General features: G+C 42.4%; 54 protein-coding genes and 1 pseudogene (1 of these 55 running past the window's edge). 28 read left to right on the plus strand and 27 right to left on the minus strand.

The window, feature by feature from the left end; genetic code table 11:
- Positions 1 to 191 precede the first annotated feature (191 nt).
- The 3 genes from mltC to mutY all read right to left on the minus strand — a co-directional run bounded on the left by mltC (position 192) and on the right by mutY (position 2,711).
- Positions 192 to 1,265: a membrane-bound lytic murein transglycosylase MltC gene (gene mltC, locus PSI14_RS12300; protein ID WP_273576245.1), complete on the minus strand. Its 1,074-nt coding sequence runs from the start codon at positions 1,263 to 1,265 to the stop codon at positions 192 to 194.
- A gap of 106 nt (positions 1,266 to 1,371) precedes the next feature.
- Positions 1,372 to 1,644, minus strand: coding sequence for an oxidative damage protection protein (locus tag PSI14_RS12305; protein WP_273553910.1), 273 nt, complete (start codon positions 1,642 to 1,644; stop codon positions 1,372 to 1,374).
- Between the two features lie 26 nt (positions 1,645 to 1,670).
- Positions 1,671 to 2,711, minus strand: a complete 1,041-nt coding sequence (gene mutY, locus PSI14_RS12310) for an A/G-specific adenine glycosylase (protein WP_273576170.1) — start codon at positions 2,709 to 2,711, stop codon at positions 1,671 to 1,673.
- A 243-nt stretch (positions 2,712 to 2,954) separates the two neighbouring features.
- Between mutY and trmB the strand changes: the two genes are divergently transcribed.
- The 4 genes from trmB (at position 2,955) to PSI14_RS12330 (ending at position 5,876) form a co-directional block, all read left to right on the plus strand.
- Positions 2,955 to 3,674 carry a tRNA (guanosine(46)-N7)-methyltransferase TrmB gene (gene trmB / locus PSI14_RS12315; protein ID WP_273576171.1) on the plus strand — a complete coding sequence of 240 codons (720 nt, stop codon included), beginning with the start codon at positions 2,955 to 2,957 and terminating at the stop codon, positions 3,672 to 3,674.
- Positions 3,674 to 4,000, plus strand: a complete 327-nt coding sequence (locus PSI14_RS12320) for a YggL family protein (protein WP_273576172.1) — start codon at positions 3,674 to 3,676, stop codon at positions 3,998 to 4,000. The genes trmB and PSI14_RS12320 overlap by 1 nt, the downstream gene beginning before the upstream one ends.
- Positions 4,001 to 4,107: 107 nt before the next feature.
- Positions 4,108 to 5,034, plus strand: a complete 927-nt coding sequence (gene glsB, locus PSI14_RS12325; protein WP_370688855.1) for a glutaminase B — start codon at positions 4,108 to 4,110, stop codon at positions 5,032 to 5,034.
- 92 nt (positions 5,035 to 5,126) lie between these two features.
- On the plus strand, positions 5,127 to 5,876 hold the full coding sequence (locus PSI14_RS12330) for a DUF2884 family protein (RefSeq protein WP_273576174.1): 750 nt from the start codon (positions 5,127 to 5,129) through the stop codon (positions 5,874 to 5,876).
- 85 nt (positions 5,877 to 5,961) lie between these two features.
- On the opposite strand, the gene PSI14_RS12335 is transcribed toward PSI14_RS12330, so the two are convergent.
- The 3 genes from PSI14_RS12335 to PSI14_RS12345 are packed head-to-tail and all read right to left on the minus strand — an operon-like array spanning position 5,962 to position 8,651.
- The gene (locus PSI14_RS12335) at positions 5,962 to 6,780 is read right to left on the minus strand and encodes a class I SAM-dependent methyltransferase (protein ID WP_273576175.1); all 819 of its coding nucleotides are present in this window, start codon (positions 6,778 to 6,780) and stop codon (positions 5,962 to 5,964) included.
- On the minus strand, positions 6,777 to 7,946 hold the full coding sequence (locus tag PSI14_RS12340) for a cysteine desulfurase family protein (protein ID WP_273576176.1): 1,170 nt from the start codon (positions 7,944 to 7,946) through the stop codon (positions 6,777 to 6,779). The genes PSI14_RS12335 and PSI14_RS12340 overlap by 4 nt, the downstream gene beginning before the upstream one ends.
- Positions 7,947 to 7,958: 12 nt before the next feature.
- Positions 7,959 to 8,651 carry an LPD16 domain-containing protein gene (locus PSI14_RS12345; protein WP_273576177.1) on the minus strand — a complete coding sequence of 231 codons (693 nt, stop codon included), beginning with the start codon at positions 8,649 to 8,651 and terminating at the stop codon, positions 7,959 to 7,961.
- 1,151 nt (positions 8,652 to 9,802) lie between these two features.
- On the opposite strand from PSI14_RS12345, the gene PSI14_RS12350 reads away from it, so the two are divergent.
- The 3 genes from PSI14_RS12350 to PSI14_RS12360 all read left to right on the plus strand — a co-directional run bounded on the left by PSI14_RS12350 (position 9,803) and on the right by PSI14_RS12360 (position 12,367).
- Positions 9,803 to 10,747, plus strand: coding sequence for a siderophore ABC transporter substrate-binding protein (locus tag PSI14_RS12350; protein ID WP_273576178.1), 945 nt, complete (start codon positions 9,803 to 9,805; stop codon positions 10,745 to 10,747).
- 314 nt (positions 10,748 to 11,061) lie between these two features.
- The gene (locus tag PSI14_RS12355; protein ID WP_273576179.1) at positions 11,062 to 11,547 is read left to right on the plus strand and encodes a YbhB/YbcL family Raf kinase inhibitor-like protein; all 486 of its coding nucleotides are present in this window, start codon (positions 11,062 to 11,064) and stop codon (positions 11,545 to 11,547) included.
- 40 nt (positions 11,548 to 11,587) lie between these two features.
- The gene (locus tag PSI14_RS12360) at positions 11,588 to 12,367 is read left to right on the plus strand and encodes an L-threonylcarbamoyladenylate synthase (protein ID WP_273576180.1); all 780 of its coding nucleotides are present in this window, start codon (positions 11,588 to 11,590) and stop codon (positions 12,365 to 12,367) included.
- A 65-nt stretch (positions 12,368 to 12,432) separates the two neighbouring features.
- Here PSI14_RS12360 and PSI14_RS12365 read toward each other — a convergent pair whose 3' ends face one another.
- On the minus strand, positions 12,433 to 13,350 hold the full coding sequence (locus PSI14_RS12365; protein WP_273576181.1) for a LysR family transcriptional regulator: 918 nt from the start codon (positions 13,348 to 13,350) through the stop codon (positions 12,433 to 12,435).
- Positions 13,351 to 13,631: 281 nt separating this feature from the next.
- Between PSI14_RS12365 and PSI14_RS12370 the strand changes: the two genes are divergently transcribed.
- Together PSI14_RS12370 and PSI14_RS12375 are read left to right on the plus strand one after the other, a co-directional pair.
- Entirely contained in the window at positions 13,632 to 14,930 is a 1,299-nt protein-coding gene (locus tag PSI14_RS12370; RefSeq protein ID WP_273576182.1) for a 3-isopropylmalate dehydratase large subunit, read from the plus strand.
- Positions 14,927 to 15,478, plus strand: a complete 552-nt coding sequence (locus tag PSI14_RS12375) for a LeuD/DmdB family oxidoreductase small subunit (protein ID WP_273576183.1) — start codon at positions 14,927 to 14,929, stop codon at positions 15,476 to 15,478. Before PSI14_RS12370 ends, PSI14_RS12375 begins: the two co-directional genes overlap by 4 nt.
- Positions 15,479 to 15,529: 51 nt before the next feature.
- Here the strand turns inward: PSI14_RS12375 and hemW are convergent, their stop codons facing one another.
- The 5 genes from hemW to PSI14_RS12400 form a co-directional block, all read right to left on the minus strand.
- Positions 15,530 to 16,660: a radical SAM family heme chaperone HemW gene (gene hemW / locus PSI14_RS12380; protein ID WP_273576184.1), complete on the minus strand. Its 1,131-nt coding sequence runs from the start codon at positions 16,658 to 16,660 to the stop codon at positions 15,530 to 15,532.
- On the minus strand, positions 16,653 to 17,246 hold the full coding sequence (locus tag PSI14_RS12385) for an XTP/dITP diphosphatase (protein ID WP_273576246.1): 594 nt from the start codon (positions 17,244 to 17,246) through the stop codon (positions 16,653 to 16,655). Before PSI14_RS12385 ends, hemW begins: the two co-directional genes overlap by 8 nt.
- 66 nt (positions 17,247 to 17,312) lie before the next feature.
- Entirely contained in the window at positions 17,313 to 17,876 is a 564-nt protein-coding gene (locus PSI14_RS12390; RefSeq protein WP_273576185.1) for a YggT family protein, read from the minus strand.
- Positions 17,877 to 17,908: 32 nt separating this feature from the next.
- Entirely contained in the window at positions 17,909 to 18,730 is an 822-nt protein-coding gene (proC, locus tag PSI14_RS12395) for a pyrroline-5-carboxylate reductase (protein WP_273576186.1), read from the minus strand.
- Positions 18,731 to 18,795: 65 nt separating this feature from the next.
- Entirely contained in the window at positions 18,796 to 19,491 is a 696-nt protein-coding gene (locus PSI14_RS12400) for a YggS family pyridoxal phosphate-dependent enzyme (RefSeq protein WP_273576187.1), read from the minus strand.
- 21 nt (positions 19,492 to 19,512) lie between these two features.
- On the opposite strand from PSI14_RS12400, the gene PSI14_RS12405 reads away from it, so the two are divergent.
- On the plus strand, positions 19,513 to 20,514 hold the full coding sequence (locus tag PSI14_RS12405) for a type IV pilus twitching motility protein PilT (protein WP_273576188.1): 1,002 nt from the start codon (positions 19,513 to 19,515) through the stop codon (positions 20,512 to 20,514).
- A 152-nt stretch (positions 20,515 to 20,666) separates the two neighbouring features.
- On the opposite strand, the gene ruvX is transcribed toward PSI14_RS12405, so the two are convergent.
- The 4 genes from ruvX to rsmE all read right to left on the minus strand — a co-directional run bounded on the left by ruvX (position 20,667) and on the right by rsmE (position 23,464).
- Positions 20,667 to 21,089, minus strand: a complete 423-nt coding sequence (ruvX, locus tag PSI14_RS12410) for a Holliday junction resolvase RuvX (protein WP_273576189.1) — start codon at positions 21,087 to 21,089, stop codon at positions 20,667 to 20,669.
- Positions 21,089 to 21,652: a YqgE/AlgH family protein gene (locus tag PSI14_RS12415; RefSeq protein WP_273576190.1), complete on the minus strand. Its 564-nt coding sequence runs from the start codon at positions 21,650 to 21,652 to the stop codon at positions 21,089 to 21,091. Before PSI14_RS12415 ends, ruvX begins: the two co-directional genes overlap by 1 nt.
- 120 nt (positions 21,653 to 21,772) lie before the next feature.
- Complete coding sequence (gene gshB, locus PSI14_RS12420) at positions 21,773 to 22,723, minus strand: glutathione synthase (protein WP_273576191.1); 951 nt, start codon at positions 22,721 to 22,723, stop codon at positions 21,773 to 21,775.
- 9 nt (positions 22,724 to 22,732) lie between these two features.
- Positions 22,733 to 23,464, minus strand: a complete 732-nt coding sequence (gene rsmE / locus PSI14_RS12425; protein WP_273576192.1) for a 16S rRNA (uracil(1498)-N(3))-methyltransferase — start codon at positions 23,462 to 23,464, stop codon at positions 22,733 to 22,735.
- Positions 23,465 to 23,827: 363 nt separating this feature from the next.
- Here rsmE and PSI14_RS12430 point away from each other — a divergent pair, with 363 nt between their 5' ends.
- Positions 23,828 to 24,256: a prepilin peptidase gene (locus PSI14_RS12430; protein WP_273576193.1), complete on the plus strand. Its 429-nt coding sequence runs from the start codon at positions 23,828 to 23,830 to the stop codon at positions 24,254 to 24,256.
- A gap of 850 nt (positions 24,257 to 25,106) precedes the next feature.
- Here the strand turns inward: PSI14_RS12430 and PSI14_RS12435 are convergent.
- On the minus strand, positions 25,107 to 25,991 hold the full coding sequence (locus PSI14_RS12435; RefSeq protein WP_273576194.1) for an MBL fold metallo-hydrolase: 885 nt from the start codon (positions 25,989 to 25,991) through the stop codon (positions 25,107 to 25,109).
- A gap of 140 nt (positions 25,992 to 26,131) precedes the next feature.
- On the opposite strand from PSI14_RS12435, the gene PSI14_RS12440 reads away from it, so the two are divergent.
- A complete protein-coding gene (locus tag PSI14_RS12440; RefSeq protein WP_273576195.1) occupies positions 26,132 to 27,046 on the plus strand; it encodes a LysR family transcriptional regulator in 915 nt (304 codons plus the stop codon).
- Here the strand turns inward: PSI14_RS12440 and PSI14_RS12445 are convergent.
- Positions 27,029 to 27,958, minus strand: coding sequence for a LysR family transcriptional regulator (locus tag PSI14_RS12445; RefSeq protein ID WP_273576196.1), 930 nt, complete (start codon positions 27,956 to 27,958; stop codon positions 27,029 to 27,031). The two genes, PSI14_RS12440 and PSI14_RS12445, sit on opposite strands and share 18 nt — an antisense overlap.
- A 155-nt stretch (positions 27,959 to 28,113) precedes the next feature.
- On the opposite strand from PSI14_RS12445, the gene lysA reads away from it, so the two are divergent.
- Complete coding sequence (gene lysA / locus PSI14_RS12450) at positions 28,114 to 29,394, plus strand: diaminopimelate decarboxylase (protein WP_273576197.1); 1,281 nt, start codon at positions 28,114 to 28,116, stop codon at positions 29,392 to 29,394.
- Between the two features lie 78 nt (positions 29,395 to 29,472).
- Here the strand turns inward: lysA and fadE are convergent, their stop codons facing one another.
- On the minus strand, positions 29,473 to 31,920 hold the full coding sequence (fadE, locus tag PSI14_RS12455; protein WP_273576198.1) for an acyl-CoA dehydrogenase FadE: 2,448 nt from the start codon (positions 31,918 to 31,920) through the stop codon (positions 29,473 to 29,475).
- A 253-nt stretch (positions 31,921 to 32,173) separates the two neighbouring features.
- On the opposite strand from fadE, the gene lpcA reads away from it, so the two are divergent.
- Together lpcA and PSI14_RS12465 are read left to right on the plus strand one after the other, a co-directional pair.
- Positions 32,174 to 32,755 (plus strand): D-sedoheptulose 7-phosphate isomerase, encoded by a 582-nt coding sequence (gene lpcA / locus PSI14_RS12460; protein ID WP_273576199.1) that lies wholly within the window; start codon positions 32,174 to 32,176, stop codon positions 32,753 to 32,755.
- A gap of 75 nt (positions 32,756 to 32,830) precedes the next feature.
- Positions 32,831 to 33,598, plus strand: a complete 768-nt coding sequence (locus PSI14_RS12465) for a class II glutamine amidotransferase (RefSeq protein ID WP_273576200.1) — start codon at positions 32,831 to 32,833, stop codon at positions 33,596 to 33,598.
- On the opposite strand, the gene PSI14_RS12470 is transcribed toward PSI14_RS12465, so the two are convergent.
- A complete protein-coding gene (locus tag PSI14_RS12470; protein WP_273576201.1) occupies positions 33,569 to 34,321 on the minus strand; it encodes a L,D-transpeptidase family protein in 753 nt (250 codons plus the stop codon). The genes PSI14_RS12465 and PSI14_RS12470 overlap by 30 nt on opposite strands.
- Before the next feature lie 422 nt (positions 34,322 to 34,743).
- Here PSI14_RS12470 and PSI14_RS12475 point away from each other — a divergent pair, with 422 nt between their 5' ends.
- The 8 genes from PSI14_RS12475 to nqrM all read left to right on the plus strand — a co-directional run bounded on the left by PSI14_RS12475 (position 34,744) and on the right by nqrM (position 41,928).
- Complete coding sequence (locus tag PSI14_RS12475; protein WP_273576202.1) at positions 34,744 to 36,087, plus strand: Na(+)-translocating NADH-quinone reductase subunit A; 1,344 nt, start codon at positions 34,744 to 34,746, stop codon at positions 36,085 to 36,087.
- Positions 36,088 to 36,090: 3 nt separating this feature from the next.
- A complete protein-coding gene (locus tag PSI14_RS12480; protein ID WP_273576203.1) occupies positions 36,091 to 37,329 on the plus strand; it encodes an NADH:ubiquinone reductase (Na(+)-transporting) subunit B in 1,239 nt (412 codons plus the stop codon).
- A complete protein-coding gene (locus PSI14_RS12485; RefSeq protein ID WP_273576204.1) occupies positions 37,322 to 38,116 on the plus strand; it encodes a Na(+)-translocating NADH-quinone reductase subunit C in 795 nt (264 codons plus the stop codon). The genes PSI14_RS12480 and PSI14_RS12485 overlap by 8 nt, the downstream gene beginning before the upstream one ends.
- On the plus strand, positions 38,109 to 38,738 hold the full coding sequence (locus tag PSI14_RS12490) for an NADH:ubiquinone reductase (Na(+)-transporting) subunit D (protein WP_273576205.1): 630 nt from the start codon (positions 38,109 to 38,111) through the stop codon (positions 38,736 to 38,738). The genes PSI14_RS12485 and PSI14_RS12490 overlap by 8 nt, the downstream gene beginning before the upstream one ends.
- An 8-nt stretch (positions 38,739 to 38,746) precedes the next feature.
- Positions 38,747 to 39,343, plus strand: a complete 597-nt coding sequence (nqrE, locus tag PSI14_RS12495) for an NADH:ubiquinone reductase (Na(+)-transporting) subunit E (protein WP_086107962.1) — start codon at positions 38,747 to 38,749, stop codon at positions 39,341 to 39,343.
- A 15-nt stretch (positions 39,344 to 39,358) separates the two neighbouring features.
- On the plus strand, positions 39,359 to 40,585 hold the full coding sequence (gene nqrF, locus PSI14_RS12500) for an NADH:ubiquinone reductase (Na(+)-transporting) subunit F (RefSeq protein WP_273576206.1): 1,227 nt from the start codon (positions 39,359 to 39,361) through the stop codon (positions 40,583 to 40,585).
- 73 nt (positions 40,586 to 40,658) lie between these two features.
- Positions 40,659 to 41,687: an FAD:protein FMN transferase gene (locus PSI14_RS12505; RefSeq protein WP_273576207.1), complete on the plus strand. Its 1,029-nt coding sequence runs from the start codon at positions 40,659 to 40,661 to the stop codon at positions 41,685 to 41,687.
- Between the two features lie 16 nt (positions 41,688 to 41,703).
- Positions 41,704 to 41,928, plus strand: coding sequence for a (Na+)-NQR maturation NqrM (gene nqrM / locus PSI14_RS12510; protein WP_273576208.1), 225 nt, complete (start codon positions 41,704 to 41,706; stop codon positions 41,926 to 41,928).
- A gap of 136 nt (positions 41,929 to 42,064) precedes the next feature.
- Here the strand turns inward: nqrM and PSI14_RS12515 are convergent, their stop codons facing one another.
- Positions 42,065 to 42,580, minus strand: a complete 516-nt coding sequence (locus PSI14_RS12515) for a sigma-70 family RNA polymerase sigma factor (RefSeq protein ID WP_273576209.1) — start codon at positions 42,578 to 42,580, stop codon at positions 42,065 to 42,067.
- Positions 42,581 to 42,717: 137 nt separating this feature from the next.
- A complete protein-coding gene (locus tag PSI14_RS12520) occupies positions 42,718 to 45,024 on the minus strand; it encodes a TonB-dependent hemoglobin/transferrin/lactoferrin family receptor (protein ID WP_273576210.1) in 2,307 nt (768 codons plus the stop codon).
- Between the two features lie 301 nt (positions 45,025 to 45,325).
- On the opposite strand from PSI14_RS12520, the gene PSI14_RS12525 reads away from it, so the two are divergent.
- Complete coding sequence (locus tag PSI14_RS12525) at positions 45,326 to 45,847, plus strand: YtxH domain-containing protein (RefSeq protein WP_273576211.1); 522 nt, start codon at positions 45,326 to 45,328, stop codon at positions 45,845 to 45,847.
- An 82-nt stretch (positions 45,848 to 45,929) separates the two neighbouring features.
- Here the strand turns inward: PSI14_RS12525 and betA are convergent, their stop codons facing one another.
- The 3 genes from betA to betI are packed head-to-tail and all read right to left on the minus strand — an operon-like array spanning position 45,930 to position 49,757.
- Positions 45,930 to 47,582: a choline dehydrogenase gene (gene betA, locus PSI14_RS12530; RefSeq protein WP_273576212.1), complete on the minus strand. Its 1,653-nt coding sequence runs from the start codon at positions 47,580 to 47,582 to the stop codon at positions 45,930 to 45,932.
- A gap of 27 nt (positions 47,583 to 47,609) precedes the next feature.
- The gene (betB, locus tag PSI14_RS12535) at positions 47,610 to 49,118 is read right to left on the minus strand and encodes a betaine-aldehyde dehydrogenase (protein ID WP_273576213.1); all 1,509 of its coding nucleotides are present in this window, start codon (positions 49,116 to 49,118) and stop codon (positions 47,610 to 47,612) included.
- 42 nt (positions 49,119 to 49,160) lie between these two features.
- The gene (gene betI, locus PSI14_RS12540; RefSeq protein ID WP_273576214.1) at positions 49,161 to 49,757 is read right to left on the minus strand and encodes a transcriptional regulator BetI; all 597 of its coding nucleotides are present in this window, start codon (positions 49,755 to 49,757) and stop codon (positions 49,161 to 49,163) included.
- A 209-nt stretch (positions 49,758 to 49,966) separates the two neighbouring features.
- On the opposite strand from betI, the gene PSI14_RS12545 reads away from it, so the two are divergent.
- Positions 49,967 to 52,003, plus strand: a complete 2,037-nt coding sequence (locus PSI14_RS12545) for a choline transporter (protein WP_273576215.1) — start codon at positions 49,967 to 49,969, stop codon at positions 52,001 to 52,003.
- 121 nt (positions 52,004 to 52,124) lie between these two features.
- Here the strand turns inward: PSI14_RS12545 and PSI14_RS12550 are convergent, their stop codons facing one another.
- Entirely contained in the window at positions 52,125 to 53,372 is a 1,248-nt protein-coding gene (locus PSI14_RS12550; RefSeq protein WP_273576216.1) for an MFS transporter, read from the minus strand.
- A gap of 494 nt (positions 53,373 to 53,866) precedes the next feature.
- On the opposite strand from PSI14_RS12550, the pseudogene PSI14_RS12555 reads away from it, so the two are divergent.
- From PSI14_RS12555 to dinB, 3 genes and pseudogenes are all read left to right on the plus strand, one after another.
- A pseudogene (locus tag PSI14_RS12555) lies at positions 53,867 to 54,186 on the plus strand (transposase).
- 273 nt (positions 54,187 to 54,459) lie between these two features.
- Entirely contained in the window at positions 54,460 to 55,692 is a 1,233-nt protein-coding gene (gene fliB / locus PSI14_RS12560) for a flagellin lysine-N-methylase (protein ID WP_273576217.1), read from the plus strand.
- Between the two features lie 407 nt (positions 55,693 to 56,099).
- A complete protein-coding gene (gene dinB / locus PSI14_RS12565; protein ID WP_273576218.1) occupies positions 56,100 to 57,155 on the plus strand; it encodes a DNA polymerase IV in 1,056 nt (351 codons plus the stop codon).
- Positions 57,156 to 57,230: 75 nt separating this feature from the next.
- On the opposite strand, the gene pepD is transcribed toward dinB, so the two are convergent.
- A protein-coding gene (gene pepD / locus PSI14_RS12570; protein WP_273576219.1) for a beta-Ala-His dipeptidase crosses the window boundary here: on the minus strand, positions 57,231 to 57,671 show its final stretch. Its footprint extends 1,020 nt past the window's final position; the window shows 441 of its 1,461 coding nt (coding positions 1,021–1,461); its start codon lies off the right edge, out of view — the gene reads right to left on this strand; the stop codon is at positions 57,231 to 57,233.

Here is a 57,671-nt window from a genome sequence, read left to right on the forward strand (position 1 = left end):
TGCTCTACCGACTGAGCTATCCGGGCTAACGGGGCGCATTAAACCGTATTCAGCCCAGTCCGTCAAACATTTTCTGCATAAATTTATTTATATGCTTTTAAATTACACAACAAGCTATAAATCCAAACAAAATGGAGAGATAATCACCTCTCCATTTGTTATTTCTTTACTATAAAATAATTTGATATCAATTACCTGCGATAGCTTTTCTGCGCATTGTTCACTTTAATTAAATAGCGACGTGATTCGGCAGAAGGATGCTTATTGGTCAGTGTTTCATAAATATCGCCCGGTTTCATTGAGTTGATGAGCTGAGCTGCTTTTTTCTTATCGCTGGAGAATACACGCAAGACACTGCCTGCACCGCCATTATAAGCAGTGATAACGGCATATCGGCGTGAGGTAGCGTTTTTGATTTCACCTAAATATGTATTTTGCAATATTGATAAATAGGCTGTGCCAGCATCAATGTTGTTCTCAGGATCAAAGAGATAACTACGGCTAGGTTGGCCCGACTTTCCTTGCATCTTGAAAACATCTTGTCCGGCTGTGTGTTGCATTACTTGCATAAGCCCCAAAGCATCAGAGCGACTAACGGCATAAGGGTTAAAACTGGATTCAGTCTGCATGATGGCAAGGATTAGGGATTCATCAACGCCATATTTGATAGATGCCTTACGGACGATAGGGAGATATTTATGAGCGCGTTTATCTAAATGGTTAGGAACCAACTGCATAGTGACTGACCAAATAACGTGTAACCCCGACTGGCGTTTTTGCAATTTATCTTGAATCAGATAATTGGCAAAGTGACGTGCGCGCCACTCCCAGCGAATAGGTTCACCACTATTATCTAAAACCTGCCCATATAGAAACGGTTCTTTGCTGATCTGAATATCATTGGCATCCGAATAAAGATCGATAGTTCCCGGATCATCTCCCATCAGTAAAGTAGTCACGATCGCTTTGCGTAAATGCTCATCAGGTTCAATTGGAGATATGGTTTCAATCGTAATCGTTCCCGTCTCAAAATTAATATGGCTGCGGGTTTTATATTGATCGGTATATTTAACGTAATCTTTTGGGCCTGCAATTAAAACTTCCTGCAAACCCCAAATATTTTCAATATTGTGGGCAAATTGTCCCATTAAGATATCGAAACCATTGGTGTCTTTTACGTATTCTTCATTGTATTCAATATCTTTTTTGCTAGAACAGGAAATTAAAAGTGGGGTGAGGAGAATCAGAGCCAGCAGTTTTTTCATTTTACAATGCCGTTGGATATTAATGCTGTTGGATATTGAGGTTTTATTAATGCTCAAGTTTAGAGCCATACAAAATGGCTCTTATTATGCCAATCGAGCAGTAATATTATTGTTCCGGTGGTGTATAACCGTCGATTTGAATGTCATGTCCTTCAAACAGGAATTTTACCATCTCTTGTTCAAGCAGCTTGCGATCTTCTGGATTCATGGTATTTAGCTTTTTTTCATTAATCAGCATGGTTTGTTTACCCATCCATTGTTGCCATGCTTCTTTAGAAATCTCATTAAAAATACGCTTGCCCAATTCTCCGGGATAGAGCTGAAAATCTTGGCCTTCGGCTTCTCGTTGCAAAAAAGTACAAAAAATAGTTCTGCTCATAATTAATCCTCAAAATAGTGGGTAAATTAACCCAATTGTTGCAAAAGGTATTCAACGGGAGCTGCCAATCCAATCATTGCTGGCTGGCGTAAGTTATACCAAAGTCCTTTGTTTTCATCCATGCAGGAATCAAAAGATAAAATATCAATTCTAATGGGGACGATATCTAAATGAAAATGACTGAATGTATGACGGAATGCTGTCAGTTGTTCAAGTTTACTGTGAGAGATGCCTGAATTTTTCAGCCATTGTTCCAGTGATGCCTGATCAGCAAATTGTGGGAAAGCAAATAACCCCCCCCAAATACCAGAAAGTGGGCGCTGTTCTAGCCAAACGGTATTACCATGTTGCATTAATAAAAAGTAAGCGGTTTTTTCAGGGATGCTTTGCTTCGGTTTTTTCCCCGGATAATTTGCCCAGCTATGATTGGCGTAAGCAATGCAACCTGAATTAAGTGGGCAAATTTCACATTTTGGTTTGCTGCGGGTACAAACCATGGCACCCAAGTCCATCATTGCCTGATTAAAATACTCGACGCCTTGTTTAGGGGTAACGCGAGTGCTGATATCCCATAACTGGTTCTCAACCTCTTTTTTCCCCGGCCAGCCGTCAACGGCATAGTAGCGAGCTAAAACACGCTTCACATTACCATCAAGAATAGGGAAATGTTTGCCTTGAGACAGTGAAAGAATGGCTCCGGCAGTCGAACGCCCTACGCCGGGCAGGGCAACAACATCATCAAATGTCGTCGGAAAATTGCCGTCGTGTAATGTCACAATCTGTTGCGCCGCTTTATGCAAATTACGAGCACGTGCGTAATATCCCAAACCTGTCCACAAATGGAGAACTTCATCCAGTGGTGCAGCAGCCAAAGAAGCAACGTCGGGAAAACGTGAAATAAATTTTTGGAAATAGGGAATGACCGTCGCGACTTGCGTTTGTTGCAGCATCACCTCTGAAAGCCAGACGTGATAGGATGTTTTTTCCAATTGCCACGGCAAAGTCTTGCGACCATAGCGGTGATACCATTCAAGTACCACCTGTGAAAATTGCTCAGCTTCTATCATTAGAATAATTGTCTTTATATCTGGTTATTGTTTCGTGAACAGGATTGCAACATAGTGTAACCTCAGTGTAAACCCGAACTTTGTTTCGAAGCGTTACGCAAACTAGCATTAAAGTTGTGCTTATGGACACTGAACTTGATAAACTCAGCCATCTTTGCATAATTGCGCTCTCTTTGGACAATCCTGCGGTATATAAAGTCCCGGGCGCTTGAACAAAAGCCTTTAAAACTGACAAAAAGTACCATGATAAATAACGTAATTTCACCGGAATATGATGAAAACGGCAGAGCGTTGCGCCGTGTCCGCAGTTTTGTGCGTCGGCAGGGACGGTTAACAAGTCGCCAGCAGCAAGCGCTTGATAATGTGTGGCCGAAGATGGGTGTGGACTATCAGGCAGAAATGCCCAATATGGAAGAGCTTTTTGGTCGTGAAGCTCCGGTAGTGCTGGAGATTGGTTTTGGTATGGGCACATCATTGGTGACGATGGCAAGCCAAAATCCAGAGAAAAATTTTTTTGGGATCGAAGTTCATGCGCCGGGAGTTGGGGCGTGTTTGGCATCTGCGGAAGAAGAGAAGCTCAATAACCTGCGTGTCATGTGTCATGATGCTATCGAAGTGTTGAACAATATGATCCCAGATCAGAGTCTGGAGATGGTTCAGCTTTTCTTCCCTGATCCATGGCATAAAGCTCGTCACAACAAGCGTAGAATTGTGCAGCCTGAATTTGCTCAATTGATTAAAAATAAGCTGAAAATCGGTGGTGTCTTTCACATGGCAACCGACTGGCAGCCATATGCAGAGCACATGCTGGAAGTGATGAGTGCAGCAGAAGAGTATCGCAACTTATCGGAAAACGGTGATTATGTGCCACGTCCTGATTCGCGTCCGGTCACGAAATTTGAGATGCGTGGTCAGCGGTTAGGTCATGGCGTATGGGATTTAATGTTTGAGAGGATAAAATAATGGCTAAAAACCGTAGTCGTCGTCTGCGTAAAAAATTGCATATTGATGAGTTTCAGGAATTGGGTTTTTCTGTAAAGTGGAATTTTCCGGCTGATACATCCGTTGAGGTTGTTGATAGTACGGTGGATGCCTTGATTGAAGAGCTGATTGAGCCAAATGGCCTTGCTCTGGATGCCAGTGGTTATTTGCAATGGGAAGGTATCGTCTGCCTGCAAAAAACCGGCAAATGTACTGAAGAACATTGCCAATTGGTTGAGAATTGGTTGAAAGATCGCGGTATGGAAGAGGTTGTCACATCAGAATTGTTTGATGTGTGGTGGGATTGATTCGCTGTTGCATAAAAATAGCACATTGCGCAAGAATGGCTATTACGCAAAAATAACGCTGTATGCAGGGGCTCCTTGGGGAGCCCTGTTTGTCTGGAGAGAAAGTGGTGAAGGTAAGGTTCTCTAATTCGTTATTGGCAGATATCTTAGAAGAAGTACGCCCTTTGATTGGTCAAGGAAAAGTAGCAGGTTACATTCCTGCTCTGGCGGAAGTTCCGGTAAATAATTTGGCGATGGCCATTTGTACGGTAGATGGGCAGGTTTTTAAAGCGGGAGATGCAGAAAAACGCTTCTCTGTCCAATCGATTTCTAAAGTGTTGAGCTTAACATTAGCGATGACACGTTATAAGGAAGAAGATATCTGGCAACGAGTAGGTACGGAACCGTCGGGGCAGCCATTTAACTCATTAGTACAGTTGGAATTAGAAAAGGGAATTCCCCGCAATCCTTTTATTAATGCGGGAGCATTGATTATTTGCGATATGCTGCAATCACGTTTGAGTGCACCTAAGCATAGAATGCTGGAATTTGTCCGCAACCTCACCAGTCAAAAAGACATTTGCTATGATGATGCCGTTGCCCGTTCAGAAATGGATCATTCCAGTCGCAATGCCGCGATAGCTTACCTGATGAAATCATTCGGTAATTTTGAGAATGATGTTATTACGGTTCTACAAACGTATTTCCAATACTGTGCTTTAAAAATGAATTGCGTTGAATTGGCTCAATGTTTTATTTATTTAGCTAACCAAGGATGCATGATTGGTTCTGGTCAACAAATTTTGAGCCTTCGACAAACTCGCCAGATTAATGCTCTTATGTTGACGTGTGGTATGTACGATGGTTCCGGTGAATTTGCATTCAGGATCGGTATGCCAGGAAAATCGGGTGTTGGTGGTGGAATTATTTGTGTTGTCCCCGGAGAATTCACTGTAGCAGTGTGGTCTCCTGAGTTGGATAAATCCGGTAACTCATTGGCAGGTTGTGCGGCACTGGAAAAGTTGGCCGGGCGTATTGGACGTTCTATTTTTTAATTTTGTCCGTGCTGATGAGAAGCTATTACACAAGATGCTATTACACAAAATAAATATGCAAAAGAAACACGCAAAAGAAATCAGGAGAATGTATGTTCCGCAGAATCACGATTGCTGCCTCATTGTTATTTGCGTCTCAGGTAGTTGTTACTCAGGCACAGGCGAGTTCTGAATGTCATGTGACGTTTAATGATGACATTATTGTCACGCCAAATTCTGTCCAAATTACAGGGGCTAGTGGAAGCCTGAAAATACTGCCCGATGGTTCCATAACACGTGATGGTAAGACGTTGCCATTGAGTACAAAACAACGTAGCAAGGCTCTGCAATACCAGCAAACAATTCGTCAGGATTTACCGTGGGTTAAGAAAGAAGCGCAGAGTCATTTGGCGAGTGCCCGGCTGTCGCTAGATAAAGTAGTTGTTGAAACGATGGGTAAAGAAAGTAATGTTCGCAACCGTTTATCTCAATTGGAATCTGAGCTCAATAAACAAATTGATAAAGTAATTAAAACTCGTGCTGATGGTTTTATGTTCAACGCTCAGGCAGCCAAACAAGTAGAATCCGAAGGTAAAAAACTTATCGAGCAGAGCCTTGGTGGTATTTTGCAGGATAGCATTAACGAAATGAGCCGTAAAAATAGCAATCAAAATGGTGACGGCAAACAGGTGTTAATGTCTCTCCTCGGTGGATTGGGTGGAATGCAAAATGGCTTTGATGCTGAATGGAAAAGGCAGGAAAAGGAATTGAAGCGCTTAAAAGAGGAAGCGTGTAGCAAAGCCAGTAACTTAGAACAACAGCGTATTAGCCTTATGAGTTCTATTCAAGGCATTAAAAAATAAACCGGGCATTCAGCCCGGCAATAGTTAATTTGAATATGCTCCAGAAGTTAAGACAGCTAATCTATCTGACAAAAATAAGAAGCTGTCATGGGCGATAACCGACAAAGACTACACGGGACAGCCTTCGCTCAATTGAAATTAATTGAGTGGTGGACAAGAAATTCTGCATATTCTTGAACGCTCCGTCACCTTCCATTCTGGTGAGCTGTTCCTTACGTTTTTCACGCGCAACACGCCAGCGTTCACTCAGATCAACAACGCTTTGTGTGAGGTCTTCCTGCATTTCAAGGCAAAGGCCAGCTTCTTTGATCAAGCGTTCGTTCAATCCTACCGGACTATAGAGGAAATAACCCGGTGTACCCCGCAACATAATTTCTTCTTTACTGAGCATACCCGTTACCAATGTGGGATCGGTATATAAAAACCGCCCACCTGGTTTCAGTAGCCGATACCATTCACGTAGCAGGGCCAATCGATCCCAAATATGAATCACAGAGTCGATACACCATAGTGCATCAAAAGTGCCATCAGGAAATGGCAAAGGCTGACGAACGTCACTGTCAACAAAGTTGCAGCGGTCTTGCAGTTCGAAATCTATCGCAAGTTGTCTGGCAGTGAGAAGGCCATCAGGATGAATGTCAACACCTGTCACGCTACAGCCGCTGGTTTTCGCCAGGAACAGTGCGGGACCACCAGATCCACTACATACATCTAGCACATGCGAGCGGTCGGATAATTTAAGCCATTGCGAAAACTTTCTAAATTCATCAACAGAGGACCAGTTGTTTTGTCCCAAATCTTCTCCATAGGTTTCTTTGCGCACTTCGGAGACAGCTTTAGAAGAAAAACTGCCGAAAGCTCGCTCATAAAAACCAGAGCTTGGGGAAGAGGCTTGTATGGTCATGGATAGTTCTCCAAACGAATTGAATTTAATCGGAAGACAAGGTGTTCGATTGCGGTATCTAATACATCATTGTCAAGATCCGGACTTAGACAAAAACGAACTGATGAACCAGCTTGAGCAGCGCTTAAGCCGACAGTTGTGAGAACGTATGAGGGTTGTAGTTCTGTGGAGTTGCAAGCAGAGCCTGACGATATAGCTACTTGATGCAAGCCGGATATTAGTGCTTCCGAAGCAATGCCTTCAAACCGAACGTTCACAATATAGGGTGAACTGCAAGAAAGCTCTGTGTTCAACACAGCATTTGGTACTTTTTGCAAAAGACGAGTCACGAAATAGTCTTTCAGCGCCGTGACTTTTGTTTTATGTTGCATAAGGTTCAATTGAGCCATCTGGCATGCAAGACCGAACCCTACAATCAACGATGTTGGCAAGGTGCCGCTGCGCAAATGATTCTGGCCGCCACCATAGATAAAAGGCCTTAAATGTTTCGCTATGCGTGAATCGACGAAGAGTGCCCCGATTCCTTTTGGCCCCCGCAGCTTGTGGGCGGAAAGTGATAACATGTCAATTCCAGAGTCTTTAACGTTCATGGGAAGTTTTCCAACGGACTGGACGGCATCTACATGTAACCAAGTGCCTGATTGACGTGTGATCTCCGCTATCTCATCTATCGGCTGAATTGTACCTAGTTCAGAATTCACATGAGCAACACTGATAATGCGGGTGTCAGCCGTCAATTTAGCCATAACATCTTCTGGTTTTACTTGACCATTAGCTGTAACAGGGAGGTAGTCGACTGTCAGTTCCCGACGAGCTAATTCTTTGCCAACATATAGCACAGACTTATGGTCAATGGGGCAAAGCAGTGCTCCCGTAGGAGCACGTTCGTTGTGAGCAAAACTGGAGAAAAGTGCGATATTATTGGCTTCTGTGGCACCTGATGTGAAAACAATCTCTTCTGGACGAGCACCGATGAGTGATGCAACTTGCTCAGTTGCACATTCGACAGCATGTCGGGCACGACGCCCCATCACATGAGAAGAAGACGGGTTACCAAATTCATTGTCCATGTAAGATCGCATGATATCAGCAACTTCAGGAAAACATGGCGTTGTAGCACAGTGATCCAGATAAATGATGCCATTAGCGTTTTCATTGATATTCATAACAACTCTCCGTCAAGAGGTGAAAACCTCAACGTTAACGAGTTTCGAAAAGATCTCTTCTGTTTGCATTTCTCCGCTTCCACCGGGATCTGCGACGATGACTTTCATGCCAGACAGTTCATACAGGGAGAGAGCTGTACTTACTCCTGTTTTGACGGGTTGGAAGCACTCTCCGGGGGCAAAGATAACCAGAAGACGATGCTGCGCATTATAGACCTCAGCTATCATTTCGGTAATTTCCCCTGCACACCCAGTAACGCCACAGGTAATAAGAGGTCTATAGTCGCCGTTTTCATCCACAAGGGAGACTTCGGTTCCGGGATTAGGGCCATTATCAAGAACGCGACGTTCCAAGCGTCCTGCTTTGACAAACTTGTCGGCACTTTTTTGGAATCGGTATTTCAGCCAAGTTTCCGGGTAGGCAATAGGATGTTTTCGGCTGGCAAGTATGTTCTGCTCAGAAAACTGTCCACTGCGCTCTAAGACAGATTTGTACGAAGCCGGAATCGTGCTGAGTTTCTCGTAGAAGGCCTGCCTTAATTCGGATGCAGAACCGCTGTCGTGCGAAACATATTGCCAATCATTGATGAGTAGCAGGAATTTTATTGCGTCGAATTGTGGCTCAAGCTGCTCTGCAATCCGAACACCAAGTTCCCAGGTGTATCCCGGAAAAATGCCTACACGTCGCGCAATTCTTTCGCGCATGGGTGAGATATTTTCTTCGATGATCCCCGGAACAAGGCGCTTTTGCTCTTCATCGAGGAAAAGCATGAAATGCCCTGCCATGATGACGAGATCCGGATGTGACGTATTAGTTACTTCGGTTAGAATAAGCTCAAGTAGCTCAGCTTCGGATTGAACCAGACGGTGACTATTTGTGATATTGAGTTGTCGCATATATGCCTATATTTATTTTATTGGTTTATTAGTAAGTTAAAGGCTGTGCTATAGCTACTGAAAGTAGTATGAACCGTTTCAACTTTTGTTTGTGGATCACTTAATTTCACTCATTATGCACACCCTTCCTATAGCATTATTAATTATCTATTTGATAGATAATTGTTCATATACTTGCATATAAATAATTAGCTAACAATTAAATGAATTTATTATTAGTGTTACTTTTATAATATTTTATATGCATTAACATTAAAAATTGATTCTGTATGTTTTTACGGTAAATCATTAGCGCGTTTACTAGGTGTTTTTTATTTTTCATGTGCGTAATTTATATGGCGTACATTGGAGTGATTTCATGCTGATTTATTATATATTGTGATTGTTTCTAGAAAATATTTAATCATGACAAAGATATTTTCTACCAAAATGAATGCAATTCTTTGTAAGAAGATTATTTTCTTTAGAAAGTATAGGAAGCTTTCCCAGTTGTTCAGGGCATACCTAACCAAAACACTTGGGTATTAGGAATGTAAATGACAAAATATACTTAAAGTTTATGGATTAAAATAACTAATAATCTAAGCCTTAAAAAATATTATCTTAGTGTTTTTGATTTATAGGTTATTAAACGGATTTTTTACCAGAAGAAATGTGCCCAAATCGGTAAAAAAGAAAAATTGGACACTCTTCAAGTTGCCGTTATATGAGATGGTATTACCGTTGATAATGGCGATATTGTTGTTGCGGATGAAGAAGACATTGTTGTGATTGCGTCTGATCAAGCTTCTGAATTGTGATAAGAAGTGCAACTTAACTATTACCTGTATAAAATAAATTGATTGCTTTTAAAGCAAATAAGAATCAATATGAAATTGATTCTTATTTTGTTGACATATTAATACTGCCACCTAGAATGCAAGTCATCTTTTACTAATAGGTTCAATTTAGGTGTGAAAATGAAAAAAATCCTGCCAATTATTATTGCATCATTACTTTCTGCTACCAGTTACTCTGCATTCAGTCAATCATCAGAATTATTTACACCAAATTCAGTAACAGCTCAGTCTGGCGATTATGTCACGGTAAAGCATCTTTCCGGTGAAACTCAAGTCAAAAAGAATCCAAAACGCGTTGTTTTGTTCGATTTTGGAACTTATGATTCGATGGCGAAATTGGGGTTATCTGATCGAGTGATTGCACTACCTATCGATAACCTACCTGAATATGTACGCAGTGATGTGCCTGCAAGTATGCACAATGCGGGAGGAATGAAAGAACCGAATTTGGAAAAATTAGCTGAAATAAAACCAGATCTAATTGTTATTACAGGGCGTCAGGGGTCTTCCTATGATCGTTTGTCGAAAATTGCACCCACTGTGAATTTAAGCACCGATAATAAAAATTATCTGTCATCCGTTGATAGTCATCTAAAATTATTAGGTGAATTATTTAATAAGCAGGATATAGTTAAAACCCAATCTGCTGAGCTAGAAAAAACTATTGCATCCGCACAGGAAAAAGCGAAAGCAGCGAACAGCAAGGTATTGGTATTACTACACAATGCTGGTGAATTATATCCTAATAATCAAGCTATTGTTTATAACGTCATTAAAGCTCCCCGTGCTGTATTGCCTGCTAAGTCAGACACAGACAAAAGTCGTTCAGTGACAGCGGATATGATTGCACACGCAAACCCTGATGTGATTTTTATTATCGATCGTAGTGAAGCAATTGGTGCTGGTAAGCTGGAAAAAGATCGGTTTGAAAATGTTCAAGTCAAATCAACTAATGCCTACAAAAACGGTAAGATCGTGTATTTACAATCTGATCTCTGGTACTTGTCTGGTGGCGGTTTGGACAGTATGACGCGACAAGTCAATGCGATTGCTGATGCATTATAATCTCGCAAATTAATAATTCATTTTTCCTGAAATTACCCCGAAATCTAATTATCTAGATTTCGGGGTAATTTATTATTTATTAACAATTTATTATTTATTAAAAAAATAAAAACTAATTAAGATCATTCTTGCAGAATATTAAGAGGGTTGAATGTTTTGTGAGAACATAAAGAGAACAGATACACCATCAAAATATTTCCGCGACTCACTTATTGTTCCTAAACTGAAACAATCAGGCAAAATCATGCTCTAGTATTGCAGCAGAGAAAAACTGCGCTAGGATGTTTTAAAAGGCATTGAATGGGGACACCAGCATGATTATCAGTTCAGTTGAATTTAAGAATAATGATTTCTTGAAAAAAGAACATGAATTTAATGAATTTGGTGGTAATGGCGATAGCCGTTCCCCTGAACTCGCTTGGGCAGAAGCACCAGCTGAAACCAAAAGTTTTGCTATTACTGTCTATGATCCTGATGCACCGACAGGCAGTGGTTTTTGGCACTGGGTCGCTTTTGATATCCCCATTGAAACCCAAGTTTTACCTGCAAATGCAGGGCAAAGTGATGGTAGCAAATTGCCAATCGGCACGATTCAGAGCAGAAATGATTATGGCCTGATTGGTTTCGATGGTCCTTGCCCACCTGTCGGTGATAAAGCGCATCGCTATATTTTCACTGTACATGCCTTATCGGTAGAAAAACTGGGAGTTGATGCTGAAACAACAAACGCCGTTGCGCGTTTTATGATCCAAGCCAATACCTTGGCAACAGCTTCTATTACCGGTTACTACCAACGTTAACTGATTAATAATTCTTCCGTTTCCTGTAGAGGGTATCAATATGAGCAGTAAAAAAATTCAATGGAATAATGGGTTACAGCAGGAAGCAGTAGAGATCCTCTCTAACGACGGAGGAATGATCGTCTGCCCAACCAAAGTTGGCTACATTATCATGACATCTGATGCGCAAGGCCTGGAGCGCAAATTTGAAGCTAAGCTGCGTAATCGCAACAAACCGGGTGTTGTTTTGTGTGGATCTTTGGAACAGTTGAAAGAGTTGGCCCAGCTTAACGCAGAAATTGAAGAACTTTATCAAAAACATTGGGATGAAGATGTATTGTTAGGCTGTATTTTGCCGTGGAAGGAAGAAGCAGTAGCCCGTATCCCAGATGATGGATCTAAAGAACTGATGATGGATCAGCGTGGTACGAGCTGTTTCGTGATTAAGTTTGGTAAACCGGGCGAAATATTGGCAAAAGAACTTTGGGAAGAATATGGCAAGTTTTCTTTTGCCAGCTCAGCAAATCCATCAGGTAAAGGCAATCGCGGGTTGGTTGAATGTATCGGTGAGAGGATAGAAGAACGGGCTGATTTGATTATCTCCGCCAATGACTATGTTAAATCTATTCAGCCAAATGAAACCGAGCAAACCCGTTATGAGCAAGGCGTTATGGTTGCAATGGTAGATGAAAGTGGCAAATTAGTTCCTCAGCAAAATGGTCAGCGCGATATTACCCCGTGTCCGGTATTAATCCGCAAGGGGTTGGATGTAAACAAAATCATGGCGATGATGTCCGACATTTTCACGACTTGGGATTACCGTCACGGCAATTATTATTAATTACTATTGATGGCTACCAGTGCTTTTTGCAGGTGATATTTTTAGCGGGTGCGATTGTACCCGCATTAATGGTTCTTCCCGCTCTCCAAATCTTGCTTTAACTTACGCTGCAAAGAATTTGCAAACTGTTGGACACGCGAAGAAAGCGTGCTTTCTGATTTAAACAAAATCCATGCTTGATAAATATCCATGCTCCATTCAGGAAGAAGCCGCACCAGTTTTCCTTCTGCCACTGCTTCATGAGTAACATAGTCGGGTAGATAGGCAATACCAGCCCCAGTCAGAGCGGAACTCATTAATGCCACACTGTTATTGATGCGAAATCGGCTGCGGACTTCAATATCCAGCTTATTTCTTTCTTTACGGAACGGCAGGGAGATAGTATGAGCGGGGCCACGGAATAGCAGGTAATCGTAGCGAGGGAGATCTTCGGGTTTATCTATTGACGAAAATTGACTTATATAGTCTGGTGTCGCGTAAAGCCCCCAAGTGATATCAATCAAAGGCATGACAAGTGGATATTGTGGTGTTTCACGTCCTATGATGATCGCAATATCGCATTGATCTTCTTCCATATTAATCGTTCTGTCGGTCAGTTCCAGATCTACGCTGATGTGAATATTTCCAGCGATAAAGCTATTTAGGGCAGGAACAATACATTGACTGCCAAAGGATACCGGAGCAATCAAACGTAAACTTCCCATCGGTTCTTCATGGAAATTACGTATAAAATGTTCGGCATTTTGGGCTTCGGTAAGAATTCGGTGACAGTATTGGTAATAACTCATCCCGACTTCTGTTACTTGAATTTTGCGCGTAGTACGGTTGAGCAATTGGGTACCTAATCTCACTTCCAATTGTGCAATCTCACGGCTGACGGACGATTTGGAAAGCCTTAATGATTTCGCAGCTTCGGTAAAGCTCAGTGTCTCTACGACACGGGCAAAGACCACCATTGAGGTAAGATTCTCAATATTATTCATGCAATAACCTGATGATTTACTCGTGGGAACCACTCTGTAACATATCATATTTCCTATAGTGAGACGCTAATATTCCTTTTCCATATGCTTGTCCATACGAAAAGGTCATGCAGAAAAATCATGCCGGATTCAATGAGTAAGAATTTCCTATTTTGTGAACAACTGTTCCATACTGGAAACAGTGAACAGCACGATGGTATTTCCCTACGTTAAGGAGTAGTAATCTTGTTAGGATGACAATCTACTGAGTCTGTTTTTAATCTTTTGGAGGGCCATGTGAGATGAGCCAAACTATTACACAAAAAATTCTTGCACGAGCCAGTGGGCGTGAACAAGTCACTCCGGGTGAAGTGGTTTGGGCGAAAGTGGATATTCTAATGTCTCACGATCCCTGCACACCGGGTGTAGCCAGCGTATTTAAAAAGGAGTTCGGGCAAAATGCAAAGATATGGGATCCTGAACGTTTTATTTTAATCCCAGACCATTTTGTCTATTCGGCTGACTCACAAGCCAATCAGAACATTCGGGTGATGCGTGAATTTGCCGCCGAACAGAACATAAAATATTTTTACGATGTAGGAACACCCAATTATAAAGGTGTGTGTCACATAGGACTCGCAGAGGGAGGGCATACCCGCCCCGGCGAAGTATTATTGGGTACTGACTCGCATACTGTGACTGCGGGTGCTTTTGGTGCATTCGCCATTGGGTTAGGGATTACTGATGCCGCTTATGCGCTAGGTACGGGAGAAATTCCTCTCAAGGTGCCGACTACCATTCGGGTAAATTTTACCGGAACAAAACCCGCCCATGTTTTGGCTAAGGACATGATTTTGTCCGTGTTGTCAGAATTAACCGTCGATGGTGCGACATATCAGGCCATAGAGTTTGGTGGGAATGTCATTGATGAGTTATCGGTAGAAGAACGCATGACGATTTGCAACATGGTTGTTGAGTGTGGCGCTAAGAACGGCATTATGGTTCCCAATCAGGCGACTCTGGATTATTTGGCAGAACGAAATAATCTCCCTTTCGAAATTGTTTACCCTGACGAGGATGCACAATATAGCCGTGTGTTAAATATTGATGTTTCCACAATGCAACCGAAGATTGCCAAACCTCACTCTCCAGATAATGTCGTCTCTATTGAACAAGTCGCTAATGTTGCCATTTCTCAGGCATATATTGGTTCCTGTACGGGAGGCAAGCTGGAGGATTTTGTTGCGGCAGCCCGTGTTATCAAAGGGCATAAAGTGACCATTCCGACTTACGCAGTACCTGCAACAAAAGAAGTTTTTCATAAAACGATTACCACCCAAATTGATGGTGTTTCTGTCTACCAGATTTTAAGTGACGCAGGAGTGAAACTTTCCTCTGAATCAGGATGTGCTGCCTGTTGTGGTGGCCCGCCGGATACTTTTGGGCGTGTTAATGATCCGATATCAGTGATATCCACAACCAACCGTAACTTTATCGGCAGAATGGGGCATAAACGTGCCAATATTTATCTCGCTTCACCTTATTCTGTTGCCGCCGCCGCTATTACTGGTCAAATAACGAATCCTGAGGAGTTTTTATGAGTGAGTTAAAGGAAAATATCATTCGGGGTGAGGTTTATGTATTGACCGATAATATTGATACTGACCAGATTCTTTCAGCTGAATACCTCAAGGTCAATCCTTCCACTCCTGAAGGATATGCCCAACTGGCTTCACTGGCGATGTGTGGATTACCGGAAGGTTCATTGCCTTTTATTGATGAAAGCAAGGGAAAAGCGAAATATCCGATTATTGTGGCAGGGCAGAATTTTGGCTGCGGATCTTCGCGTGAACACGCAGTTGCGGCATTAGGTGCTTCAGGTGTAAAGGTGGTTCTTGCTCAATCTTATGCCCGTATATTCTTCCGGAATTGTGTATCAACCGGGCAGGTATTGCCTGTTGCAGCACAAGAACGCTTGTGTGACAAATTGGTCACAGGGGACAATATTGAGATTGATATTGAAAACCAGACAGTCATTTTGCTGAAAAATGGTGAGAAATATCAAATTGATCCAATTGGTGAACTTGCCAATATTGTATCTGCCGGAGGGTTATTTTCTTACGCTCGCGCGACAGGAAGAATTAAATAATGTGGAATAAACTGCACCTGAAAATTAAAAGGTGCAGTTTAATTCCTTTCTTCAAAGAAACAGTTCCAGTAAGGAATTCAGGAACAGTTTTCCGTGTTTAGTGATTTGCCAATGTGTTTCGCTTTCAGCGATATAGCCTTTAGCCAGCGCTTCATCAATTTGTGGACGAATGGCACTTCCCGGTAACCCGGTGAAATCACTAAAATCTTGACGTGGCATTGATTCCAGCAAGCGAAAACGGTTCATGAAAAATTCAAATGGGCGATCTTCATTATCCACTTGATTTTGCTGATCCAAATAACGCCCCTGCATATAACCGCGTGGATGCTTGGTTTTTACGGTACGAAGGATACGGCCATCTTCAAATGAAATTTTGCCATGTGCGCCACAACCAATCCCTAAATAATCACCGAAACGCCAGTAATTGAGATTATGCTGACATTGATAACCCGGTTTGGCATATGCCGACGTTTCATATTGTTGATAACCTGCTTCCGTCAGCAATTGATGGCCTTGGGAAAAAATATCCCACAATGCGTCATCATCCGGTAAAACCGGAGGACGAGAGCCGAAACTGGTATTAGGTTCAATCGTCAGCTGATACCAAGATAAATGTGGCGGAGATAGTTCGATGGCCTGACGCAAATCATTCAGTGCTTCATTGAGTGTCTGGTTGGGTAAACCATGCATCAAATCCAGATTGAAGCTGCGTAGCCCAAGTCCGTCAGCCAATTTTGCTGCTCGTTTGGCCTCTTCTGGGCCGTGGATACGCCCTAAACGGATAAGTTTATCTGAACCGAAACTTTGTACGCCAATGGAAATTCGATTGATCCCCGCTTGTTGATAGGCGCTAAAACGATCGGCTTCAACAGTTCCCGGATTGGCTTCCATTGTAATCTCTGCTTGCGGAGAGAGTGGCAGTGAATCTCTGACACCGTCAAGCAATCGCTGCATACCTTCGGCACTTAACAGGCTTGGGGTTCCTCCACCGATAAAAATCGTTGATACCTCACGATCACCAACCATTGGCAGATCAGCATGCAAATCCGCCAATAGATGATCAACATACTCTTGGTGCGGCACGTCCCTTTTTAAGGCATGTGAATTGAAATCACAATAAGGGCACTTTTGCACGCACCACGGAATATGAATATAAAGACTCAGAGGTGGCAACTTAAGCATTACGCATGGCTTCCAACAACATTGCTAATGCTTTCCCACGGTGTGAAACGGCATTTTTCTGCTCACGAGTTAATTCGGCTGCTGTGCAGTTAAATTCTGGAGCATAAAAAATGGGATCATAACCAAAACCACCTTTTCCGGCAGGTTCATGGGTAATAAAGCCTGACCAGCGACCGTGAAATACCAAAGGAGTAGGATCTTCAGCATGGCGTAAGAAGACCAGCACACAGTTGAATTGGGCTTGGCGCTGTTCATCAGGAATATCGCGCATGGATTCTAATAATTTTTCCAGATTCTCCTGATCAGAGGCATCACTACCTGCATAGCGAGCGGAATAAATGCCGGGTGCACCGCCCAATGCGTCAACAGACAATCCTGAATCGTCTGCAATCGCAGGTAAACCCGTAACTGCTGCGGCATGGCGAGCTTTAATGATTGCATTTTCGATGAAAGTGAGGCCCGTTTCATCGGCTGAATCAACGCCTAAGTCGGTTTGAGCTACGATATCTAAGCCAAAGTCAGCCAATAAATCAGCCAGTTCACGAACTTTGCCAGCATTTCCCGTGGCGAGAACAACTTTTTGCATTGCCATTTATTTAATTAACCTATGTATCCAATTAACCTATGTATCCAATTGATCTATTTTATCTAATTAACTTGTAAATATTGAAATCAACCATCCTATTACATCGTAACGCAAGGCATTCAGTGCGTAGAGAATAAGCATGACAATCATGGCAGAGAAATCAAGGCCACCCATAGAAGGGATAATACGGCGAATGGGTGCCATTAGTGGTTCGGTCAATTGAATAAGTACATAGTCAACAGGATTGCGTCCTTGACTGACCCAGCTCAATAACGCACGGGCGATGACTAACCAGAATATGAGCTTTCCGGCAGCAGCCAATAATTCAATTACCCCAATCAAGAAAATAACACCAGAAGGTATTAGAAATTGTCCTTCGGTAAGCCATATAGGCAACAAGATCTTGAGAAGAACAAGCGGGTAGGTGAGTACCACAGACGCTGTATCAATGGGGCCAATGGCAGGAATGACCCTGCGTAATGGACGTACCACAGGTTGGGTGATTTTGACGATAAATTGTGCAAATGGATTATAGAAATCACAACGTGCCCACTGCATCCAGACGCGCAGCAATAAAACGGCAATATATAAATCTAGAACTGTAGAAAAAATGAAGTTTAAAGATTGCATGTAGCAGCCCTGATTGAATTAAACCAATTGAATTAAAATAATTTTTCCATTTCCTGCGCTCGGCGGATAGCGGCTTGCATGGCACTAGATACAATTTCAGGCAGCTTGCCTTCATAAAAAATGCGCAGTGCTTCAGCCGTTGTACCGCCTTTAGATGTTACCTGCTCACGCAGGATAGCAAAAGGAAGATCTTTTTGCGTTTCAGCAAGTCTAGCTGAACCTATGGCTGCTTGCAGGACAAGTTCTCTGGCTGTTTCGCTGTCAAACCCCAGACGTTCCGCTTCTTGCTGCATTGACTCCATGAACAGGAAGAAATAAGCAGGGGCACTGCCTGCGACGGCGATAATATTGTTGATACCGTTTTCATCGTTTACCCAGCAAACTTTTCCGACACTGCTCATTAGTGAAGCAGCAAATTCGCGATCAGATTGCTCAATATGTTCTGGTGCAAACAGTCCGCTGATCCCTTGTCCGATAAGAGAAGGGGTATTTGGCATGATGCGGATAATATTGAGATTATCCTGCAAAAGCGCATAAAAACGGGAAACAGGAATACCAGCAGCAATAGAAAGAACGAGTTTTTGACTGAAATCGACATGTGAGTGCAATGACTCACAAACTTCTTTCATCATTTGTGGTTTAACAGCCAGAACAATGACATCAGCTTCTTGTGCGTAACGAATATTATCGCTTTGACTGTTAATGCCATATTCTTTTGCCAGCACATCACGGCGGGTTGTATTTGGAGAACAGACAGTGATGAGTTCAGCAGGGTAGCCTTTTTTGACTAATCCGGCAATGATGGCATGAGCCATATTCCCGGCGCCAATAAAGGTGATTTTACGATTTTCCATTAAACAATCTCGCATAATTAGTTATTTTTAGGTGTCAGATTAGTTGGTTACATTAGTTGGTTACGTTAATAACTATACTGACGGGCACCGAATATTGCTGTTCCAATCCGAACCAATGTAGAACCACAGGTAATGGCGGCTTGCATATCATCTGTCATACCCATTGACAGTGTGTCTACTTGGGGGTATCGCGTTTTCAGCTCAACAAACGCTTGCTCCATTTGGCGAAAAACGGCTATTTGGTGTTCAACATTGCTTTCTGGTGCAGGTATTGCCATCAATCCGCGCAATACCAGATTAGGCAATTCATTAATAATTGCAGCCAGTTCGGTTAATTCTTCCAACAAAATGCCTGACTTGCTCTCTTCCCCACTGATATTAATTTGAATCAGAATATTGAGAGGCTGCATATTTTCAGGCCGTTGTTCACTTAAACGCTGGGCGATTTTCAATCTATCGACGGTATGACACCAATCAAAATTTTCTGCAACCAGACGACTCTTATTAGATTGTAACGGACCAATAAAGTGCCACACTAAATCGTTACGGTTATTGAAGAGTTGAATTTTTTCAACCCCTTCCTGAACGTAATTCTCGCCAAATTCCCGCTGACCATTGGCTATAGCTTCTGCGATAGCATTCGCAGGTTTGGTTTTACTAACTGCAAGCAAGGTAATTTCTTCTGGAGAACGCCCGCATTTTTGAGCTGCAAGACTAATGCGGTTCCTGACATCGTGAAGATTTTGTTCGATATTGTTCATAATTGACTCAGGAGATAAAAAATGAATATGGAAAAATTGGTGGCCCTTAGTGTAAAGCATAATGCTTCCGATCTGCATCTTTGTGTCGGGCAAGTTCCGGTTTTGCGCATCAATGGTGTGTTATATCCACAGATACAATTGGAAGAAATTCAATCCGATACCCTTATGGCATGGGGTAAGGAAATATTATCTGATGTACAGAAACAGCAGTTACAGCAGCACGGTCATATCGATTTTATGGTGGTAATGCCAGATAAACAGCGGCTCAGAGCAAATCTGTTCTATCAACAATCTCATTTATCGCTGGTATTGCGATTGATTGCAGATAAATGCCCGACATTGGAACAACTATATGCGCCTGACATCATCCAACAGCTTATTTTGCAGGAAATGAGTGGATTGATATTAGTGACAGGAGCGACAGGAAGCGGCAAATCCACTACGCTGTCAGCCATGATTAATGCTTTAAATAGTCAGGTTTGCAAGCACATCATTATGCTGGAAGATCCAATAGAATTTATTCACCAAAGTCGAAATTGTTTGATACAGCAAAGGCAGATTGGCAAGGATGTCGCGGATTATCAAACGGCCCTGAAAGGGGTATTACGGCAAGATCCAGATGTGATTTTACTGGGCGAATTACGAGATAAAGAGACGATTCGGCTGGCCCTGACCGCAGCTGAAACGGGGCACTTGGTTTTGTCGACGCTGCATACCCGTGGTGCAATTCAGGCGATAGATCGCTTGGTTGATGTTTTTTCCGCAGAAGAGAAAGGCTGGATTTGTAGCCAGTTGGCCGGAAGTTTAAAGGCGGTTATTTCTCAGCAACTACTCCCTGCCAAAGACGGCGGCAGAGTCGCTATTCATGAAGTTCTGGTCATCAATCAAGCTGTTAGCCATTTGATAAGAGAAGGTAAAAATCATCAAATAGCATCATTAATGCAGACTGGTGCTGCATGCGGTATGCAAACTTACGAGCAAAGCCGACAACAGCGCAAGTTATTGGGATTGCTGGCAGTGTAAGAAAAGTAAAAAGTAGAGGATAAAGGTTCTGGCAATTGTTTTTAAGATAAATTGTTTTAAGAGAAATTGTTTTGAGATAAATCGTTTTAAGATAAATAGATTGTGGTAACAGCCATGCCGAATGATGAGTATGGCTATTACAAAAACTATTGTTAGGGATACTGCTGCTCAAACCAGCTTTCCAGAATAATGACAGCAGAGGCGGAATCAACCTTGCCTTTATCCAGAGCCTTGTAGCCGCCGTGATCAAACAGATGAGAGCGTGCTTCCACGGTGGTCAAACGTTCATCGTGCAGTTCAACTTGTACTCCGAAACGTCCATGTACGCGATTGGCGAATTTACGGGCCTGTGCAGTGACGAGTTGTTCTGTGCCATCCATATTGAGTGGCAGACCAACAATGACCAGATCGGGTTGCCACTCTTTGAGTAGTTTCTCAATGAGTCCCCAATTGGGAGAACCTTCATTGGCTTTGAAAGAAGATAATGCTCTGGCTGTACCTGTGATTTCTTGCCCGATGGCAGCCCCAATACTGCGAGTTCCAAAATCAAAGGCAATGATTGTGCGATTTTTCATCAGGCGTGTCCTGCTTGCGATGCGAGATTATAAATATTAACTCCCAGTAAAGAAGCAGCCTCACGCCAGCGATCAGCAATAGGGGTATTGAAAATAATGGAAGGCTCAGCACTGACAGTAAGCCAACTGTTTTCCATAATTTCCTTTTCCAACTGCCCTGTTTCCCAACTTGAGTATCCGAGGGTCATTAAAAAATCTTTCGGTTGGCGTGGTGTTCCCAATGCTTCCAGCACATCTTTGGATGTTGTGATCATGGTGTGATCAGAAATTTGGATGCTGGAACTGAAACCTGATTGTGGCGTATGCAAAATAAAGCCGTGCTCTTCAGACAGTGGGCCACCGGCTATTACTGGTAGATCGAGATTGATGGTATTGTCTCTATCTTCCGGGGCGATATCTAATTTTTGCAAGATACTTTGGATAGAAACCTGAGTTATCGGCTTATTGATAATTAATCCCATTGCCCCATTTTGATCATGTTCGCAGATATAAACCACAGAACGATTGAAATAAGGATCAGAGAGCGAAGGCATGGCAATAAGGAAATGATGCTGTAAATTCATGTTGTGTTTTCTGATAATTATTTTGGCAATGTAAGAATGATTTGGCCCACAGTATGTGGGCTCTTATTATAAATGGCAAATGTTGCCAAGAAACGGAAGTTGTTTGGCCTGTTATGCTATCTATTTTTCCAATCGTTTTTCAATAGCGTTCATCAACATACCAGTAATGGAAATTTCTGGGAATGCTGCTTCTATTTCACGTACACAGGTTGGGCTGGTAACGTTGATTTCAGTTAAACGGTCGCCAATGATATCCAGCCCAACAAAGATAAGTCCTTTCTCTTTTAATACTGGGGCAACTGCGCGGGCGATTGCCCAATCACTTTCTGACAATGGGCGTGCTTCTCCGCGCCCACCTGCGGCAAGGTTACCACGGGTTTCTCCCTGAGCCGGGATACGGGCAAGGCAATATGGCACAGGTTCGCCATCAACAACTAATACGCGCTTATCTCCATCTTTAATGGCGGGCAAAAAATTTTGTGCCATACAATAACGGCTGCCATGCTCAGTCAGAGTTTCAATGATAACTCCCACATTGGCATCGTCTTGCTTCAAACGGAAGATGGAAGCGCCTCCCATGCCATCCAATGGCTTAAAAATAACATCGCCATGCTTTTGATGGAACTCGCGTAAGTTTTTAGCATTGCGGGTGACTAGCGTATCGGGTGTCCATTCAGGGAACCAAGCAGTAAACAGCTTTTCGTTACAGTCGCGCAGACTTTGAGGTTTATTAACGATCAGGCTGCCTTTGGCTTCTGCTCTTTCCAGAATGTAGGTCGCATAAATGTACTCAGTATCAAAAGGTGGATCTTTGCGCATCAAAATAACGTGCAAAGTATCAAGGGCTATTTCTTGTTCACTACCAAACTGATACCACTGTTGTGGGTTTTCTTCTACTGTGAGTAAACGAGTACGGGCACGAGCCTCTCCTTGATGCAGGTAGAGATCATTCATTTCCATATAATGGATTTCCCACCCGCGTTTTTGTGCTTCCAGCAGCATGGCAAAACTAGTGTCTTTCTTGATTTTGATGGATGAAATAGGGTCCATCACTATACCGAGCTTGATCATTTTTTCTCCTTAACCCAGATCACCGAAACGTACTTGCAATGCGGTAATTACGGTGAGTGCCGTAGTTTCTGTCCTCAGGATACGAGGCCCTAACAGAATATCAGTAAATTGATGTTTTGCTGTCATTTCTATTTCTTCGGCAGACAATCCCCCTTCAGGCCCAATCAGCAGGCGTACTTTTTCCACGGGGAGTGGAAGGGTATTGATGCTGTGGTTAGCACGGGGATGTAGATTCAATTTTAGACTGCCATCGTTTTCAGCGCACCACGTTTCAAGTGGCATAACGGGGCGGATTTCAGGGATCCGGTTACGTCCACACTGTTCACAGGCAGAAATGACAATCTTTTTCCATTGTTGTAATTTCTTTTCTAATCTTTCTGCATCTAGTTTTACACCACAACGTTCAGACAGTAGTGGAGTAATCGTGTTGACGCCCAGTTCAACGGATTTTTGGATGGTAAACTCCATCTTTTCGCCACGGGACATAACTTGTCCCAGATGCAGGTTCAATGGTGATTCATGATCAGACAATTTGCCATCAAGGATAGACACTTTGACCATTTTTTTACTGGTTTCAGTGATTTCTGCATCAAAAACCTGATTGCTACCATCAAAGAGTTGCAATGCTTGCCCGTTACTCATTCTAAGTACGCGACCAACGTGATTGGCAGCATCATCACTCAAATAGATTTCAGTTCCTATTGAGAGCGGTTCAGGGTGATAGATGCGGGGGATTCGCATATTTCTTCTTTCCTTCTTTTTTCCGGATTCTTCCGGCATGACATAAACAGTCACATGACAAAGTTAATTCATCGTCATGATAAATGAGCGCAGTTTGCGTGATCAAGTTATCTCTTAGCTTAAAGAATACAAGATATCCCCTTGCGAGCTGGTTCGCATATTTATTGTGTAATTGTTTTTTTAGCTAAAATTCTATTGCCAATCACCGGAATAAAAAATTATTATTAATCTTGTCCTGATTGATGTCAGGAAATAGGGAAAGAAGATGGTAACAAGGATGTTATTTTAAAAGGGGTTTTAATTCTTTGAAAATAATGAAAAGGATATGGTTATATTTTAATTTACGTAGATTACATAATAATTATGTTTTTCTGTAGCACTTTACTGTTATTGGCTGTCATCGACATAAAAACATATTGTTTGCCAGATGTTCTCACTTTTCCATTATTATGGCTTGGGCTTTTATTTAACGTTGATGGTAATTTGGTTTCAATAAATAGTGCAATATATGGCGCCATATTAGGGTATCTTTTTTTATGGTTTTTGTATTGGTTATGTCGATATACTTTAAACAAGGAGGGAATAGGTTATGGTGATCTTAAATTAACCGCAGCAATCGGCGCATGGTTGGGTGTGGAAATGATCCCAATATTGATGTTGATGGCGTCATTATCTGGACTATTTGTATTTATAATTGTTGGAGTGAAAAGGAAATCTTTTCCTGAATTTATTGCATTTGGTCCTTATTTATGTTTATCCGCGATAGTGTTGGTTTGGGGTATTGTCAGCTAGTAACTACGTAACAACTTGAAAGATGAGTGAAAAAATTTTTGTTATCTATTATTGCGAAGAATATTGCGTTGATATTCAGGATGGATAACCATTTTTAGGTGGTATAATTATCAATAATTATAGCTATTCTGAATTACATTTTGCTATCAAATTTATTATCGGTTTTATTATCAGCCTTATTAACAATAATATTGATGTTAATTGCAAACAGGGGTGAAATAAAAAATGGCGGAGAGAGCAGGGATTAAACTTGTGATATACATTCTGCATATGCTAGACGTTAAAAGCGTCTAGTTAGCTTAGGCCGCTTTTTTGCATATGCTAGATGTTAAAAGCATCTAGTTGGCTTAGGCAGCTCATCCTGTATATGCTAGACGTTAAAAGCGTCTAGTTGGTTTCAGGCCGTTTGTCCTGCATGCGCTAGATGTTAAAAGCATCTAGTTGGCTTCAAGCTGCTTGCCTCACATGTGCTAGATGTTAAAAGCATCTAGTTAGTTTTGGCTGCTCGCTTATCTCTCCGCTGACATCAAATTTAAGGAAAGAGGGATTTTTATTCAAGCTGATTTATTGAGTTATGGACTATTGATCACAGCCTCAGTTTATTCATTATTTCAAATGTTCAAAAGGGGCTAAATATCACATTAGTTAAGACAGAATTATGTTTATTTAAAAAGTTTTTTCCATCGAAAAATTCATTATTTCACTGAATTTTGAATGAGGTTAGATATAAAATATTAAAATGGGTTTTTATACAAGTATTATCAGTATTTGATGTGGGTGTTTTATTTTTTCTATAATTGGCGTGGTTTATATGGGCGTTACTATCAGCAACGCCCATAATATTGTTAACTTACTGAGGCCACTTCATTTCGCCTTTTAATACCTTGGCACTTAGGTCAAGGCTGGATTCGTCAGCAAGGTCTGGATAGTGTGTCTTCATAGCTGCAATCAACGCATCGGAATCTTTTGCTTTCGGTAATTCTTTTTCCAATGCCGTCAGATAATTCTGTGTAAAAGTCACAGAATCTAATGTCATTGATGAATTCCCCAAATAATGGCCTGGAACAACTGTTTCAGGTTTCAGGTTTTTAATGCGATCTAATGTTTGTCCCCAGTGTTTGCGTGATTCTTTGGTCTGGGTATCCGCAATCCATACATGGATATTGTCAGAAACAGTGACACCACCAACAACAGCTTTCAGTTTAGGGATCCAGACAAAAGTGCGATCTGCGGCTGGGCCATTTAAACCTTCAACAATCAGTTTTTCGCCATCAACAGTAAAGGAATTTCCTTTCAATGGCTCTGGTACGACAATCTTTTTTGGCGCCTGTTCTGCAAGAATACCGCCCCAGTAAGCCAGCTTACCGTCTTTGGTTTCATTGATTGCTTTGATAGTCTCTGGCGACGCAATGACTTTAGCGTCAGGGAAAGCTGCGGTGATTACATCAAGGCCAAAGTAAAAATCAGGATCGGATTGGCTGATATAAATCGTTGTCAGTTTTTTGCCTGTTTGCTGGATCATTTTTATCAGTTCTTGTGCATCGTTTTTCTTAAATTGAGCATCGATCAGAACAACTTCATGATCACCACTGATAATTTCAGAAGAAACGGGGAAGATACCTTTTTCATCCGGATTATAAATGTCCAATTTGAGATCAGCAGCTTGAGCCAGTGATGCCATTCCCAAAGAAAGGGTCGCCGCCAAAGCGATATTTAATGTTGTTTTGCGAGCCATAATCGAATTCCTATATCAAAATGCTTGTGTGCTTTAATGGTATGTATAATAAGTTGCATATTTCGATTTAAAAACCCCAAAATTAGCAATTATTTGTTGCATAAATCGAGCTAATTAAGGCGAAGAATAGGTTGGCCGAAATGGATAGGATCACAGCAGCACGAGTATTTATTACGATTGTTGAACAGGGCAGTTTAATCGCTGCCGCAGATCGGTTGGATATGTCGAGGGCGATGGTATCGCGATATTTGGCTGAAATGGAAAAGTGGGCGGGAGTTCGCTTATTGCATCGCACAACACGTAAAATTGGCTTAACTTCGGCGGGGGAGAGTGCTTATCAACGCAGCCTTAAGTTAATGGAACTGGCAGAAGGAATGCCTGTACAGCAATCTTTGGAAGCGCAAACCTTGAAAGGATTGTTGCGTGTGAGTTGTTCCCAATCGTTGGGCATTAGTGCGCTAGCGGTTGCTATTCCTGAATTTATGCGGATATACCCACAAATTGCTGTCAATTTGCAAATGAATAATAAAGTTGTCAATTTGATAGAAGAACGCATTGATTTAGCGATCCGAATTACTAATAATCTGGAACCAAATCTGATCGCTCGTCCATTATCGACTTGCCATTCTGTTGTTTGTGCTGCGCCGTCTTATTTAACGGGAAAATCTATTCCCCAAAATCCTGCGGATTTAACATCACATAACTGTCTGACCTATAACTTTTTCGGTAAAAGTTTATGGGTATTTGAAAAACAGCACGAGAACTATTCTGTCCCAGTCAGCGGTACGTTAAGTGCCAATGAGTCGACTGTATTAATGGAAGCTACTTTGCAGGGGGCGGGGGTTGCGATGCAACCTTACTATTCTGTTTCTTCTTATTTGATGTCAGGACAATTAATTGAGTTGTTACCTGATTATCAACCCCAGTCTATGGGAATCTATGGAATTTATGCCAGTCGCCAGAATATGCCGGCGACTTTACGGGCTTTGTTAGATTTTCTGGCGAGTTGGTTTTCTAAATCAACTCATTGGCAGCAGTTAATGTTGAAAGGCTGATGCCAATTTTTCGGGAAATAGGGTGGCCTGCTGTTTTAAATGAGTCATAAAAGCTTCAACGGGTTCTGAGGATGGCCGATGTATGGGCTTGATTAAGCTTACTGTGAATGGAATGTCGATGCTGAATGGTCGAATGCAAATTGCTGAATTATTATCCAAATAATCTAATGCAGTTAGCGGATTTACAATAGACACACCAATTCCTTCGTTAATCATGGTGCAAATTGAGGCTGCGCTGTGAGTTTCCATCACCATCTTGCGGTTGACCTGATGCTCAGTAAAGATTGTATCAATGAGCTGTCTATAACTGTCTGTGATCGATAGGCTGATAAATTTTTGATTGTGAAAATCTGCTGGTGTCAGTTGTGCTTTTTGACTGAGTGGGTGATTGGCAGGTAAGACACAAACTTCATTTAAGGTTATTAACGTTTCTCGTTCAGTACCTGCTGGGGTCTGTAAATGTTCGGTTAAGCCGAGATCGTGGCGCTGTGCTGAAAGCCATTCTTCCAATAAGGGGGATTCTTGCGGAATGATAGTCAGTTTGGCTTCTGGGTAGTATTCGATAAAACTGCGACAGGCTTTTGGCAGCAGAGATTGGGAGAACATTGGCAAGCAGGCAATGGACAATTGTGCCTGTTCAAATTGTCGGATACTGTCAGCCGCGTTGATTATTCTTTCCAACCCATAATAAGAGCGCTGCACTTCTTCGAATAGCCGCAACCCTTGCGCAGTAGGAAACAGGCGTCCTTTGATGCGATCAAACAATTTAAATTTCAGTAATTGTTCAAGGCGTGCGAGTTCACGGCTAACAGTTGGTTGGGATGTTTTCAGTAATAATGCTGCATCAGTCAGGTTTTTAGTCGTCATTACAGCATGAAAAATTTCAATATGTCGCCATGAGCAAGAGTGCATATATTTGTCTCTTTAATTACTGAGTTCTTCTTCAAGCGAATAAAAAACAGACATAACGATATCACAAATGAATAGACTATAGCCAAATGGATATTTTTATTCCTGCTTTGTTATTGTTAATAATGAAGAATCTGCTGATTTTATGAGACGCTTCAATGACTATATCGACTTTCACTCATGGTTTGGGGGAACATTTTACCTCTGAAAATCTACTCCGTTTACCTATTCAATATGGAACACCGCTGTGGCTTTATGATGGTGATAGCATCATCAAACAAATTGAAAAATTGAAGCAATTTGATGTCATTCGGTTCGCACAAAAAGCCTGTTCGAATACCCATATTTTACGCTTGATGAGAGAGCAGGGCGTGAAAGTTGATGCGGTGTCATTGGGCGAAATCGAACGGGCGCTTTATGCAGGTTTTAAGCCCGGACGCGATAAATCAGAAATTGTGTTCACTGCGGATTTGATTGATGAAGCGACATTGTCGCGTGTTATTGAGCTGGATATTCCGGTCAATGTCGGTTCTATTGATATGCTGGAACAAATAGGTGAGCGACAGTCTGGGCATCCGGTTTGGTTACGCATCAATCCCGGATTTGGGCATGGGCATAGCCAAAAGACCAATACTGGCGGTGAAAATAGTAAACATGGGATCTGGTTTCAGGATCTTCCTCTGGCAATTGAAAAGATTCATCAATATGGCCTGAAATTAGTGGGACTACATATGCACATTGGCTCAGGTGTGGATTATCAGCATCTCTCTAATGTCTGTAATGCCATGGTGGAGCAGGTCATGCTGTGCGGAGAGGATATTCAGACTATTTCAGCAGGTGGTGGCTTATCAATTCCCTATAAAATCGATGAAGAGTCAGTAGATACTGAACATTATTATAATTTGTGGCATAAGGCTCGCCAGCGTATTGAGCAGCACTTGGGGCATCATGTTGAGCTGGAAATTGAACCCGGTCGTTTTCTGGTTGCTGAATCAGGTATCTTGATGGCGGAAGTCCGGGCAGTTAAATCGATGGGTAATCGACATTATGTGCTGGTAGATGCTGGTTTCAACGATTTAATGCGTCCGACGATGTATGGCAGTTATCACCATATTTCTGTGTTGCCGATAAATGGTTGTGAAAGCAATGCACATATTGAAAATAGCGAAAAATTAGAAACTATAGTTGCGGGACCGTTATGCGAGTCTGGTGATGTTTTCACTCAGTTGGCAGGGGGAGATCTTATACCACGTCTGCTACCCCGTGTCCGAGTCGGGGATTACCTGATTTTTCATGACACTGGCGCTTATGGCGCATCCATGTCTTCAAATTATAATAGTCGCCCTTTAATCCCTGAGGTTTTGTTTATCGGGGGAGAAAGTCATCTGATTCGGCGTCGCCAGACAATTGAAGAGTTGTTATCGCTGGAATCCATTTAAAATAAAATACGGGGACACAAAGTGCCCCGTATTTTAGTTCCGATAATATTTGTACTTAATCGGTTTTTCTGGTCAGCATCAAGCGGCTTTATTTTGACGCTGACTTTCAGGCTTTTTTGCCGAGTTTGGTACAGCAAATGCATCCGGCTCAAATTCATCGACATTGATTGAACGCAGTCGACTGTTTTCAGCACGTTTCAGGATATCCGCTTCTTCTTGAGTAATTTTATGCTCTGCCAATGCTTTTTCAGCTAATTCGTCCAAACGAGTGAAGCTTAGGTTTTTGCCTGCTTCACGGCTTAAGCGAGCATGGATTGGCTCTGCCGCGATGATATCGTGCAATGCTTCTTCCAGTAACCCATGAGGATTGTGTTTGCTTGGTGTCAGATATTGCCCACGTCCAATCCGGCTACGGGTTGCAGAAGGGGTTTGTAAGATCTGAGCCAGTTTGTGATCCAATTTGTCGGATGGTGCAGTATGTACGCGTCCCAATGGGAAGACAATCACACGGATTAAACCCGCGACCAAACGGTTAGGAAAATTGCGCAACAAATCATTCATGGCCTGTTCAGCTTGATGCAGGCTATCTTCTACTGCCCATTGTACCAATGGCAGATCTTCTTTCTGACGTCCTTCATCTTCATAGCGCTTCAAAGTAGCAGAAGCCAGGAAGATTTGGCTCAGAATATCCCCCAGACGCGCTGAAATGCGTTCACGACGTTTCAGGCTGCCACCCAATACTCCCATTGAAACGTCTGAGAGCAGAGCAAGGTTGGAACTTAAGCGATTGATCTGTTGATAGTAACGTCGAGTCGCGTCATTGGCTGGCGAACTGCTGGTTCTGCCTTTGGTGATACCAAGCCACAGGCTGCGCAGAGTGTTGCTGGCAACATGGCCCAAGTGACCAAACAAGGCTTTGTCAAAGTCTTTCACATTGTTGCTTTCTGCGGCTGCTATTTCAGCCAGTACATAAGGATGGCAGCGGATTGCACCTTGACCAAAGATAATCATGCTACGGGTCAGGATATTCGCACCTTCCACGGTAATGGCAATTGGGGCACCCTGATAGCTGCGGGCAAGGAAGTTGGATGGGCCAAGACAGATGCCTTTACCGCCAGCAATATCCATCGCATCAATGATGGAACGCTGTCCTCTATGCGTACAGTGGTATTTCACAATGGCAGACAGAACCGCTGGTTTTTCACCCTGCATGATACCGCTGGTAATCATGGTTGCGGCTGCGTCCATCAGGTAAGAGTTACCCGCGATACGTGCCAATGGTTCTTCAATACCTTCCATCTTACCGATAGGCAGTTTGAACTGACGGCGGATATAGGAGTAAGCACCGATTGCCATAGCTGCACTTTTTAATCCCCCTGTTGCGTTGGATGGCAAGGTAATGCCACGGCCAACAGACAGGCATTCAACCAGCATACGCCACCCCTGACCTGCCATTTTTGTCCCACCAATGATGTAATCAATAGGGACAAAAATATCTTTACCACGGGTTGGGCCATTCTGGAATGGGACATTCAGGGGGAAATGGCGGTGACCAATTTCAACTCCTGGGGTATTGGTTGGAATCAAAGCACAGGTAATTCCCAGAGATTCAGTATCGCCCAGCAGATGATCAGGGTCATACAGTTTAAATGCCAACCCCAAAACAGTAGCGATAGGAGCAAGAGTTATGTAACGCTTATTCCAATTCAGGCGCATACCAAGAACTTGCTCGCCTTGCCATTCACCCATACAGACAATACCTGTATCAGGAATGGCTCCGGCATCTGAACCGGCTTCCGGGCTGGTCAAGGCAAAGCAAGGAATTTCTTCACCACGGGCAAGGCCGGGCAAGTAACGTTTTTTCTGTTCATCGGTGCCGTAGTGTTGCAGCAATTCACCTGGCCCCAAGGAATTAGGTACACCAACAGTAATTGCCAGAATACCTGATACGCCCGCCAGTTTTTGTAGTACCTGAGATTGAGCGTAAGCGGAAAATTCCAGACCACCGTATTCTTTCTTGATGATCATGGCAAAGAAACGATTTTCTTTCAGATAAGTCCAAAGTTCTGGAGGTAAGTCAGCCAATTCATGAGTGATTTGGAAATCATTTGCCATGCGGCAGGCTTCTTCTACCGGACCATCAATAAATGCTTGTTCTTCAGCGGATAACTGCGGTTTTGGGTAGTTATGCAGTTTTTGCCAGTCAGGGTTACCACGGAACAAATCTCCTTCCCACCATGTGGTTCCTGCATCAATGGCCTCTTTCTCTGTTGTCGACATACTTGGTATAACCCTACGGAAGGCTTTTAAACCAGGTGCAGAGAATAAAGAGATACGTATTGGTGTAAAGACAAGGGGGAATAGGATAATGGCTAATGGTAACAGCAACCAGTAGCTCCAAAGGCCCGTCATGCCCATAATCAGTGTATAGGCAACAAGCAGTAAGCTACTGAGAGTCAGGCTGACTTTGCGATAACAAAGCCCGCCAATCAAGACTAAAAATACAATAATGCTGAAAGCGGTCATAGTAAAACTCCTGTAAATCTCAGGTTGAGTTGTCAGAGGTCTGACCTGTTGTGGTGTTCTTCTTTTTTAGATGAGGAAAATGTATTTATCAATACATTTACATCTTAATTACAATCTAGCTCACAAAGTCATTGTAGTTTAGTGGGCAATAATTCTGCTGAGATGTGATGATATCTTCTTTCAGGGGGGGGAATCCGTTACACTAATTGACTAGTATTATTAATTCCGAAGACCTTTCAGGAGTATAAGTTCCATGTATCAAGAACTGATCCGCAGTGAGTTATCCGAGGCCGCAGATACGTTGGCTAATTTCCTTAACGATGATGCAAATATTGATGCGATTCAAAAAGCCGCTGTTTTGTTGTCTGATTCATTCAAGGCTGGGGGGAAAGTGCTTTCCTGTGGTAATGGTGGCTCGCATTGTGACGCCATGCATTTTGCGGAAGAATTGACAGGCCGTTACCGTGAAAATCGTCCGGGATATCCGGCCATTGCGATTTCCGATCCTAGCCATTTATCCTGCGTGAGCAATGATTTTGGTTATGACTATGTATTTTCTCGCTATGTTGAAGCCGTTGGTCAAAAAGGTGATGTATTACTGGGTATTTCGACTTCGGGAAACTCTGGCAACATCATTAAAGCGGTTGAAGCAGCCCGTGCCAAGGGTATGAAAGTGATTACGCTGACTGGCAAGGATGGCGGAAAAATGGCAGGTACGGCAGATGTTGAAATTCGGATACCACATTTTGGTTATGCAGACCGTATTCAGGAAATTCATATCAAAGTCATTCATATCTTGATTCAATTGATTGAAAAAGAAATGGTAAAAGCCTGATTGCTGTTCGTTAGGAATAGGTGTTAGGAATAAGCGTTAAGAATAGGTGTTAGGAGTAGGCGTTAGAGGTAGGCAATGTGTGAATTACTTGGCATGAATGCCAACGTGCCGACAGATATTATTTTCAGTCTGAGTGGCTTAATTCAGCGTGGTGGGCATACCGGCCCTCATAAGGATGGCTGGGGAATTACCTTCTATGAGGGATTGGGATACAGAACGTTTAAAGATCATCAATCCAGTTGTCATTCACCTGTGGCTCAATTTGTACGGGGCTGTCCGATTAAATCAGAAGTGATTGTGGCCCATATTCGTCAGGCAAACAGAGGTAATGTTTCTCTGGTAAATACTCATCCATTTACCCGTGAGTTGTGGGGAAAATACTGGACTTATGCCCATAATGGTCAACTTAAGGGGCACAATAAGTTGAAAACGGGTAGTTACCGACCGGTTGGTGAGACAGACAGTGAATGGGCATTTTGCTGGATATTGCATCAGCTATCGTTGAAATATCCCAAGCGACCTTCCAATTGGCCGGCAGTATTTAAGTTTATTGCCTCTTTGGCCCATCAACTGAGAGAAAAAGGTGTTTTCAATATGTTGTTGTCGGATGGACAATTTGTCATGGCTTACTGTTCGACCCAACTGTATTGGATTACTCGTCGTGCTCCTTTTGGCAGGGCCAAATTACTTGATCAGGATGTTGAAATTGACTTTCAGCAGCATACTCAACCAGGGGATGTAGTATCAGTGATTGCTACTCAACCTTTAACTGGAAATGAATCTTGGCATCGTATCGAATCAGGTAACTATGCGCTATTCCATCTTGGAGAGAAGATAGTTTGATTCATTGTTCCATAAGGGGAGCTGATTTTTTGGGTTTACGTTAACAACATATCGCCCGCCTATTATGTTAACAGTGGCAGGAATGCTATTTTGAACAAAATACGCATAGGCGGGCTGTAATTGTTTCCAAAACAAGTAATTGTCATTATTTTGATGCCGTTTCATATTTTGCGGAGTCATTCTGAAAGGATAAATATTGATTTTGATTTCATGCTGCCCATGATGAAATGCACTTTCCGCGTACTGATATATCTCATCCATATAGCGATTGGTCATGGCATAACAGCCAATGGATTTACATGCACCATGAATCATTAAATCCCTGCCGGAATATCCTTTGAATTTATCAAATTCATTGGGAAAGCCCAGATTAATGGCTCGATAATAGTGGCTATCTGGCTTTAATTGTTTGAGGCTGACATGGTAAAACCCTTCAGGGCTTTTGAAATCACCTTTCAGTGTCTTTGGGCCAAGTCCTCCAGAGTAATTACAAATAGGGTAGCTTTGGGTCAATTGATAATGGTTTGTATTGTCTCTCGTATAAAGCTCAAGAAGTTTTTCTTCTTTGAATATTTGAATGAAAATCTTGGCACCCATTCTTTTAGATTGTGATAGAGAAGAGTGTGTGATTGAGGATTGCATTACGGAAAAATGGGCCACGACAAAAAAGGGCACATGTAATAGTAATAGACTCAATGAAAGGCAAAATACTATTTTTTTCATAACATAACCGGACAGTTAGATGGAATATCAGGATTGGGATGGCAATTTTTTGGTGAAATAATAAATAAAAGATAGCAGTGATATCCTGTTCTTGTGAAGTTACTTTTCGGTCAAAAATCGTCCTGTGGTAGAGAAAAGTGAGGCGATAACTCGTCTTTATCGAGTAGTTAACAGTTCAGCAGAGAAATTATTCTTATTTGCTTGAGCCAAGTCACTTGATTAATCAGACAGTCAGTGGGGGAGATGTTAGAATTGCCGCTGGCTAAAATTAAGAGAAAATTGTAACGATTATCGGAGTGAATAACTTGAGATATATATCGCTCAAGGTGTTTTTTTATTACTGAAGTCGCTGCATTACCCCAAGGAAATACCGCAGGGTAATCTGTAGTATATGATTTAACTGATAAACTTGTGCAAATCTTATGATAAAAATTAAAAAAGGACTCAACCTCCCGATAGCAGGAGAGCCTGCCCAAGTTATAGAAGACGGTCCAACAATTCGCCATGTCGCTTTACTGGGCGAAGAATATGTTGGAATGCGTCCTTCTATGCTGGTTAAGGAAGGTGAGCATGTTAAAAAAGGGCAAATTCTTTTTGAAGACAAGAAGAACCCAGGGGTTATTTTCACTAGTCCTGCAAGCGGTAAAGTTGTAACCATTGGGCGTGGTGAACGCCGTGTCCTGCAATCTGTCGTTATTGAAGTGAATGGTGATGAGAAAGTTACGTTTGATCGCTACGAACGTGCTGAACTTGCTGGCCTGAGCCGTGAACAGGTAGAGAAAAATCTGCTTGCATCGGGGCTGTGGACAGCATTGCGTACACGTCCTTTCAGTCATTCTCCTGTTCCCGGTTCCACACCAAAGGCAATCTTTGTTACGGCAATGGATACTCAGCCACTGGCTGCTGATCCTTTAGTCGTTATTGCAACTCAGGAAGAGGCTTTTGTTGATGGCCTGAATGTTCTGTCAAAATTGACAGATGGGAAAATCCACGTCTGCCATGGCGCTGGAAATATTCCAACAGCAGGAAATAACGCTCAAATTACATACAATCAGTTTGCTGGCCCACATCCAGCCGGTTTGGTTGGTACTCATATTCATTTCATTGAACCTGTCAGTGCCCAGAAAATGGTATGGCATCTGGGATATCAGGATGTCATTGCCATCGGTAAACTGTTTACCACAGGCGAACTTTACACTGATCGCGTAGTATCCCTGGCCGGGCCGCAGGTTAAATCTCCACGCTTGGTACGCACCCAATTGGGCGCTGATTTGCTGGAATTGACGCAAAATCAGTTGAAAGAAGGTGACAACCGTATCATTTCTGGTTCCGTACTGTGTGGTACAAAATCAGATGACGCTCGCCATTATCTTGGCCGCTTCCATACATTAGTTTCCGTTCTTGCAGAAGGTCGGGAAAAAGAGCTATTCGGTTGGATCGCTCCGGGCATTAATAAGTTTTCTATTACCCGCACCACAATTGGCCATTTCCTGAAAAAGAAACGTTTTGCTTTCTCAACCACGACAAATGGTGGGGAACGTTCCATGGTGCCAATTGGCAACTATGAGCGTGTAATGCCACTGGATATCATGGCAACGCACCTATTGCGTGACTTGCTTGCAGGCGATACTGATAGTGCTCAGGCGCTGGGTTGTCTGGAGCTGGATGAAGAAGATTTGGCATTGTGTACCTATGTTTGCCCCGGCAAATATGAGTACGGTCCAGTACTGCGTGACGTGCTGACTAAGATTGAGCTGGAAGGGTAACTCATGGGCCTGAAAAATTTATTTGAAAAAGTAGAACATCACTTTGAGGCCGGCGGCAAACTGGAAAAATATTATCCTCTCTATGAGGCAGTAAGCACCGTTTTCTACACGCCGGGTATAGTGACAAAAGGGCGTGCCCATGTTCGTGATGCCATTGATCTCAAACGCATGATGATCTTGGTGTGGCTATCTGTTTTCCCTGCGATGTTTTGGGGAATGTACAACGTCGGGAATCAGGCAATACCAGCCCTGACTGATTTATATAATGGCGATGCCTTACAGCAGATTTTGTCTTCTGATTGGCATTATGTGCTTGCTCAGTATTTTGGTGCGTCATTGACACCAGATGCAGGGTGGGGCAGTAAAATGCTGTTGGGAGCGACTTACTTCCTGCCAATTTATGCGGTTGTTTTTGTCGTTGGGGGGTTCTGGGAAGTTTTGTTTGCCATTATCCGTAAACACGAAATCAACGAAGGCTTCTTTGTCAGCTCCATTCTGTTCGCCCTGATTGTTCCACCAACACTGCCATTGTGGCAGGCTGCTTTGGGGATTACTTTCGGCGTAGTGGTTGCGAAAGAAATCTTTGGTGGTACTGGTCGTAACTTCCTTAACCCAGCCTTGGCTGGTCGTGCGTTCCTGTTCTTTGCTTATCCCGCCCAGATTTCTGGTGATGTGGTCTGGACTGCGGCTGACGGTTTCTCTGGTGCAACGCCTTTGTCTCAATGGGCAACTGCGGGGAGCCACGGCTTGATGAATACCATTACTGGGCAGCCAATCACTTGGATGGACGCTTTCATTGGTAACATTCCCGGTTCAATTGGTGAAGTCTCCACTCTGATGATTTTCATCGGTGGTGCCATCATTCTGTTTGCTCGTATCGCTTCATGGCGCATCGTTGCTGGTGTGATGATCGGTATGATTGCAATGTCTTACCTGTTTAATGCGATTGGCTCCAGCACTAACCCAATGTTCGCTATGCCATGGTACTGGCATATGGTTCTGGGAGGCTTCGCTTTCGGTATGATCTTTATGGCTACTGACCCTGTATCCGCAGCGTTTACGGATAAAGGGAAATGGGCATACGGTATTCTGATCGGCGTTATGTGTATTTTGATCAGGGTCGTAAACCCAGCATATCCAGAAGGAATGATGTTGGCGATTCTGTTCGCTAACCTGTTCGCGCCACTGTTCGATTATCTGGTCGTACAGGCCAATATTAAGCGGAGAAAAGCCCGTGGCTAATGATAAACCAAAAAATAATGACAGCATCGGCAGGACATTTCTCGTTGTTTTTGTGCTGTGCCTTGTATGTTCAATTGTAGTTGCTGGGTCGGCCGTAGGTTTAAAAGCGCAGCAGCAGGAACAGAAACTACTGGATAAACAGCGTAATATTCTGGATGTGGCTGGTTTGCTAAAATCGGGCATGACGGCTACAGAAATCAAAGAAATCTATAACAGTCGTATTCAGCCTGAATTGCTTGATCTGAAAACAGCAACATTGGAAAAAAGCAGCGGCAATTTCGACCTGAATAATGCTCTGCGCAGTGACGAAACCAGTATCGCTTTATTGCCAGAGCAGGATCTGGCGAAAATTCGCCGCCGTGCCAATATCGCAGAAATTTATCTGGTGAAGGATGAGCAAGGCAAAACGACTGAACTGGTTTTGCCAGTGTACGGTTCTGGCCTGTGGTCAATGATGTATGCCTTCGTTGCCATTGATATAGATGGCGTAACCTCTCATGGCATTACTTACTACTCTCAAGGTGAAACACCGGGTTTGGGTGGTGAAGTTGATAACCCACAATGGCGTAAGCAGTGGGTGGGTAAAAAGCTCTATAACCCACAAGGCGAGCCAGCGATTAAAGTTGTTCGTGGTGGTGCTGGTGATAACCCTTATGGTGTAGATGGTCTATCCGGCGCGACTCTGACTTCTAACGGTGTTCAGCATATGTTTGATTTCTGGCTGGGTGATAACGGTTTTGGCCCGTTCCTGAAAAAAGTCCGCGAGGGAGCCTTGAAAGATGGCTGATAGTAAAGAGATAAAACGCGTCCTTCTTGGGCCGCTGTTTGATAATAACCCAATTGCATTGCAGGTTCTGGGGGTGTGTTCGGCACTGGCTGTAACCACCAAACTGGAAACCGCGCTGGTTATGACGATTGCTGTGACATTAGTGACAGCATTTTCTAACTTTTTCATTTCATTGATTCGTAACTACATTCCTGGCAGTGTGCGAATCATTGTGCAAATGGCAATCATTGCATCGCTAGTTATCGTGGTAGATCAGATTTTGCAGGCTTATGCCTACGAAATTTCCAAACAGCTATCGGTGTTTGTTGGTCTTATCATCACGAACTGTATTGTAATGGGGCGTGCTGAAGCCTACGCCATGAAAGCACCACCAGTTGAAAGTTTCATGGATGGTATCGGTAATGGTTTGGGCTATGGCGTCATTCTGTTGCTGGTTGGTTTCTTGCGTGAACTGTTTGGTTCAGGGAAATTGTTCGGCATTACGGTGTTGGAATCTGTCAAAAATGGCGGTTGGTATCAACCAAATGGCTTGTTTCTACTGGCACCGAGTGCATTCTTTATTATTGGTATGCTGATTTGGGGTCTGCGGACTCTGAAACCTGCGCAGGTTGAGAAGGAGTAACAAACAAAATGGAACACTATATTAGTTTGTTCGTCCGCGCAGTCTTTATCGAGAATATGGCGCTATCTTTCTTCCTCGGTATGTGTACGTTTTTGGCTGTATCAAAGAACGTTAAAACGGCTTTTGGCCTGGGTGTCGCTGTAACTGTTGTATTGGGAATTTCCGTTCCTGCCAATAACCTTGTCTACAATTTGGTACTCCGTGATGGAGCCTTGATGGATGGGGTGGATTTGAGCTTCCTGAACTTCATTACCTTTATCGGGGTAATTGCTGCACTGGTACAGATCCTGGAAATGATCTTAGACCGTTATGTTCCGGCACTTTACAACGCGTTGGGTATTTTCCTGCCGTTGATTACAGTGAACTGTGCAATTTTCGGTGGCGTTTCATTCATGGCACAGCGTGACTATAACTTCGGAGAATCCATCGTATACGGTTTCGGCTCAGGCATGGGTTGGATGTTGGCGATTGTTCTGATGGCTGCGATCCGTGAAAAAATGAAATATGCGGATGTTCCGGCAGGTCTGAAAGGATTGGGAATCACCTTTGTCACCACCGGTTTGATGGCATTGGGCTTTATGTCCTTCTCCGGTGTGCAGCTCTAAAGGCGGGAAGAGTTCATGGATATAATCATTTTAGGCGTAGTAATGTTTACCCTGATTGTGTTGGTACTGACAGCAATGATTTTGTTCGCAAAATCTAAGTTAGTGAACACCGGGGATATTAAAGTTGAAGTCAATGGCGATGAGGACAAGAGTTTCTCTGCTCCCGCTGGTGATAAATTGTTGAATATGCTTTCCAACCAGGGGATTTTCGTTTCCTCTGCGTGTGGTGGCGGTGGCTCTTGTGGTCAGTGCCGTGTGAAAATCAGTGAAGGCGGTGGTGATATCCTGCCAACGGAACTTTCCCACATCAATAAGCGTGAAGCAAAAGAAGGCTGCCGATTGGCATGTCAGGTTAATGTTAAACAAGACCTGAAAATCGAGCTGCCAGAGGAGATCTTTGGCGTTAAGAAATGGGAATGTGAAGTTATCTCCAACGATAACAAAGCAACTTTCATTAAAGAATTGAAGCTGAAAATTCCTGATGGGGAAGTGGTGCCATTCCGTGCAGGTGGTTACATTCAGATTGAATGTCCTCCACACGTTGCCCGTTATGCGGATTATGAAGTACCACAGGAATACCGCGAAGATTGGGATAAATTCAACCTGTTCCGTTATGTCTCTGAAGTGAAAGAGCCGACGGTTCGTGCATATTCAATGGCGAACTATCCGGAAGAGCATGGCATTATCATGCTGAATGTGCGTATTGCAACGCCACCACCAAGGAATCCAGATGTTGTTCCGGGTATCATGTCTTCATACATTTGGTCACTGAAGGCGGGTGATAAGGTAACGATTTCTGGTCCATTTGGTGAATTCTTTGCGAAAGATACTGATGCAGAAATGATCTTCATCGGTGGTGGTGCAGGTATGGCACCAATGCGTTCTCATATCTTCGACCAGCTCAAGCGTTTGAGCTCCAAGCGTAAGATTACCTTCTGGTATGGTGCACGTTCTAAGCGTGAAATGTTCTATACCGAAGATTTTGATCAGCTGGCGGCAGAAAATGAGAACTTCACATGGCATGTGGCATTGTCAGATGCTTTGCCGGAAGATAATTGGGATGGTTATACAGGCTTTATTCATAATGTCCTGTATGAGAACTACCTGAAAGATCATCCGGCACCAGAAGACTGTGAATTCTATATGTGTGGGCCTCCGGTCATGAACGCTGCGGTTATTAAGATGCTGAAAGACCTCGGTGTAGAAGATGAAAACATTATGCTGGATGATTTCGGCGGCTGATGTTTGTAGCATTTTGATTTAACGACAAGCGCCCACACTATAGTGGGCGCTGACGATTCAGAAAGAGTGAATTATGCTGAGTAAAAAAATTATCCACTGGAGTGTATTGTTATTTTCGGTTGTACTGCTGGCAGCGTGTGGTGGCCCAGAGCAGCAAAACCTGAATGGGCAAACAATGGGGACATATTACTCCGTTAAATATGTTGCTGTCTCGTCTGCACCTGTCCCAGAAAACCTGCAAAAAGAGATTGATCGGTTGCTGGAAGAGGTGAACGATCAGATGTCCACTTATCGGCCAAATTCTGAATTGAGTCGTTTTAATCAAAGCCGTGAAGTGAATAAACCGTTTCCGGTATCAGCCGCGACAGCGAAAGTTGTCAAAGAAGCCATTCGAATCAATAAGCTGACAGAAGGTGCACTGGATGTCACTGTTGGCCCATTGGTGAATTTGTGGGGATTTGGGCCGGAAGGGCGAATTACCAAAGCACCAACGGATGAAGAATTAGCGACTCGCCGAGCGTGGACAGGCATTAATCATTTGTCTGTTGAAGGCAATAATCTGATTAAATCCATCCCTGAACTGTATGTTGATCTCTCTTCCATTGCTAAAGGTTATGGTGTTGATGCCGTAGCGGAGTATCTGGAATCTCAGCATATCAAAAACTACATGGTTGATATTGGCGGTGAAGTACGCACATTGGGCAACAATGGCAAAGGTAATCCATGGCGGATAGCGATAGAAAAGCCATCGGATAGTGGCATGACACAGAGCGCTCAGGAAATCATTGAGCCGGGCAATATGTCTGTGGCAACATCGGGTGATTATCGAAACTATTTTGAACAGAATGGCGTGCGTTACTCTCACACCATTAACCCTAAAACCAGCAGGCCAATAACACATAATTTGGTTTCAATTACTGTGATAGCACCGACCTGCATGAGTGCAGATGGTTTTTCCACAGGCTTGGATGTATTGGGGCCAGAGAAAGGAATGGAAGTGGCTGAAAAGCTGAATATTCCGGTCTTTATGATTGTCAAAACCAAAGAGGGTTTTGAAGAACATTATAGTACTGCTTTTAAGGCATACTTACAGAAGAAATAAGAGAGGGGAAAAAGTTATGGAAGTCTTTATTGCCGCTTTTATCTTTTTCCTGTTGGCATTTGCGGGAATGGCATTGGGCTATATTTTTAAGCGCAAGAGTATTCAAGGAAGCTGTGGTGGCTTGGGAAGCATTGGTGTAGAAAAAGTTTGCGATTGTCCTGAACCCTGCGATGCGCGCAAAAAACGTATGGCAAGGGAAGCTATCCGTCAAGCACAGTTGGAGAAAAATCGCATTCTGTGATGTTGTTTTACAATTCAACTAATTTTTGATTAGAAAAAAGTAACCCGCTGCCAGATAAACAGCGGGTTTTTGTTGTCCATTCAGAGATGCTTGTTCAAGGCATTTTGTTCAAGACATTTTGTTCAAGACATTCTGTTCAAGACATGTCGAAAGGATGGCATTTTCTGTGGGCTTGATTTAAGTAATGTTTCACTGAACTTATTGAGATGCCTAAATCTTCTGCAACTTCTTTGTAACGTAGGCCTTGTAGTTGAGTGAGTAGAAATGCCTGTCGCACTTTTGTCGGCAATTTATCCAGAGTCTTATCTATCTTTTCTAACTGTTCTAACAGCACGAGTTGATTTTCAGAAGAGTATGATGAAATTGTAGGCATTACCCTAAAATATTCCAGATAATTGTCTTCTAGTTTTTTCCTGCGCCAGTAATTGGCAAGGGTTCGACGGGCTATCGTCATTAAAAAGGCTCTTGGCTGGCGGATATTCTCAAGATCCGAAGATTGCATCAATTTAATAAAAATCTCATGGGTGAGATCTTCGGCATGATTTGGACAAGCACTGTTTTGTCTGATCCAGTTACATAACCAGTGATGGTAATCGGAATAGAGTTCTTGGGCGATTTGATTGTGCCCAAATGTGCTTTTTTGCACCGCCATGATGATATTGCCTGATGGGATAGGATAAATACGATAATGATTATTATTTGTATTTGTTCGGGAGAAGTCAACGCAGCATTCTAGATCTAACCCCCTTAAAAATTAAGAGGGCTAGCGATTGAGTAGTTAAATACCAGTTAGAACTGTTGTGAAATACTGAATTTGTAATTACGGCCAATTCCTGAAACCATTTCCCCTAAGTACGGATAGTAATCACGGTTGAATAGGTTATCAACGGTGATCCGTGCTTCAAAGCCTTTCATATAAGGAGGGCGCCAGCTTGCAAACAGGCCATGTAAGGCATAACCGCCACTTTTTGGCAGTTCCCAATACTCTGCTTTTGGATCGTTATCTGAAGGTGAGCGATCTTGTTTGCGAATAAAGTCACCCTTCCAGCCCATTGCCATCTGCCATTGTGGAATTTTGAACCCTAATATGGCATGTGCTGATGTTGGGGGTATTTCTGCAATCCAGGTTTTATGACCTATCCATGGATCACGCATGGAAGCATCACGCTGACCGCGCATGGTGGAGAAAGAAAATTTTCCGAATAACATTCTGCTATCATAGAACGTCTCAATTTCCAAGCCTTCAATAGTATAGCCGGGCAGATTGCGATAATTTGCCAATGGTTTTTCACATGAGCTGCTTGAACCACTTTCAATTTGAGCTTTGCAATAAATCCCGCGTCGTTTGAAGATTTCATCTTTACCACGGTTACGGAATAAGGTTGTACGAATTTGTAGGCTGTCATTTTCAAGCATCAGATTATTGAAATCGAGAACAGCACCAAGGCGTATTCCTGCCATTCTTTCAACATTAAGATTACGGCTAGAGCCTTTAAGGCTACCTAGCCCTTGTACCTCATATTGTTCATCAACTATTGGTGCACGCCATGTACGGCTGATATCTGCAAACAATGAAAGGTTTTTATTTGCTTGCCACATAATGCCTAAATGAGGTGACCATCCAGTATAGGTTACATTGCTATAGTCATGATTTACTTCTGGTGATTTATCGTTATATATGGATGCGTTATTTTCTCTACCCATATTTTTGACATGGTCATAGCGAACACCCGGCGTTACGGTCACACTGCCTATTTTCAGAGAGTCTTGAATATATAAGCTGTAAGTTAGTTGATCTCCAGCAGGCATATAGCTTGGTTGATAATAACCGTAGTTGTAGTTTTTATTCTTTATTTTGCTTTTATCGAATATTAGTACATTGCGTTCGTTTTTATGCCAACGGGTTCCTACCAGTAGTTCATGTTCAATAATACCTGTTGAGAATACGCTTTTATTGTTGATATCAACCTGATTGTCGGTGTAATCAACCCAGCTTTTATTACCCATTAATCCACCGAAATGGGAGGAAGAATTTTCTGGGCGGCGATCGTTTTGCTTGGTTTTTGAATAGGCATAAATCATCGTCAGATTTAGCAGTGGGTTATCTTCCGGCGCGATATTCCATTTGGCAGTGTAGTTCTGATCTATTTGATCACGAAAGACCAGTTTTCTTTTCCAGGCACCGCCCCAACCGTATTGGTTTACATCATTGGCTGATGGAACGACCATTTCATCACGTTTAACCGCCCAAGGTTGCCAGCCATCTGATTCAGAGCGCATGGCAGACAAGCTTAATGTATGCGCATCACTGGGATAAAAGTTGGTTTTCAATAAATAGGACGTTTGGTTGTTTTGAGAGTACTCAAAACGGGTGCCATCGGGGCGTTTGATATTGTGCCCATCACGCTTACTGACATAGAGTAATCCATCAACAAAACCATTAGGATCTCTGCCGTATATTGCGCCACTATTAATCCACTGCCTGTCATTGGTGTGATAGCTTTGTTTGACAAAGCCGCCCCAATCTTCATCTGGGCGCAACAAATCGCCCGCATCTTTTGTCACAACTTTGACAGAACCACCAAACCCACCGTTGCCATTGAGCAAATTGTGTGGCCCTTTATCAACCTCTACACGTTTGATTAATTCAGGCTCAATAAAGACGGAACCCTGACGATACTTCTCGAATCCTTTTGGCGCATTATCTAAAGTGACTTTGACATCTTCTTGGTCTCCCATTCCCCAAATATTCAGGGTTTGTCCGCCGGGACGCGGAGAACCTGACATTGAAACACCGGGAAGTTGATCGAGTAATTGAGCAACATTATCTGCCTGAGTCCGGTCAATATCCTCTTTTTTGAGCACCGAACTCCCCGCGCTGGTACTATTGTGTAAACTCTCAACGACAGAAAGTGTAGGTAATTTCATCACCTCATTTTTCTTTTCAGCTTTTTGTTCTGTGGAACCTTCAATAGCGTAAACAGGGCTGGCGAAAGCCGCTCCTAATACGAATGTCCCTGAGAGTGCGCCACTTAAAATTTTCTGAATCATGGTAGCGATTGGGCGTTTTTCTAATTTTTGACTATTATTTTTCATAAATTCCCTGAAATATGATCAAGTAAATATTATTTAATGTAATAAGTCACTTGAGAAATCAAAATGGACAAATAATAATGAGAATTATTTTTATTTTTTTGATGATACCTCTATTTATTGCAGATGTTTTAAGAATAACTCATTGAAATAGTTTCTAATTTTGTTAAACCTTATCAATTGCTAACTATGTTGACGTTGAGATTTAAGTGCTTATGGGATGTTATGGCACTGAATAGCCAGAACACTCATCGGCAAGGTCATTTCCGTAAGTTCAATTTCCATAAGTACAAGGGGTTAGTCAATGAAGAAAAAGATTCTTGGTTCTCTGATCTTGGCAGGTATCGTGGCACTGATTGCTGGCTGTGATGATGCTTCTAAAAAAGCAGAAGATACGGTACAGCAAGCTGAAGAAAACGCCGCGCAAATGAAAACTGACGCTGAAAAAACAGTCACGGGTATCACTGATAGTACAAAAGAAAAATCACAGGAGATAAAGGAAAACGTTTTGCGTGAAAGTCATAGTGCGATTGATAAATCCAAGGAAGTGAAAAATCAAATCACCGATTCTGCTAGTGATATCGCTGAGCAAATGAAATCCAAGGTTGCTGATGTGCAGAATCAGGCGACCAAAACAGCGAATGATGTGATGGATACGATGAAAGCAAAAGCGGATGATATACAGCATCAGGCTAGTGACAAGATCGATCAGCTTTCAGATGCCATGAAGTCGAAGACAGAAGAAATAAAAGCCGAAGCTGATAAAAAGACGGATGATTTAATCGATAGTTTTAAAGGCGACAAGGATAAAAAAGAGGAAAAATAATTTATCGTTTTAATCCAATATGTTGCTGATGTGGAATAGATTGTATCAGAAGGGTGATCTGAAAATGATCACCCTTATTATTTTACGCATCATTGGCGACATAATATTTTGCCTGACTGCGTGGCAGAGGTGAAATTCCTCTGATTTTATCAGCAATTTTTTCGGCTATCATGATCGTTGTGGCATTCAAATTACCGGTGATAATTGTCGGCATAATGGACGCATCAATAACACGTAAATTCTCAATGCCATGCACACGCCCTTGACCATCCACAACTGCCATTTCGTCTGACCCCATTTTGCAGCTGCAAGATGGGTGAAATGCTGTTTCGGCATGTTCACGAATAAAGGCATCCAGTTGTTCATCGGTCTGAATTTCAACACCTGGGCTGATTTCACGTCCACAATATGGAGCCAGCGCTGGCTGTGCCATAATTTTCCGTGTAATGCGAATAGCAGCGCGGAACTCCTGCCAATCTTGCTCTGTTGACATATAGTTGAATAGGATACTTGGATGTTGACGCGGATCCCGTGACTTAATTTTCACCTGACCACGGCTTGGAGAACGCATAGAACCCACATGAGCCTGAAAACCATGTTGATTGACGGCGTTGCTGCCGTTGTAATTAATAGCAACAGGCAGGAAGTGAAATTGAATATTTGGCCAAGCAAATTTTTCATGGGTACGAATAAAGCCACCAGCTTCAAACTGATTGCTGGCACCAATGCCTGTTCCTTTGAATAACCATTCAGCGCCAATTTGAGGTTGGTTATACCATTTCAATGCCGGGTAGAGGGAAATGGGCTTGAGGCATTCATACTGCAAATACATTTCAAGGTGATCTTGTAAGTTTTTCCCAACACCTGACAAAACATGTACCGCAGGAATCCCAAATTCATTCAATACGTCTTCAGGGCCAATGCCTGAGCGCTGCAAAATTTGTGGCGATGCGATTGCGCCAGCACAGAGCAAAACTTCCTTACGCACTTTTGCTTGTATCAACGCTGAGCTATTACCTTGATGAAAATTGACGCCGACGGCTGTCTTTCCTTCAAATTCGAGGGTATCAGTCAAAGCATGGGTAATGATAGTGAGATTGGCACGTGATCGCGCTTGATCCAAATAGCCACGGGCTGTACTGGCGCGGCGTCCTTTAGGGGTAACGGTGCGATCCATTGGCCCAAAGCCTTCTTGCTGATAGCCATTCAGATCGTCAGTGCGTGGATAACCAGCTTGGACACCTGCTTCTACCATCGCGTGAAAAAGTTCATTATTACCGGCTTTGGGGGTGGTGACACTGACCGGCCCATCACTGCCATGATAGTCATTGTCGCCAATATCCCGTGATTCAGCTTTGCGAAAATAGGGAAGGCAATCAAGATAACTCCAGTCTTCCAACCCCGGTTGTGCTGCCCAGTGATCAAAATCCATCGCGTTGCCACGGATATAGCACATGCCATTGATCAGTGAAGAGCCACCAAGTCCCTTACCGCGTCCGCATTCCATGCGCCGATTATTCATATGGGGTTCAGGATCGGTTTCATATGCCCAGTTATAACGGGTTCCCTGCAAAGGATATGCCAGCGCCGCTGGCATTTGAGTACGGAAGTCAAACCGGTAATCTGGCCCGCCTGCTTCCAGTAGCAGAACAGTCACATTCGGATCTTCCGTCAGACGGGTTGCAAGTACATTACCCGCTGAACCAGCACCGATAATAATGTAATCAAAAACCATTGTTATCTCCTCTGTTTCAGACATGGATTAAAATAGGGATTCAAAATTGCCCAGTTCCACCTGTATTGATTTGGTTTGAGTGTAATGTTGTAGTGTGATCAGCCCATTTTCCCGGCCAACACCGGAATGTTTATACCCACCAACAGGCATGGCGGCTGGAGATTCCCCCCAAGTATTGATCCAGCAGATCCCGGCTTCTAGTTGGTGGATCACGCGATGTGCACGGGAAAGATCTTTCGTCACTAATCCTGCCCCCAAGCCATAATGAGTGTTATTGGCTCGGGCAATCACTTCATCTTCCGTTTCATAAGTCAGGATAGACATTACTGGCCCAAAGATTTCTTCCTGTGCAATCAACATATCATCGGTACAGTCACTGAATACGGTTGGTGCAACAAATGCACCTTTCGCTAATTCACCTTCCAGCAGGCGTTCTCCACCACAAAGCAGGCGAGCATGGCTGTTTTTGCCGCTTTCGATATAGCGTAATACAGACTCCATGTGCGGGAAGCTCACCAAAGGTCCAAAATTAGTGTTGGGGTCGAGAGGTGAACCAATTCGAATGCGTTTAACGCGCTCAAGAATTTTTGCTTCAAATTGTGAAAGCAGTGCCTTGGGTACAAAGACGCGTGTTCCGTTCGTGCAAACCTGACCTGAACTGAAAAAATTTGCCATCATGGCAATATCAGCAGCACGATCCAGATCTGCATCATCAAAAATGATCAGCGGAGATTTGCCACCCAATTCCATTGTGACTTCTTTTAGGGTCGAGCCTGAAGCATTTGCCATGACCTTTTTGCCGGTCACAATACCGCCGGTAAAAGACATCTTGGCAATTTTAGGGTGAATGGCCAGATAATGTCCCACTTCATGACCTGCTCCCGTCAAGACATTGAAAACACCATCAGGCAAACCTGCCTCAGTATAGATTTCAGCTAACTTCAAAGCAGTGAGAGAAGTGACTTCACTTGGTTTGAAAATCATTGCATTACCGGCAGCCAGAGCGGGTGCTGACTTCCAGAGGGCAATTTGAATAGGGTAGTTCCATGCGCCAATGCCTGCTACAACGCCCAATGGTTCACGGCGTGTATATACAAAAGAAGACTCACGTAGTGGAATTTGTTGGCCTTCAAGGGCTGGAATTAAACCGGCATAATATTCCAGTACATCAGCGCCAGTAACGATATCAACTTGCTGAGTTTCAGAAAGCGGTTTACCGGTATCCAGTGTTTCCAATTCAGCAAGCTCATCATTGCGTTCACGCAGGATATTTACTGCCTTGTGTAAAATCCGGGAACGTTCTATCGCAGTCATGGCTGCCCAGATTTTTTGTCCCTTGTGGGCACTTTCGACAGCCAGATCAACATCTTGTTCTGTTGCGGACTGAAATTGAGCAATAACCTCTCCAGTAGCCGGATTAATTGCATCAAAAATTGTGCTATCAGTTCTGGAATTATCGAGTTTGGTGTTATTAAAACTGGTGCTATCAATATAAGCACCGTGGATATAAAGTTTTTGTAATCCAAAATGGGTCATAGATTCTCCTCAAGAGCCTGTCCACAGGCCATAAGCCAGAACTCAAGCTATATCGGATGTCCCGAGTTTCTGTTCGATGTAATCAATGGTAATTCTGAACGTCCCTTCAATATCAAAAGGCTTGTTATTGAGAGCACTTCTCAGCCAAATGCCGTCGATTAATGCCGCAAGGCCTTGCGCAGCCAGCCGTGCTTCTGCTTTTGGCATGGCACGTTTAAATTCAACACAGATATTAGAATATAAACGGCGTTCATTAACTTGTTGTAACCGATACAAGTTTGGTTGGTGCATACTGCTGGCCCAAAATGCCAGCCAGGTTTTCATCGCTGCGCCGCTAATCTGGCTGGGATCAAAATTCCCTTCGACAATGGCTTTCAATCTTTGAGTGGGGGTTGCATTGTCAAGCAAGCGTAATCGGCGTGCTACTGCCATTCCCAGTTGATGCAAGAGATAGCGCATGGTAGCTTCCAATAGCCCATTTTTATCCTTGAAATAGTGGCTGATAATTCCGTTGGAAACGCCCGCTTTTCGCGCTATTTGTGCAATGGTTGCTTCTTGCATCCCAACTTCATTCACAACGATTAACGTTGCATCAATGAGTTGTTGTTTTCTTATCGACTGCATTCCAATTTTTGGCATGATTTTATGCTCAGAAAATCAATCATTCGGTCAGTATTAAACTTTTTTTTAATTGAATGTTCAATCAAAATTAAATATGTTTTATTACAATAATTTTACAACAAGGGGCCAAATTTATTTAACATATCTTAAATTTTGTTTTTAATTCATATGATTATATGAATTATTCTTTTCATGCATTTTAATTTCATTAATTTCAGGAACTGCCTATGAACACACAAGACAGTCCAAAAAACACTCAGAAGGATACGCTGAACTCTGTCGTTTTTTTCGCCTCGGCTGGACTGATTATCGTATTTTCTCTATTCACTATTTTTTTCACTGATGCAACAAATAGTTGGATAAAAAACACACTGAATTGGGTCTCTAAAACTTTCGGTTGGTACTATTTACTGGCTGCGACGCTTTATATCGTGTTTGTTATTTTTGTTGCCACGTCCCGCTTTGGCTCAATCAAATTGGGGCCGGAACAATCCAAGCCGGAATTCAGTCTGCTTAGTTGGGCGGCGATGTTGTTTGCCGCCGGGATAGGCATTGACTTAATGTTTTTCTCGGTAGCTGAGCCTGTTACGCAATATATGCAACCACCAATAGGCCAAGGAGAAACCATTGAAGCAGCCCGTCAGGCGATGGTGTGGACGCTGTTCCACTATGGCCTGACGGGCTGGTCTATGTACGCCTTGATGGGAATTGCTCTGGGATATTTTAGTTACCGTTATAATTTGCCTTTGACTATTCGTTCGGCACTTTATCCTATTTTTGGTAACCGGATTAAAGGCTGGATCGGTCATACCGTGGATATTGCGGCGGTAATAGGGACAATTTTTGGCATTGCAACGACTCTGGGAATTGGCGTTGTGCAGTTAAATTATGGCCTGAACGTACTTTTCGGATTACCGCAAGGATTAGGGGTTCAGGGAGGCTTGATACTATTGTCTGTGGTAATGGCAATTGTCTCTGTGACTTCCGGCGTAAACAAAGGAATTCGATTTTTGTCCGAATTGAATGTACTGCTGGCCCTTGGTCTGGTTTTGTTTCTTCTGTTTGTGGGTGATACTGAATTCCTGCTCAATGGATTAGTGCAGAATGTCGGGGATTATATCAGCCGTTTCATGGGCATGACGCTGAACAGTTTTGCATTTGAACGCCCGACTGAATGGATGAATAGCTGGACACTATTTTTCTGGGCATGGTGGGTGGCTTGGTCGCCGTTTGTCGGATTGTTTCTGGCGAGGATTTCCCGTGGAAGAACCATTCGCCAGTTTGTTATGGGAACATTAGTCATTCCATTTGTTTTTACCCTGCTGTGGCTATCAATATTTGGTAACAGTGTGTTGTATGAAATTATTCATGGTAATCGCCAATTGGCTGAAACAGTGCTACAGCATCCAGAACAAGGTTTTTATAGACTGCTGGCGCTTTATCCTGCATTTACGTTCAGCGCTTCTGTTGCCACAATTACGGGGCTGCTGTTTTATGTCACATCGGCTGACTCTGGCTCGTTAGTACTGGGAAATTTCACCTCTAATCTCAGCGATATCAATAATGATGCACCGAATTGGTTGCGCGTCTTCTGGTCTGTAGCAATTGGTGTATTAACATTAGGTATACTCATGACTGATGGTATTTCTGCTTTGCAAAATACCACGGTAATAATGGGTTTACCTTTCAGTTTTGTGATCTTCTTTATCATGGCGGGGCTGTATAAGTCCTTGCGCGTGGAGGATTTCCGCAAGGCCAGTTCGTTGCACAATACTTCTCCTACGCTTGTACATGACAATGGTTCACTGAACTGGAAGCAGCGTCTAAGCCGCATGATGCATTTTCCTGGTACGAAAAACACTCAACGGATGCTGGATATGGTGTGTCGTCCAGCTATGTTGGAAGTCGCTAAAGAGTTGGTGGTGCGTGGTGCGAAAGTTCAGTTTAATGTGCTGCCAGCACAAGATGACAGTCGGCTGAATCCATTAGAACTTATTGTTGATTTAGGTGATGAACAGAATTTTGTCTATCAAATTTGGCCACAGAGTTATTCTGTACCCGGATTTACCTATCGGGCGAGATCGGGCAAGTCTCACTATTACCGACTGGAAACTTTCCTGATGGAAGGGACGCAAGGTAATGATTTGATGGACTATACGAAAGAGCAAATCATTAGTGATATTCTTGATCATTATGAAAAACATTTGAATTTTATTCACTTGAACCGAGAATCACCGGGGCAGACTTTGATTTTTCCCAGTTGAGAATAAATAAAAGATAGCAGAGGATAAAAATAAATAATCGCCTGTATTATACGAAGTTACAGGCGATTTTTTTACCAAAATAGAGAATGGATTTTATAATTCAATCTTCATTATTAATATTTTATCCATTTTTTGAATGATAGGCATCAGGATAAATTTTACCATAATAACCCTCCAGTTGCGTTTCTGTCATTTTTGATATTTCTACATATTTTGGTGAAAATAAGACAAGGAATGACATTAATCCCATTAAAGCAGAAAAGATAAGTAATAAAGCTCTTATATCATAACTTTCTATCATATAAGTTGCAGATATCATCCCTAATGGTATTGAGACTATACAAATAGCAAGGAATTTAGATTCCATTGTATTACGATGAGACTCAGGTGTTGCCAGGCATCGAATTGAGGTAGTATTTATATTGTAAATAATCAAACCTATTCCACTAATTAGCATATAACTACATAATTCAATTAATGAGGTTGCTGTGGATATACCCGCTATGCAGACAGCGATCGTTAAGGCTGAAATAAAAGCACCATGGGCTTTACAGAAGAATTTATTCATATATTTAATAATGATGGTACTGCCAATCATCATACCGATCCCGAACGTTGCTTCAGCAATCCCCACCTGTAAGGCACTCAGCTTAAACTCATTTATAATAATAAGTGGCGTAATATAGGTTACTAATGGAACTACAGTGAAATTAAAAAAGGAAGAAACAATAACTAAACTTGCTTCTGTAGGATTTTTAGTAATAATTTTAATACTTCCTATATTGCTTTTATGTTGTTGCAATGGTTTTTCTGTTTGCTGGTTTTTTATAAAATAAAAGCCAATAATTGATGAGATGGCCATTAAAGAAATAAAGATTAAAGCTCCGTCAATGTTTAAATAATGGATGACAATACCCGATATTGCAGGGCCAAGGATAATGTTAACTGAGTTGACAATGCCTCTATATTTAAATGCAGACTCTAATTTATTTTTATTACTAATTTCTGGAAGAATACTTGTGCCAATCGGTTGAATGAGTATGGCTGAGATAGAAGCGAAAATATATATGATCCCTAATGGAATATAGAGGTTTTTATCTATGATGCTAGCGAGAATAAAAAGTAATGAAGTTGGGACTATGCAACATAATACGATACTCTTCTTATTGAATCTGTCTCCAAGGTTACTCATGAAGACTAGAAATAATACTTGTAAAAACCATGATGAAAAAATAAACCATCCAAGTTGAAAATCTAGATTTAGCACTTCAATCATCCACCATGAAAACAACATGCCAAATGCTCTTGTAGAGGACGTGAACAAAATATCTGATATTTGATATAAAAAAAATGAAATATTATTTTTCATTACTACCCTTATTTTTATTAATAACCATGTTTATTGATAAATATTGGTAATGGTATATATGAAATGTATTTATGTCACTGCTCTACTGAAACTAAATGATAGATTAAGTTGGTTGTTGATGTATTTTATGGTATTTTCAACTGAAAAATAACTAAATAAAAGATATTTTCTATCACCCCTCTTAAATGTGCTGTTTATTTCGATATTTTTTGCTGTGATCTATTTTTATTAAATATTCGACCTATGTATTGCGTATTTTTGATTTAATCATCTGCGATATTGTATATAACCTGAACTTCGTTTAAGAAAGGAAGGGAAAAATGAACTAAGCGCCTGAGGCACGATAAAAGTTTTTGCTTAGAAAACAAAATCGTGGAGATCCTCAGGTTAGGGTTACTTTAGAAGAACTTTTCTGCTGCGTCGATGGCTTTTGCCAAAAATTTATTCCCCTTTGGGAACAACAGCTATCGAGAATAACTTGCTTAAACGTCATCGTGCTACCTAAAGGATATTTATCGCAAGCATTAGGCGATGAACTGAAAGCTGCGGGGATTACACTGATCACCAATGTCCGTCGTAATATGAAAGCCAAATTTTTATCGCTTTGGGACAAGGCTATGTTAAGAAAACGTTTTTGATAGAGACCGTCAATGACCAATTGAAAAATATTTCTCAGAGAGAACATTCAAGGCATCGGAGCGTAGTCGGCTTTTTACTGGAGATTGTATCAGGACTCATTGCTTATACCTTCCAGCCAAAAAAGCCGAGCTTAGGTTTACGTACCCATGAAATTGCGATGCTTAAACAAAACTGAGGTTAACAAGAAAACACGTTGAGTTAACAAAGAAAACTCATCACCCTGCTTCACTCTCTTCGCAGGAGTATGTGCATGTTGTGAAGGATATTCGTCGGCGGTTGAATCTGGTGAAATACCATCAGGATTAATGGTGAGTAAGACGTGGACACTGTTATAGGGTGAGATGATTTAATGCGGTAATAACTATAATAAATCTCAGTCTTTTCGTCCATTCCGAGATAATCCTACGTGCTACCCTGATGTATATATTCATCACGAGTTCTCGCTATCATGTTCATTCATAAAATCATCACGCCGATGTTTATTAAACGCTTTCAGTGTGTCGGTTCTGATTGCATTTCACATTGCTGTCAGGATTGGTTCATCAGTGTGGATAAAAAAACATATAAAAAATATCACCATGCCGACAGCATCGAAATCAAACAAATCGCGCAGGCACATGTACTGAAATCGGAGAAAAAAGGAAACTATGCCTATATCCGTTTAAATGAGCAAAAAGCCTGCCCGTTTCTGACAGAAGAGCGGCTGTGCAATATTTATTGCAAGCTCGGTCCTTCGGCGATGAGTGATACATGTCGGGAGTATCCGCGTAGTGAAGTTGAATACAGTAATGTAACATTCAAATGTCTCTCCTTATCTTGTCCTGAAGTTATCCGGCAACTTCTTTTTTCAGCGGATGCGATGCAACTGATAGAAGAAGACCATTATCTGGCGAAAGCACCGAAAAAATCGGATTTGACCGATCCTCAATACCTTGTTTACCTTTGGTGTCTAAATCTCATTCAAGCATCGTCACCGCAATTTGATGATAATCTTTATGCCGTCATGCAATTACTGATTTTCCTGAATAAAGTCAATTTTGAGATAGAAGCAAATTTCGATCGAATTCAGGGGATATTCGAATTTTTACTGGCTGCTTTACAGAATGGTGAACTAACAGAAAAGCGGCGTAAGCTACCGCATCCGGTGGCATTTCAGACCGCAGTATTAGGCGTATACGGTAAATTTATTTATAAGCTATCACGTGGCGGTGACTTTTTGTTATCCATGTATATTAATACGCTTAATCAACTGGGATTGGATGAACACCAAACGCAGAAACGAACGGAAAACAATATGGCACGGTTACGGGAGACATGGCATTTGCTGACAGAGGACTCCTGTATGAAGGAGCCGAGTGTGTTACGTAATCTATTTTCTTATCTGCTTTATCACAGTCAGTATCCGCATGTTTCAAATTTTAATGGGGATGCGAAAGGGCAACGTAATGCTTTGACGCACTTTAGTTTATTGGTGATGGATTATTTCTATCTACGCACCAATTTATCGGCGCTCGCAGTTGTGGAAAAACGGATGGCGACGGAAAAAGATGTTCAGTTGATGTTCAGTGCCTATTTTTCCATGAAAATGCATAGCCTTGGCATCAATGATGATTTATTGACGTTGATGGAACAGTGTCAGATGAGCGATGCATTGGCGTGTATTTGTTTATTAGATAATTGATAGGCGTTGGATGGCTAAAGTTATATGGCACTGTTACAAAGCTCCGGTAGTTGATACGCTCAGTTGAGTCATCTTGTCCGAGGGACAACATCATGAACCCATTCAGAGGCCATCATCCACGCCGTAACACTAAATCTGCCACTTTCTCGGGAAAATTTTAGGCAACATGAAGCTGTGGCAGATCCCGCGATTCATCTTTTTAATATCACTCTCCGAGAAAAAGCGAAATAACTCTTTGAAGTTTTGTTGAAAAATTAAATAGAATTTCATAATTCCTTTCTGTATATTTATACAGTACTTTATGTTTATATAGTGTTTTATATTTATATAGTGCCTTATATTTATATAGTGCCTTATATTTATATAGTGCCTTATATTTATATAGTGCTTTAGCGTGGGGAGCTCAGATGAGAAAAATTATTCATATTGATATGGACTGCTTTTTTGCTGCCATTGAAATGCGGGATAATCCATCACTCTGCAATATTCCTATTGCAGTAGGAGGGAGCGCTGATCGAAGGGGGGTAATTAGTACGGCAAATTATCTTGCCCGTCGTTTTGGAGTACATAGTGCGATGTCCACAGCCATAGCATTAAAACTTTGTCCTCAATTGAAAGTGATTCCCGGTAGAATGGCGCTTTATAAAGAAGTCTCTCAACATCTCCGGCAAATTTTTTCTCGTTATACTGAGTTAATTGAGCCTCTCTCCTTAGATGAAGCCTATCTGGATGTGACGGATTGCCATTATTGTCACGGTTCTGCCACTTTGATTGCTCAAGAAATTCGCCAGGTAATTTTTGACGAATTGCAGTTAACTGCCTCAGCCGGTGTGGCGCCAGTCAGGTTTTTAGCCAAAATAGCCTCTGATATCAATAAACCCAATGGGCAATATGTTATCTCTCCTGAGCAGGTAGAGGCTTTTGTTAAGTCACTGCCATTACGCAAAATTCCCGGCGTCGGAAAAGTTACGGCTAAGCGTTTGTCAGACATGGGGTTGGAAACCTGCTCTGATGTTCAACATTACGATAAGCTGGCATTAATAAAAAATTTGGGTAAGTTTGGCTTATCGCTTTGGGAACGCTGCCACGGTATTGATGAGCGGCTGATTACGCCAGAACGTTTGCGCAAATCTGTTGGAGTGGAAAAAACGTTGGCTCAGGATATTCATGAATGGCATGAATGTGTTGAGCTGATTGAAAAACTTTATCCTGAGTTGGAAAAACGGTTGGAAAAAGTAAAATCCGATCTCCGTATTGCCCGTCAGGGTATCAAATTAAAGTTTGACGATTTTCAATTAACGACACAGGAACACGTCCATCCTGTATTGGATAAATTCGATCTGATTCAGGTAGCAAAACAAGCTTGGGAAATACGCAGGGAAGGGCGAGGAGTTAGGCTGGTTGGGCTACATGTGACATTACAAAATCCACAACTGGAACGCCAGCTTTTATTGGAGTGGTAAAAAATTGGAGTGGTAAAGCAAAGTGTAAATGAAATCTCTCCCGCAAGCAGGTGGCAGGGGAGAGACAATATAGGATTATTCTTTAGCCGGGATAGCTTTTAGAATTGCAGTGAGTAACTGCCAATATTGACCGACACTTTTAATGTGAACTTTTTCATCAGGAGAGTGAGCACCTCGAATGGTTGGGCCGATAGAAACCATGTCCATATCAGGATACGGTTTTTTGAATAGGCCGCACTCCAAACCTGCATGAATCACCATGATATTCGGCGTTTTATCGAACAATTGATGATAAGTCTCGCGCACTAAATGCATGATTGGAGAATTGGCATCAGGCTGCCAGCCCGGATAGCTGCCACTCGCTACTGTTTCTGCTCCTGACAGTGTTGCCAGAGAATTCAGTATCTCAACAACATAAACTTTACCGCTTTCGATCAATGAACGAATCAGGCAAATAACTTCAACTTTTTCTTCATCCATTGTTATAACGCCTACGTTCAGCGAAGTTTCTACAAC

It is taken from the genome of Xenorhabdus anantnagensis (assembly GCF_028598555.1).
Classification (GTDB): Bacteria; Pseudomonadota; Gammaproteobacteria; order Enterobacterales; family Enterobacteriaceae; genus Xenorhabdus; species Xenorhabdus anantnagensis.

Coding starts and splice junctions, on each gene's coding strand:
- mltC (WP_273576245.1), bottom strand. CDS start 1,265: ATGAAAAAACTGCTGGCTCTGATTCTCCTCACCCCACTTTTAATTTCC.
- PSI14_RS12305 (WP_273553910.1), bottom strand. CDS start 1,644: ATGAGCAGAACTATTTTTTGTACTTTTTTGCAACGAGAAGCCGAAGGC.
- mutY (WP_273576170.1), bottom strand. CDS start 2,711: ATGATAGAAGCTGAGCAATTTTCACAGGTGGTACTTGAATGGTATCAC.
- trmB (WP_273576171.1), top strand. CDS start 2,955: ATGATAAATAACGTAATTTCACCGGAATATGATGAAAACGGCAGAGCG.
- PSI14_RS12320 (WP_273576172.1), top strand. CDS start 3,674: ATGGCTAAAAACCGTAGTCGTCGTCTGCGTAAAAAATTGCATATTGAT.
- PSI14_RS12330 (WP_273576174.1), top strand. CDS start 5,127: ATGTTCCGCAGAATCACGATTGCTGCCTCATTGTTATTTGCGTCTCAG.
- PSI14_RS12335 (WP_273576175.1), bottom strand. CDS start 6,780: ATGACCATACAAGCCTCTTCCCCAAGCTCTGGTTTTTATGAGCGAGCT.
- PSI14_RS12340 (WP_273576176.1), bottom strand. CDS start 7,946: ATGAATATCAATGAAAACGCTAATGGCATCATTTATCTGGATCACTGT.
- PSI14_RS12345 (WP_273576177.1), bottom strand. CDS start 8,651: ATGCGCGAAAGAATTGCGCGACGTGTAGGCATTTTTCCGGGATACACC.
- PSI14_RS12350 (WP_273576178.1), top strand. CDS start 9,803: ATGAAAAAAATCCTGCCAATTATTATTGCATCATTACTTTCTGCTACC.
- PSI14_RS12355 (WP_273576179.1), top strand. CDS start 11,062: ATGATTATCAGTTCAGTTGAATTTAAGAATAATGATTTCTTGAAAAAA.
- PSI14_RS12360 (WP_273576180.1), top strand. CDS start 11,588: ATGAGCAGTAAAAAAATTCAATGGAATAATGGGTTACAGCAGGAAGCA.
- PSI14_RS12365 (WP_273576181.1), bottom strand. CDS start 13,350: ATGAATAATATTGAGAATCTTACCTCAATGGTGGTCTTTGCCCGTGTC.
- PSI14_RS12370 (WP_273576182.1), top strand. CDS start 13,632: ATGAGCCAAACTATTACACAAAAAATTCTTGCACGAGCCAGTGGGCGT.
- PSI14_RS12375 (WP_273576183.1), top strand. CDS start 14,927: ATGAGTGAGTTAAAGGAAAATATCATTCGGGGTGAGGTTTATGTATTG.
- hemW (WP_273576184.1), bottom strand. CDS start 16,660: ATGCTTAAGTTGCCACCTCTGAGTCTTTATATTCATATTCCGTGGTGC.
- PSI14_RS12385 (WP_273576246.1), bottom strand. CDS start 17,246: ATGCAAAAAGTTGTTCTCGCCACGGGAAATGCTGGCAAAGTTCGTGAA.
- PSI14_RS12390 (WP_273576185.1), bottom strand. CDS start 17,876: ATGCAATCTTTAAACTTCATTTTTTCTACAGTTCTAGATTTATATATT.
- proC (WP_273576186.1), bottom strand. CDS start 18,730: ATGGAAAATCGTAAAATCACCTTTATTGGCGCCGGGAATATGGCTCAT.
- PSI14_RS12400 (WP_273576187.1), bottom strand. CDS start 19,491: ATGAACAATATCGAACAAAATCTTCACGATGTCAGGAACCGCATTAGT.
- PSI14_RS12405 (WP_273576188.1), top strand. CDS start 19,513: ATGAATATGGAAAAATTGGTGGCCCTTAGTGTAAAGCATAATGCTTCC.
- ruvX (WP_273576189.1), bottom strand. CDS start 21,089: ATGAAAAATCGCACAATCATTGCCTTTGATTTTGGAACTCGCAGTATT.
- PSI14_RS12415 (WP_273576190.1), bottom strand. CDS start 21,652: ATGAATTTACAGCATCATTTCCTTATTGCCATGCCTTCGCTCTCTGAT.
- gshB (WP_273576191.1), bottom strand. CDS start 22,723: ATGATCAAGCTCGGTATAGTGATGGACCCTATTTCATCCATCAAAATC.
- rsmE (WP_273576192.1), bottom strand. CDS start 23,464: ATGCGAATCCCCCGCATCTATCACCCTGAACCGCTCTCAATAGGAACT.
- PSI14_RS12430 (WP_273576193.1), top strand. CDS start 23,828: ATGTTTTTCTGTAGCACTTTACTGTTATTGGCTGTCATCGACATAAAA.
- PSI14_RS12435 (WP_273576194.1), bottom strand. CDS start 25,991: ATGGCTCGCAAAACAACATTAAATATCGCTTTGGCGGCGACCCTTTCT.
- PSI14_RS12440 (WP_273576195.1), top strand. CDS start 26,132: ATGGATAGGATCACAGCAGCACGAGTATTTATTACGATTGTTGAACAG.
- PSI14_RS12445 (WP_273576196.1), bottom strand. CDS start 27,958: ATGCACTCTTGCTCATGGCGACATATTGAAATTTTTCATGCTGTAATG.
- lysA (WP_273576197.1), top strand. CDS start 28,114: ATGACTATATCGACTTTCACTCATGGTTTGGGGGAACATTTTACCTCT.
- fadE (WP_273576198.1), bottom strand. CDS start 31,920: ATGACCGCTTTCAGCATTATTGTATTTTTAGTCTTGATTGGCGGGCTT.
- lpcA (WP_273576199.1), top strand. CDS start 32,174: ATGTATCAAGAACTGATCCGCAGTGAGTTATCCGAGGCCGCAGATACG.
- PSI14_RS12465 (WP_273576200.1), top strand. CDS start 32,831: ATGTGTGAATTACTTGGCATGAATGCCAACGTGCCGACAGATATTATT.
- PSI14_RS12470 (WP_273576201.1), bottom strand. CDS start 34,321: ATGAAAAAAATAGTATTTTGCCTTTCATTGAGTCTATTACTATTACAT.
- PSI14_RS12475 (WP_273576202.1), top strand. CDS start 34,744: ATGATAAAAATTAAAAAAGGACTCAACCTCCCGATAGCAGGAGAGCCT.
- PSI14_RS12480 (WP_273576203.1), top strand. CDS start 36,091: ATGGGCCTGAAAAATTTATTTGAAAAAGTAGAACATCACTTTGAGGCC.
- PSI14_RS12490 (WP_273576205.1), top strand. CDS start 38,109: ATGGCTGATAGTAAAGAGATAAAACGCGTCCTTCTTGGGCCGCTGTTT.
- nqrE (WP_086107962.1), top strand. CDS start 38,747: ATGGAACACTATATTAGTTTGTTCGTCCGCGCAGTCTTTATCGAGAAT.
- nqrF (WP_273576206.1), top strand. CDS start 39,359: ATGGATATAATCATTTTAGGCGTAGTAATGTTTACCCTGATTGTGTTG.
- PSI14_RS12505 (WP_273576207.1), top strand. CDS start 40,659: ATGCTGAGTAAAAAAATTATCCACTGGAGTGTATTGTTATTTTCGGTT.
- nqrM (WP_273576208.1), top strand. CDS start 41,704: ATGGAAGTCTTTATTGCCGCTTTTATCTTTTTCCTGTTGGCATTTGCG.
- PSI14_RS12515 (WP_273576209.1), bottom strand. CDS start 42,580: ATGGCGGTGCAAAAAAGCACATTTGGGCACAATCAAATCGCCCAAGAA.
- PSI14_RS12520 (WP_273576210.1), bottom strand. CDS start 45,024: ATGAAAAATAATAGTCAAAAATTAGAAAAACGCCCAATCGCTACCATG.
- PSI14_RS12525 (WP_273576211.1), top strand. CDS start 45,326: ATGAAGAAAAAGATTCTTGGTTCTCTGATCTTGGCAGGTATCGTGGCA.
- betA (WP_273576212.1), bottom strand. CDS start 47,582: ATGGTTTTTGATTACATTATTATCGGTGCTGGTTCAGCGGGTAATGTA.
- betB (WP_273576213.1), bottom strand. CDS start 49,118: ATGACCCATTTTGGATTACAAAAACTTTATATCCACGGTGCTTATATT.
- betI (WP_273576214.1), bottom strand. CDS start 49,757: ATGCCAAAAATTGGAATGCAGTCGATAAGAAAACAACAACTCATTGAT.
- PSI14_RS12545 (WP_273576215.1), top strand. CDS start 49,967: ATGAACACACAAGACAGTCCAAAAAACACTCAGAAGGATACGCTGAAC.
- PSI14_RS12550 (WP_273576216.1), bottom strand. CDS start 53,372: ATGAAAAATAATATTTCATTTTTTTTATATCAAATATCAGATATTTTG.
- fliB (WP_273576217.1), top strand. CDS start 54,460: ATGTTCATTCATAAAATCATCACGCCGATGTTTATTAAACGCTTTCAG.
- dinB (WP_273576218.1), top strand. CDS start 56,100: ATGAGAAAAATTATTCATATTGATATGGACTGCTTTTTTGCTGCCATT.